The 42,738-nt window shown below is 68.7% G+C and carries 40 protein-coding genes, 2 pseudogenes and 1 riboswitch; of the genes and pseudogenes, 24 read left to right on the top strand and 18 right to left on the bottom strand.

Annotated elements, in window-relative coordinates; genetic code table 11:
* Nucleotides 1-272 precede the first annotated feature (272 nt).
* Entirely contained in the window at nucleotides 273-968 is a 696-nt protein-coding gene (gene thiE, locus ACLML9_RS08655) for a thiamine phosphate synthase (protein ID WP_411945009.1), read from the bottom strand.
* Nucleotides 969-1,139: 171 nt separating this feature from the next.
* Here thiE and thiO point away from each other — a divergent pair, with 171 nt between their 5' ends.
* The 7 genes from thiO to ACLML9_RS08620 all read left to right on the top strand — a co-directional run bounded on the left by thiO (nucleotide 1,140) and on the right by ACLML9_RS08620 (nucleotide 7,520).
* Nucleotides 1,140-2,246 (top strand): glycine oxidase ThiO, encoded by a 1,107-nt coding sequence (thiO, locus tag ACLML9_RS08650; RefSeq protein ID WP_411945003.1) that lies wholly within the window; start codon nucleotides 1,140-1,142, stop codon nucleotides 2,244-2,246.
* Nucleotides 2,243-2,491: a sulfur carrier protein ThiS gene (gene thiS, locus ACLML9_RS08645; protein ID WP_411945002.1), complete on the top strand. Its 249-nt coding sequence runs from the start codon at nucleotides 2,243-2,245 to the stop codon at nucleotides 2,489-2,491. Before thiO ends, thiS begins: the two co-directional genes overlap by 4 nt.
* A complete protein-coding gene (locus ACLML9_RS08640; RefSeq protein ID WP_411945001.1) occupies nucleotides 2,484-3,242 on the top strand; it encodes a thiazole synthase in 759 nt (252 codons plus the stop codon). Before thiS ends, ACLML9_RS08640 begins: the two co-directional genes overlap by 8 nt.
* Before the next feature lie 123 nt (nucleotides 3,243-3,365).
* Nucleotides 3,366-4,367, top strand: coding sequence for an ABC transporter ATP-binding protein (locus ACLML9_RS08635; protein WP_411945000.1), 1,002 nt, complete (start codon nucleotides 3,366-3,368; stop codon nucleotides 4,365-4,367).
* Nucleotides 4,367-5,134: an ABC transporter permease gene (locus ACLML9_RS08630; RefSeq protein WP_030524754.1), complete on the top strand. Its 768-nt coding sequence runs from the start codon at nucleotides 4,367-4,369 to the stop codon at nucleotides 5,132-5,134. The genes ACLML9_RS08635 and ACLML9_RS08630 overlap by 1 nt, the downstream gene beginning before the upstream one ends.
* A gap of 563 nt (nucleotides 5,135-5,697) precedes the next feature.
* Nucleotides 5,698-6,462 (top strand): adenylate/guanylate cyclase domain-containing protein, encoded by a 765-nt coding sequence (locus ACLML9_RS08625; RefSeq protein ID WP_411945008.1) that lies wholly within the window; start codon nucleotides 5,698-5,700, stop codon nucleotides 6,460-6,462.
* A 200-nt stretch (nucleotides 6,463-6,662) separates the two neighbouring features.
* Nucleotides 6,663-7,520, top strand: coding sequence for a hypothetical protein (locus ACLML9_RS08620; protein WP_411944999.1), 858 nt, complete (start codon nucleotides 6,663-6,665; stop codon nucleotides 7,518-7,520).
* A 70-nt stretch (nucleotides 7,521-7,590) separates the two neighbouring features.
* Here the strand turns inward: ACLML9_RS08620 and ACLML9_RS08615 are convergent, their stop codons facing one another.
* The gene (locus ACLML9_RS08615) at nucleotides 7,591-8,598 is read right to left on the bottom strand and encodes a LysR family transcriptional regulator (protein WP_411944998.1); all 1,008 of its coding nucleotides are present in this window, start codon (nucleotides 8,596-8,598) and stop codon (nucleotides 7,591-7,593) included.
* Between the two features lie 137 nt (nucleotides 8,599-8,735).
* Between ACLML9_RS08615 and dnaE the strand changes: the two are divergent.
* Nucleotides 8,736-11,043 (top strand): annotated as a pseudogene (dnaE, locus tag ACLML9_RS08610) (DNA polymerase III subunit alpha).
* An 8-nt stretch (nucleotides 11,044-11,051) separates the two neighbouring features.
* On the opposite strand, the gene ACLML9_RS08605 reads toward dnaE, so the two are convergent.
* The 3 genes from ACLML9_RS08605 to ACLML9_RS08595 form a co-directional block, all read right to left on the bottom strand.
* The gene (locus ACLML9_RS08605) at nucleotides 11,052-11,507 is read right to left on the bottom strand and encodes a deaminase (RefSeq protein WP_411944997.1); all 456 of its coding nucleotides are present in this window, start codon (nucleotides 11,505-11,507) and stop codon (nucleotides 11,052-11,054) included.
* Between the two features lie 111 nt (nucleotides 11,508-11,618).
* On the bottom strand, nucleotides 11,619-12,314 hold the full coding sequence (locus ACLML9_RS08600; protein WP_411944996.1) for a RibD family protein: 696 nt from the start codon (nucleotides 12,312-12,314) through the stop codon (nucleotides 11,619-11,621).
* A gap of 1 nt (nucleotide 12,315) precedes the next feature.
* Nucleotides 12,316-13,071: an NUDIX hydrolase gene (locus ACLML9_RS08595; protein ID WP_411944995.1), complete on the bottom strand. Its 756-nt coding sequence runs from the start codon at nucleotides 13,069-13,071 to the stop codon at nucleotides 12,316-12,318.
* Nucleotides 13,072-13,256: 185 nt separating this feature from the next.
* On the opposite strand from ACLML9_RS08595, the gene ACLML9_RS08590 reads away from it, so the two are divergent.
* The 3 genes from ACLML9_RS08590 (at nucleotide 13,257) to ACLML9_RS08580 (ending at nucleotide 18,462) form a co-directional block, all read left to right on the top strand.
* A complete protein-coding gene (locus tag ACLML9_RS08590; protein ID WP_411944994.1) occupies nucleotides 13,257-14,615 on the top strand; it encodes a hypothetical protein in 1,359 nt (452 codons plus the stop codon).
* Nucleotides 14,612-15,634, top strand: a complete 1,023-nt coding sequence (locus tag ACLML9_RS08585; RefSeq protein WP_411944993.1) for a glutamate ABC transporter substrate-binding protein — start codon at nucleotides 14,612-14,614, stop codon at nucleotides 15,632-15,634. Before ACLML9_RS08590 ends, ACLML9_RS08585 begins: the two co-directional genes overlap by 4 nt.
* 431 nt (nucleotides 15,635-16,065) lie before the next feature.
* Nucleotides 16,066-18,462 carry a tetratricopeptide repeat protein gene (locus tag ACLML9_RS08580; protein WP_411945007.1) on the top strand — a complete coding sequence of 799 codons (2,397 nt, stop codon included), beginning with the start codon at nucleotides 16,066-16,068 and terminating at the stop codon, nucleotides 18,460-18,462.
* Between the two features lie 276 nt (nucleotides 18,463-18,738).
* Here the strand turns inward: ACLML9_RS08580 and ACLML9_RS08575 are convergent, their stop codons facing one another.
* The gene (locus ACLML9_RS08575; protein WP_411944992.1) at nucleotides 18,739-19,839 is read right to left on the bottom strand and encodes a CaiB/BaiF CoA transferase family protein; all 1,101 of its coding nucleotides are present in this window, start codon (nucleotides 19,837-19,839) and stop codon (nucleotides 18,739-18,741) included.
* Between the two features lie 141 nt (nucleotides 19,840-19,980).
* Here ACLML9_RS08575 and ACLML9_RS08570 point away from each other — a divergent pair, with 141 nt between their 5' ends.
* Nucleotides 19,981-20,526: a methylated-DNA--[protein]-cysteine S-methyltransferase gene (locus ACLML9_RS08570; protein WP_411944991.1), complete on the top strand. Its 546-nt coding sequence runs from the start codon at nucleotides 19,981-19,983 to the stop codon at nucleotides 20,524-20,526.
* 94 nt (nucleotides 20,527-20,620) lie between these two features.
* On the top strand, nucleotides 20,621-20,953 hold the full coding sequence (locus tag ACLML9_RS08565; protein WP_411945006.1) for a WYL domain-containing protein: 333 nt from the start codon (nucleotides 20,621-20,623) through the stop codon (nucleotides 20,951-20,953).
* On the opposite strand, the gene ACLML9_RS08560 is transcribed toward ACLML9_RS08565, so the two are convergent.
* Nucleotides 20,933-22,807 carry a cutinase family protein gene (locus ACLML9_RS08560; RefSeq protein ID WP_411944990.1) on the bottom strand — a complete coding sequence of 625 codons (1,875 nt, stop codon included), beginning with the start codon at nucleotides 22,805-22,807 and terminating at the stop codon, nucleotides 20,933-20,935. The genes ACLML9_RS08565 and ACLML9_RS08560 overlap by 21 nt on opposite strands.
* A 694-nt stretch (nucleotides 22,808-23,501) precedes the next feature.
* Here ACLML9_RS08560 and ACLML9_RS08555 point away from each other — a divergent pair.
* Nucleotides 23,502-23,660: pseudogene (locus ACLML9_RS08555) on the top strand (LLM class flavin-dependent oxidoreductase); the annotation flags it as partial.
* Here the strand turns inward: ACLML9_RS08555 and ACLML9_RS08550 are convergent.
* Together ACLML9_RS08550 and ACLML9_RS08545 are read right to left on the bottom strand one after the other, a co-directional pair.
* Nucleotides 23,612-24,046 carry a DUF4345 family protein gene (locus ACLML9_RS08550; RefSeq protein WP_411944989.1) on the bottom strand — a complete coding sequence of 145 codons (435 nt, stop codon included), beginning with the start codon at nucleotides 24,044-24,046 and terminating at the stop codon, nucleotides 23,612-23,614. The pseudogene ACLML9_RS08555 and the gene ACLML9_RS08550 overlap by 49 nt on opposite strands.
* Before the next feature lie 170 nt (nucleotides 24,047-24,216).
* The gene (locus tag ACLML9_RS08545; RefSeq protein WP_411944988.1) at nucleotides 24,217-24,375 is read right to left on the bottom strand and encodes a hypothetical protein; all 159 of its coding nucleotides are present in this window, start codon (nucleotides 24,373-24,375) and stop codon (nucleotides 24,217-24,219) included.
* Nucleotides 24,376-24,716: 341 nt separating this feature from the next.
* Here ACLML9_RS08545 and ACLML9_RS08540 point away from each other — a divergent pair, with 341 nt between their 5' ends.
* Nucleotides 24,717-25,694 (top strand): hypothetical protein, encoded by a 978-nt coding sequence (locus ACLML9_RS08540; protein ID WP_411944987.1) that lies wholly within the window; start codon nucleotides 24,717-24,719, stop codon nucleotides 25,692-25,694.
* 17 nt (nucleotides 25,695-25,711) lie between these two features.
* Here the strand turns inward: ACLML9_RS08540 and ACLML9_RS08535 are convergent, their stop codons facing one another.
* Nucleotides 25,712-26,365: a quinone oxidoreductase family protein gene (locus ACLML9_RS08535; protein ID WP_411945005.1), complete on the bottom strand. Its 654-nt coding sequence runs from the start codon at nucleotides 26,363-26,365 to the stop codon at nucleotides 25,712-25,714.
* 22 nt (nucleotides 26,366-26,387) lie between these two features.
* Here ACLML9_RS08535 and ACLML9_RS08530 point away from each other — a divergent pair, with 22 nt between their 5' ends.
* Together ACLML9_RS08530 and ACLML9_RS08525 are read left to right on the top strand one after the other, a co-directional pair.
* On the top strand, nucleotides 26,388-26,615 hold the full coding sequence (locus ACLML9_RS08530) for a hypothetical protein (RefSeq protein ID WP_411944986.1): 228 nt from the start codon (nucleotides 26,388-26,390) through the stop codon (nucleotides 26,613-26,615).
* 70 nt (nucleotides 26,616-26,685) lie between these two features.
* Nucleotides 26,686-27,168: a DUF456 domain-containing protein gene (locus ACLML9_RS08525; protein WP_411944985.1), complete on the top strand. Its 483-nt coding sequence runs from the start codon at nucleotides 26,686-26,688 to the stop codon at nucleotides 27,166-27,168.
* Between the two features lie 15 nt (nucleotides 27,169-27,183).
* Here ACLML9_RS08525 and ACLML9_RS08520 read toward each other — a convergent pair whose 3' ends face one another.
* The 3 genes from ACLML9_RS08520 to ACLML9_RS08510 form a co-directional block, all read right to left on the bottom strand.
* The gene (locus ACLML9_RS08520; protein ID WP_411944984.1) at nucleotides 27,184-27,960 is read right to left on the bottom strand and encodes a hypothetical protein; all 777 of its coding nucleotides are present in this window, start codon (nucleotides 27,958-27,960) and stop codon (nucleotides 27,184-27,186) included.
* Between the two features lie 10 nt (nucleotides 27,961-27,970).
* Nucleotides 27,971-28,837, bottom strand: coding sequence for an amidohydrolase family protein (locus ACLML9_RS08515; protein WP_411944983.1), 867 nt, complete (start codon nucleotides 28,835-28,837; stop codon nucleotides 27,971-27,973).
* Between the two features lie 71 nt (nucleotides 28,838-28,908).
* Nucleotides 28,909-30,297: an FAD-dependent oxidoreductase gene (locus ACLML9_RS08510; protein ID WP_411944982.1), complete on the bottom strand. Its 1,389-nt coding sequence runs from the start codon at nucleotides 30,295-30,297 to the stop codon at nucleotides 28,909-28,911.
* Between the two features lie 228 nt (nucleotides 30,298-30,525).
* On the opposite strand from ACLML9_RS08510, the gene ACLML9_RS08505 reads away from it, so the two are divergent.
* The 3 genes from ACLML9_RS08505 (at nucleotide 30,526) to ACLML9_RS08495 (ending at nucleotide 32,818) form a co-directional block, all read left to right on the top strand.
* The gene (locus ACLML9_RS08505; RefSeq protein WP_411944981.1) at nucleotides 30,526-30,996 is read left to right on the top strand and encodes a hypothetical protein; all 471 of its coding nucleotides are present in this window, start codon (nucleotides 30,526-30,528) and stop codon (nucleotides 30,994-30,996) included.
* A 64-nt stretch (nucleotides 30,997-31,060) separates the two neighbouring features.
* A riboswitch (SAM riboswitch) is annotated at nucleotides 31,061-31,173 on the top strand.
* A 17-nt stretch (nucleotides 31,174-31,190) separates the two neighbouring features.
* Nucleotides 31,191-31,607 (top strand): rhodanese-like domain-containing protein, encoded by a 417-nt coding sequence (locus tag ACLML9_RS08500; protein WP_411944980.1) that lies wholly within the window; start codon nucleotides 31,191-31,193, stop codon nucleotides 31,605-31,607.
* A complete protein-coding gene (locus ACLML9_RS08495) occupies nucleotides 31,604-32,818 on the top strand; it encodes an O-succinylhomoserine sulfhydrylase (protein ID WP_411944979.1) in 1,215 nt (404 codons plus the stop codon). The genes ACLML9_RS08500 and ACLML9_RS08495 overlap by 4 nt, the downstream gene beginning before the upstream one ends.
* A gap of 216 nt (nucleotides 32,819-33,034) precedes the next feature.
* On the opposite strand, the gene ACLML9_RS08490 is transcribed toward ACLML9_RS08495, so the two are convergent.
* A complete protein-coding gene (locus ACLML9_RS08490; RefSeq protein WP_411945004.1) occupies nucleotides 33,035-33,811 on the bottom strand; it encodes an HAD-IIA family hydrolase in 777 nt (258 codons plus the stop codon).
* 280 nt (nucleotides 33,812-34,091) lie between these two features.
* Here ACLML9_RS08490 and fgd point away from each other — a divergent pair, with 280 nt between their 5' ends.
* A complete protein-coding gene (gene fgd / locus ACLML9_RS08485) occupies nucleotides 34,092-35,102 on the top strand; it encodes a glucose-6-phosphate dehydrogenase (coenzyme-F420) (RefSeq protein WP_411944978.1) in 1,011 nt (336 codons plus the stop codon).
* Nucleotides 35,103-35,190: 88 nt separating this feature from the next.
* Here the strand turns inward: fgd and ACLML9_RS08480 are convergent, their stop codons facing one another.
* Nucleotides 35,191-36,486, bottom strand: coding sequence for a hypothetical protein (locus ACLML9_RS08480; protein ID WP_411944977.1), 1,296 nt, complete (start codon nucleotides 36,484-36,486; stop codon nucleotides 35,191-35,193).
* A 220-nt stretch (nucleotides 36,487-36,706) separates the two neighbouring features.
* Here ACLML9_RS08480 and pta point away from each other — a divergent pair, with 220 nt between their 5' ends.
* Together pta and ACLML9_RS08470 are read left to right on the top strand one after the other, a co-directional pair.
* Entirely contained in the window at nucleotides 36,707-38,779 is a 2,073-nt protein-coding gene (gene pta / locus ACLML9_RS08475; RefSeq protein ID WP_411944976.1) for a phosphate acetyltransferase, read from the top strand.
* A complete protein-coding gene (locus ACLML9_RS08470) occupies nucleotides 38,776-40,011 on the top strand; it encodes an acetate/propionate family kinase (RefSeq protein ID WP_411944975.1) in 1,236 nt (411 codons plus the stop codon). The genes pta and ACLML9_RS08470 overlap by 4 nt, the downstream gene beginning before the upstream one ends.
* 12 nt (nucleotides 40,012-40,023) lie before the next feature.
* Here ACLML9_RS08470 and ACLML9_RS08465 read toward each other — a convergent pair whose 3' ends face one another.
* Entirely contained in the window at nucleotides 40,024-41,526 is a 1,503-nt protein-coding gene (locus ACLML9_RS08465; protein ID WP_411944974.1) for a PLP-dependent aminotransferase family protein, read from the bottom strand.
* 61 nt (nucleotides 41,527-41,587) lie between these two features.
* On the opposite strand from ACLML9_RS08465, the gene ACLML9_RS08460 reads away from it, so the two are divergent.
* A complete protein-coding gene (locus ACLML9_RS08460) occupies nucleotides 41,588-41,797 on the top strand; it encodes a hypothetical protein (RefSeq protein WP_411944973.1) in 210 nt (69 codons plus the stop codon).
* A 67-nt stretch (nucleotides 41,798-41,864) separates the two neighbouring features.
* Here the strand turns inward: ACLML9_RS08460 and ACLML9_RS08455 are convergent, their stop codons facing one another.
* Both ACLML9_RS08455 and ACLML9_RS08450 read right to left on the bottom strand, forming a co-directional pair.
* Nucleotides 41,865-42,149 carry a hypothetical protein gene (locus ACLML9_RS08455; RefSeq protein WP_411944972.1) on the bottom strand — a complete coding sequence of 95 codons (285 nt, stop codon included), beginning with the start codon at nucleotides 42,147-42,149 and terminating at the stop codon, nucleotides 41,865-41,867.
* A gap of 263 nt (nucleotides 42,150-42,412) precedes the next feature.
* On the bottom strand, nucleotides 42,413-42,738 hold a 326-nt coding region (locus tag ACLML9_RS08450; protein WP_411944971.1), incomplete at its 5' end, for an excalibur calcium-binding domain-containing protein.

The following is a 42,738-nucleotide window of genomic DNA, read 5'->3' as shown; positions in this document are numbered from 1 at the left end:
TGAGTGGTGTTCAGCCGTGTGCTCTTCCGAACGCCCGCGCGGGGACCGCGGCGCCGGCCGCAGCCGGCGCCTCGGTCGTCACTGTCGATTTCATGACCCAACGGTCTCCCGAACGGCGGCTCGAGACCCCTACGGACTGTCACCGAACGCCCATGACGATCGTCATGCCTCGACCGGTCACCGATACCGGGTTGTCGGAGCCCGCCGATACGGTTCGTCGAATGCGAGCTGTGGGACAGCCGCGCTGTCGGCTGACGCCGGACAAGCGCGGCTCAGGCGTTCAGCAGCGCGGCCTTCAGTGCACGCGCGGCGGACTCCGGGTCCTGGGCGGCGGTGATGGCGCGCACCACGACCACCCGTTCGGCGCCCACCGCCAGAACTTCTGGAAGGGTCGCGGCGTCGATACCGCCGATGGCGAACCACGGCCGGGTCGGCGCCGCTGCCGCGGTCTCGCGTACCAGCTCCAACCCGGCGGGTGTGCGCCCCGGTTTGGTCGGGGTCGCCCACACCGGACCCGTGCAGAAATAGTCGAGGTTCTCGTCACCCGCGGCCAGCCGGGCCTGCTCCCGGTCGTGGGTGGACCGCCCGAGCACCACATCCGGGCCGAGGATCTTGCGGGCGTACCAGGGCGGCAGATCCTGCTGACCCAGATGCAGCACATCGGCACCCGCCGCCAGCGCGATATCGGCACGATCGTTGACCGCGAGCAGCGCACCGTGACGGCGGGTCGCGGCCTTCAGCTCGGCGAGCGCCGCGAGTTCGCCCTTGGCCTCGAGCGGGCCGAACTGCCGCTCCCCGGGCGAGCCCTTGTCCCGGAGCTGGATGATGTCCACGCCACCGGCGAGGGCCGCTTCCGCGAACTCGGCGAAGTCCCCCTTCTCCCGGCGGGCGTCGGTGCACAGGTACAGCCGGGCGGTCGCGAGGCGGTCGCGCGGGGGCAGCGGTCGGCGAGCGGAGGACGGTTGCACAGCTGCCACCGTAACCGCGCTAACGTGGAGAAGTTGCAGGAGGTGGAACGTAGTGCGAACATCCGCGCGCGCGGCGCGGGCGGCGAGCCGGAACCGGCCGGCGCGATGTAGCCCGGCGCCGATCCATCGATCCGGCCGTACCGCCGCCGCCCACCGTGATTTCCGGAGGAGGTGGCGCAGGTGAACGGCCAGGCCACCGATTCGACCCTCGCCGTCGTCGGCGGCGGGGTGATCGGGCTGGCCGTGGCCTGGCGGGCCGCCGAGGCGGGCTGGACGGTGACCCTGTTCGATCCGGCGGTGGGCAGCGGCGCCTCCTGGGTGGCCGGCGGGATGCTCGCCCCGCTGTCGGAAGGCTGGCCCGGCGAGGACGCGGTATTGGAGTTCGGTGCGGCGGCCCTGGCCCACTGGCCGGATTTCGCGGCGCGACTCGAGGCCGTCACCGGCGTGGACGTCTTCGTCGCCGCCGAAACCCTGACCGTCGCCCAGGACGCCGCCGATGCCGCCGACCTGCGCACAGTCGCCGAATGGGTCGGGGAGCGCGGCCACGAACTCCGGGTACTGGACCGGGCCGGGGTCCGGGAGCTGGAACCGGCGCTGTCCCGCACGGTGCGGGCCGGGCTGCTGGCGCCCACCGAACCGGCCCTCGACAACCGCCGGCTGCTGACCGCGCTGCGCAAGGCCGTGGCCGGAGCCGGGGTGACCGTGCGCGCGGACCGGGTCCGCGACCTCACCGAACTCGACCAGCGGCAGGTGGTGCTGGCCGCAGGTGCCGCCTCGGCCGAATTGTGGCCCGGCCTCCCGGTCCGCCCGGTGAAGGGCGAGATCCTGCGCCTACGCCACCGCCCCGGCGCCCAACCGCCGCCCACCCGGGTGGTGCGGGCGCGCGTGCACGGGCGGCCCGTGTACTTCGTCCCCCGCGCCGACGGTCTGGTACTCGGCGCCACCCAATACGAAGCCGGTTTCGATACCGCGGTCACGGTCGCCGGAGTCCGCGACCTCATCGTGGACGCCGAGACCGTGCTGCCCGGGATCGGCGAATACGAACTGCTCGAAGCCGCCGCCGGCGCGCGACCCGGCAGCCCCGACAATCTCCCCCTCGTCGGGCGGCTGTCCGACCGCGTGATCGCGGCCACCGGGCACGGCCGCAACGGCATGCTGACCAGCGCGCTCACCGCCGAGGCGGTGGTGGCCGAGCTGAACGGGCGACCTCTGGCCGAGGTCACGGCGGCCGATCCGAACCGGTTCACGGCGTCCACACCCTCAGGAGGTAGTCGATGACACAGTCGTCCATACCGGGCTCACCGGCGCACGGATCGTCCGTGCCGATCGGGGTCACGGTGAACGGAACCGAGCACGAGTTCACCGAACAGCTCACGGTGCGCCAACTGCTGGAACGCCTCGAACTGCCGCGCCAGGGCGTGGCGCTGGCGGTCGACGGCGCCGTATTCCCGCGCTCCCGCTGGGACGAGCCGGTGGGCCGCGGCTGGGAGATCGATGTGCTCACGGCGGTCCAGGGTGGCTGACGAAGTACTGCGCATCGCCGACCGCACCTTCGGCTCCCGGCTGATCATGGGCACCGGCGGCGCGGAGAATCTGACCGTGCTGGAGGAGGCTCTGCTGGCCTCGGGTACGGAGCTGACCACGGTCGCCATGCGGCGGGTCGACGCCGCGGGCGGTACCGGTGTGCTCGACCTGCTGAAACGGCTCGATATCGCGCCGCTGCCCAATACCGCGGGCTGCCGCACGGCCGCCGAGGCGGTGCTCACCGCCCGGTTGGCGGCCGAGGCGCTGGATACGAATTGGGTCAAACTCGAAGTGGTCGCCGACGACCGGACCCTGCTGCCCGACCCCATCGAACTGATCGACGCCGCCGAACAGCTGGTGGACGCCGGTTTCACCGTGCTGCCCTATACCAACGACGATCCGGCGCTGGCGCGGCGGCTCGAGGACGCGGGCTGCGCGGCCGTGATGCCGCTGGGCGCCCCGATCGGAACCGGTCTGGGTATCGGCAATCCGCACAATATCGAGATGATCGTGAGCCGTGCCCAGGTGCCGGTGATCCTGGACGCCGGTATCGGGACCGCCAGCGACGCCGCGCTCGCCATGGAACTCGGCTGCTCCGCGGTACTGCTGGCCACCGCGGTGACCCGGGCCAGGCATCCGGCCCTGATGGCCGCCGCCATGGCCGATGCGGTACGGGCCGGTTACCGGGCGCGGGAGGCGGGCCGGATCCCCAAGCGGTTCTGGGCCCAGGCGTCCTCGCCCGGACGGTAGATCCCCGAGACCGACCCCACGGCGAGTGGGTGCCGGGCCGGGGCCGGGTCATCCTCCAGGATGAGTGCGGATGGCGACCATCGGGCGACGCGAGCGCTCCGCGGATAGGGCATGCTGGTCGGCATGATCGAAGTCCGGGGCTTGACCAAGCACTACGGGCAGACCGTCGCGGTCCAGGACCTGACCTTCACCGTGCAACCCGGTCAGGTCACCGGGTTCCTGGGACCGAACGGCGCCGGTAAATCCACCACTATGCGCATGATCCTCGGCCTGGATCGCCCCACCGCGGGCAGCGCGCTCATCAACGGCAGACCGTACGCGCAGCTGAAACATCCGTTGCGTGAAGTCGGCGCGCTGCTGGACGCGAAATGGGTGCATCCCAACCGGTCGGCGCGAGCCCATCTGGAATGGATGGCGGCCTCCAACGGGCTGCCGAAATCCCGGGTGGAGGAGGTACTGCGGCTGGTGGGCCTGTCCGAGGTGGCCGGTAAATCGGCCGGCGGGTTCTCCCTGGGTATGTCGCAGCGACTGGGCCTGGCGGGCGCCCTGCTGGGCGATCCGAAAGTCCTGCTCTTCGACGAGCCGGTCAACGGCCTGGACCCGGAGGGCATTCTCTGGATCCGGCGGTTCATGCAGCGGCTGGCCGCCGAGGGCCGCACCGTCCTGGTGTCGAGCCATCTACTCTCGGAGATGTCGCAGACCGCCGACCATCTGGTGGTCATCGGCCGCGGCCGGCTCATCTCCGATTCCACCACCGCGGAGTTCATCGAACGCGCGTCGGAGTCGTCGGTGCGGGTGCGCAGCCCGCAGCTCGACGAGCTGCGCAGTCTGCTCACCTCCAACGGGATGACCGTGAAACAGAACGAGGGCAACGCCGACGGCGCGGCACTCGTGGTCAACGGGGTCACCAGCGACGCGGTCGGCGCACTGGCCGGTGAGCACAACATCACCCTCTACGAGCTCGCCCCGCAGCGGGGCTCGCTGGAGGAGGCGTTCATGCGGATGACCGGCGGGGATGTCCAGTATCACGGTGAGGTCGGCCCGCAGGGCGATGTCGCGGCGGCCCCGCCCGGGGTCCCCGGGCCGCAGCCGGCCGAGCCCAAGGTTCTCGGAGGTACCAAGTAATGGGTGTGATCGCCGCGGAACGCATCAAACTCACCTCGACCCGCTCGCCGTGGTGGTGTTCGCTGATCGTGGTGGCCCTCGCGGTCGGGTTCGCCGCACTGTTCGGGCTGATCGGGCGGATCGCCGCCGACGACCCGCAGGCCTCGGGAGCCCCCGCGCTGACCGTGGACACCGCCTTCCTCGGGATCAGCGGGTTCGGGGTGATGGTGCTGGCCATCATGGCCACCCTCACCGTGACCAGCGAATACCGGTTCGGCATCATCCGGACCACCTTCCAGGCCGTGCCCAATCGCATCCTGGTGATCGGCACCAAGGCGGGCCTGGTCGGGCTCTACGCCGCCGCGTTGACCACGGTGCTGGCCTTCGCCGCGTACGCGGTGGCCAAGGCGGTCGCCGGAGACGCCGGCTCCACCCTGATCCTGGAGGGCAACTGGCGTGCCCTGTATTCGATACCGGTCCTGGCCTTCCTCAACGTGGTGCTGGCCATCGCCATCGGTGTGCTGGTCCGGCAATCGGCGGCGGCGATCTCGTTGATCGTGCTCTGGCAGCTGATCATCGAACCGCTGGTCGGCGCACTGGGTAAAGTAGGACGTGAGATCAGCGCGTTCCTGCCGTTCCAGAATGCGAGCCGGTTCGCGCTGATGGACGAGTCGATGGCGTCGGGTAACTGGCACTGGGGCGTATGGGGCAGCCTCGTCTACTTCATCGCCTTCGTCGCACTCGTCACCGGTGTCGCCCTGGTGGTTGTCAACCAGCGCGACGCCTGACCGAATCGCCCGAGCCGCTTCCCTCGCCGCTCGGGTATGGGGTGAGCGCGGCCTTGTCGGGAGGATCGCGCGCCCCGCACGCCGGCGGCCACTGCCCGGTCGTCGGAGTGCGCTTACCACCGGCCCGGTGCGCAAATGCACCGGGCCGGTGGTCGTGATCACACAGGGTGGTTGTACCCCTGGTCACCAGCGAAGGCGGGGGACTCTTCGCGACTTGCCAAATATCTGTAACCAAGCGTTCACCGGCAGCCCGCCGGTCGTCGCTACGATCGGGGTCAGGCACCGAACGTTTTCCATCGGCGGACCCAACGGCGTGCCGCACTCCTCCGATAGAGAGGCGACAGGTGACGATTATCAGCGTTCCCCTCGCGTCCGATTCCCTGAGATACCCTCGGGGCGTGAACGAAAAGCCCTCCGGCCGAGCCGTACCGGAGCCGGAGGTCGACAGCGCCGCCGCGCCGGGCGCCGATCACGCGTCCACCGACGAGCCGGCGGTCGGGCCGGCCCCCGAGAACGGCGCCGCCGTCGGCGCGGTACGCCGTGTCCATCCGCTGTCGGCCCTGATGAACGCGGCAAACCAGCGACCGGATGTGATCGAGGTCCTGCGGCGGGCCCGTCATCAACTCCCCGGCGATCCCGCCTTCGGTGACCCACTCTCGGTCACCGGCCCCGGCGGCGCCCGCGCCGTGGCACGAGCCGCGGACCGGCTGGTCGGCGACAATCCCAGCGCTGCCCGCGAGATCGGGTTCGGTGCGCTGCAGGTCTGGCAGGCGATGCTCGAACGCCTCGGTCGCGGTAAGGGCACCGAGGAGATGACGGTGATGTTTACCGATCTGGTGTCATTCTCCTCCTGGTCGCTCACCGCGGGCGACGAAGCCACCCTGGACCTGCTGCGCAAGGTGGCCAAAGCCATCGAACCCCCCATCGCCGAACGCGGCGGCCAGGTGGTGAAGCGGATGGGCGACGGCGTCATGGCGGTGTTCCCCTCCGCCGATCGGGCCGTCCAGGCCGCGATCGCCGCGAAACGCAATCTGGCCGAGGTGTCCGCGGGCGACTACCGGCCCCGGATGCGGATCGGCCTGCACACCGGTTCACCGCGAGAGATCGGCGGCGACTGGCTGGGTGTGGATGTCACCATCGCCGCCCGGGTGATGGAGGCCGGCGGCAACGGCAAGATGATGGTCTCCCACACCACGCTGACCGCGCTGAGCCCGGAGACCCTGGCCGAGTTGGGGCAGACCGCCCGCCCCTACCGCCGCAGTTTCTTCGCCGCGCCCCTGAGCGGGGTACCGGAGGATCTGCGCATCTACCGGATCAGCTCGGCCTGACCGCCCGGGTCCCCGCCTCGCCACCGACAGGCGCCGGTTCGGAAAGGCCGTGGACCGATCGGCATATCGTGCTCCCGGGTAGGGCCGCCCGACCAGGCGGATGACGTGGCCGGTCGGCCGGTCGGCCGAGCGCGTCTCCGGAAGCCGGACCCACCGGCTGCGCGGTGCACGGTGAGTGCCCGATAAGGCACAGTGACATTGTGGACCGCGGTCTGGATGAGGTGTGGCGAAGTGTGCGCGAGGCGCTCGGTACGACTGCCAGGGACAGCGGCCCGGCGATCGCCGCGTTCCCGGAGCGAGCCAGCGGTCACCTCACCGAAGCCGCCGACAGGTTCGAGAGGGCCTCTGGCGCACGTCTGCAGGATCGGACCGTCGCATCCGCCGACGAATTCATTCCCGTCCCGCGGCCTTCCACCTACGTACCGGGCCGCGATCTGATCGATGAAGTGGACTACGCCGCACTGCGGCAGCCGAAGGGAACCGCGGCCTCGGGGTCTTCTCCGGTGTTCGAGGAGATCCAGCGACTACAAGGATTCGACGGCCATTTCACCTTCGCCACCCGGGAAGAGATCGACGCGGTGGTCACCAAGAGCAGACCGAGACTGTTCCGAGGCTTCGAGGAGGACAGCTACCTGGAAGCCTTCCTCGCCGGCTCGCTGCGATCCGGCGGCGGCACCACCGGAAACGGACTCTATGTCACCTCGCTGGAAAAAGTCGCGCTGGCGTACACCCACCCCAACCGCACAACTGTAGATCCCACCCGTGTGACGCGGATGGCTCTCCATCCCGAGGCCAGAGTAGTCAAGTACCGCGACATCAAATCCGAACTCACCCGCGTCATGGCGCAGGTCGATCGTGAAACACGGGCAGCGAGCGAGATGGCGAATCCCACGGACGAGGACAGGGCTCGCTACTTCGCACTGCTGGACAAGCGGCTGACGTTCGGTGATATCGGCCAATACGGTGCCCTGCGCGGCTACGACGCAATCGAATCCGATGTCATGTCGAACGGCGAGTGGAACATACTCAACCCGACCGCCCTCTTGATCCAGCGCTGAACGCCGCCGACCCGACCGCCCGGAACTGCCCGAACGGAACGGCCCGGAGAACGGGACATGTGCCCGTCCACTATGCGGATACGAACAGGGGCCGGTCGATCTCCGGGATCCAGCAGTCGCGCGCGATATCGCGGTTGTAGTTGTCGCGGAAATAGGCGACCAGGTCCGCGATACCCGGATGCGGGTCGGTCCTGTCCCACAGCAGCGCGTGCGGGTAGGCGGGGGTCGGGTCCACGATCGGCACCCGGCGGATATGCGGATGCCACGGGGATTCGAAACCTTCCGCGCTGAAGGTCGCGAGGGTGTCCGAATCGGCGATGTGCTCGATCACCATCGCGATCGGCGCCGGGCCGCGACCGGTGGCGACCTCGGGAAACAGTTCGGACCGGCGACTGCTGTCGATCACGACTCCGCTGTACCGGCTCAGTTCGCGGTAGTAGTCGGTCCACTCCGATTCCACCGATGTCCCCGGCACCCACACCGTCACCCCGGCCAGTTCGGCCGGCGAGACCGCCGCGCGTCCGGCCAGCGGATGATCCTTACCGACCAGCAGATGTAGCGGGTCCAGCAGGAACGGGACGGCCGCGATCCGCGCCGGCAGCGGCCGGGGGCCGCCCGCGGCGCGGGCGACGGCCGCGTCCACCCGGCCCGCCACCAGCGCGTCCCGGGAAGTGACGAAGGCGTTGGTCAGCACGATCTCGGTATCGCGGTCGGGGTGGCGGCCGAGGTAGTACCGCATGGCCCGCATCTCGGTCGCCCGCTCGCCCAGTACCGCCACCCGCAGCGGCCGCGGTCGCCGTACCACCGTGGCCACGGCCTCGTCGGCGACGGCGAGCAGCGAGCGCGCGTGCGGCAGGAACCGGGCAGCGGACGCGGTCAGGGCCGCGCCGGTGGGCACCCGGTCGAAGAGGACGAGGCCGAGCTGGTTCTCCAGCCGGGCGATACGTTTGGATACCGCCTGCTGGCTGATCCCGAGCAGCGCCGCGGCGGCGCCGAACCGGCCTTCGTCGGCGACGGCGACAAAGGCCCGCACCGTCGCCAGATCGAGCTCCCCCACCCCACCTGCTGATACATCCATCGGTTGTCTCCGCTGTCGTGTCGATTGTTCGACTCAGCACATTTGAGCTGGTCATATGTAGCCGAAATGACCTTATCGGCCCACCGGTTCGACAACCGAACCGGCTGCGGGCCCGGCCCTACGGCACGGGGTGATCGATGACGGACACGTCTTTCGTGTATCTGCACAACCACACCGAGTATTCGATGCTCGACGGTATGGCGAAGGTGGGGCCGCTGTTCGCGGAAGCCGAGCGCCTGGGGATGCCGGCGGTCGGGATGACCGATCACGGCAATATGTACGGGGCCGCGGAGTTCTTCCGGCAGTCCCGGGATTCGCCGGTGAAACCGATCATCGGTATCGAGGCGTATATCGCACCGGAATCCAGGTTCTCCGGCAAGCGCGTCTTCTGGGGTGAGCCCGGGCAGAACTCCGACGATGTGCCGGGGTCGGGCGCGTATCTGCACATGACACTCTTCGCCCGGAACGCGGTGGGTCTGCGCAATCTGTTCCGGCTGTCCTCGCGCGCGTCGTTCGAGGGGCAGTTGGGGAAATGGCCCCGGATGGACGCCGAACCGAACCCGATATGCGCCGTATCTACGACACCGCGGTCGGACTCGAGGGGATGGTCCGCGGCGCCGGGGTCCACGCCTGCGCGGTGATCCTGTCCAGCGAACCGCTGCTCGATATCGTGCCGCTGTGGAAGCGCCCGCAGGACGGGGCGATCATCACCGGCTGGGTATCGAGATCGACCTGGACACCCTCGCCCTCGACGACGAACCCACCTACGCCATGCTGGCGCGCGGCGACAATCTCGGGGTGTTCCAGATGGACTCGGCCGGTATGCGAGAACTGCTGCTGCGGATGGCCCCCACCGAGTTCAACGATCTGGTGGCCTCCAACGCCCTCTACCGGCCGGGGCCGATGGGCGTGGGGGCGCACTGGTCCTACGCCGATCGCAAGAACGGGCGGGAAGCGGTGACGCCGATCCACCCCGAACTCGACGAAGCGCTGCGCGCGGTCCTCGCCGAAACCTACGCGCTGATCGTCTACCAGGAGCAGATCATGCAGATCGCGCAGCAGGTCGCCGGATACTCCCTGGACCAGGCCGATCTGCTGCGCCGGGCGATGGGTAAGAAGAAACCGGAAGTGCTGGCCATGGAATTCGAGAACTTCCGGGACGGTATGCGCGGCAACGGCTACAGCGACGCCTCGGTGACCGCGCTGTGGGAGGCGGTGCTGCCGTTCGCCGGCTACGCCTACAACAAATCGCATGCCGCCGGTTACAGCCTGGTGATGTACTGGACCGCCTACCTCAAGGCCAACCATCCGGCGGAGTTCATGGCCGCCCTCCTCACCTCGGTCGGCGACGACAAGGACAAATCGGCGATCTATCTGGCCGACTGCCGCAAACGTGGGATCCGGGTGCTGCCACCGGATGTGAACCAGTCGGCGGCCACGTTCACCAGCGTCGGGCCCGATATCCGCTTCGGCCTGGGCGCGGTCCGCAATGTCGGTGAACCGGTGGTGCGGGCGGTGATCCGGGCGCGCGAGTCGGCCGGTGCGTTCACCTCCTTCTCCGACTACCTGACGAAAGCCGACAGTGTGGCGTGCGCCAAGAAAGTGGTCGAATCACTGGTCGAAGCGGGCGCCTTCGAATCCCTCGGCCATCCTCGCAAAGGCCTGTACACGATCCACAGCGATGCGATCGACGCGGTAACGGTCACCAAGAGAGCCGCGGCACGAGGGCAATTCGACCTCTTCTCCGGTGCTACCGCCGACCCTGCCGCGGACACCTCCGTTTTCGAGGTGCCCGTCCCCGACGAGGAATGGGAAACCCGCGAGCGATTGAGTTACGAACGGGAGATGCTCGGGCTCTATGTCTCCGGACATCCGCTCGACGATATCGCCGCCGCGCTGGCCGCCGCCGGCGACACCCCGCTCGTTGCCCAGCACGACGGTCGCGTCCCGCACGGCCGCCGGGTGCGGTTGGCCGGCATCATCGCCGCCGTCGACCGGCGCGTCACCCGTAAGGGCGAGTCCTGGGCGGTCGTACGCCTGGAGGACCTGGAGGCCGGCGCCGAAATCCTCTTCTTCCCCGCTGCCCACGCCGGCGCCGCCGGATATCTCACCGAGGACGCGATCGTGGTGATCACCGCGACGGTCAGCGTCCGCGACGGGCGCCGGTCGCTGCTGGGCGATCAGGTGACCGCACCGGATCTCACCGCCGGCGCCGCCGGACGACCGCTCACCCTCACCCTGCCCGTGGCGGCCTGCACCCCGCATACGGTCCGCGCCCTGCGCGAGACCCTGCAACGGCATCCCGGCCCTACCGACCTGCGAATCGACCTGATCGGCGCCCGGGGTCCCCGGCTACTCGCCCTGGACCCCCGCTTCCGGATCACCACCTCACCCGCGCTGATGGGCGAGCTGAAAGCGCTGTTCGGACCGGCTTGCCTGCGCTGACGAGACGTTCAGGACAGATCGAGGTGGCGGTTCACCGCCATGGCGGCCTCGGCCAGATCCTGGAGTTCGAGTACCCGCACCCCGTGCTCGCGCAGTTTCTCCACTCCGACGCAGTTCTCGACGAACGTGGACGGTTCACGCCACGCGATCACCACCACCGGGATACCGGCGGCGAGCACGCGATCGGTACAGGGCAGCCGCGTTTTGGTCGCCCGCTCCGAACAGGGCTCCAGGGTGCTGTAGAGGGTGGCCTGCCGCAACCGTGGATCGTGCGGATCCAGTTTGTCCAGGGCGGATTCCTCGGCATGCACCTTCGGATCGGTTTCCCGCGAATAGCCGGTGGCGATTTCGGCGCCGTCGGCGACGATCACGGCGCCCACCGAGAAAGCACCGGGTGCCTGCGGACTCCGGCGCGAGAGATCGATCGCCCGGTTCATCCAGTAGTGGTGGTCGGGTTCGGGCACCGGGCCTCCTAGATGGCGCTGTCGGGCGTAACCCGTCCACGGTCCGCGCACGGCCGAAAGTGGATGCGGGGTACGCGAGAGCGCATGGCCGGAGCGGATGCGGAGGTACGCCTAGGGTCGATATTGCAACACTGCCACATCTCCGAGCCGCTCCACCTCGACCAGGCGCATCCGATGGGCGGAACCGCCGGGAAACCGCGCGGGATGCAGGAACCGCGGGGCGGCGGGATCGCCGACGAGTGTGGGCCCGACCGCGACCAGTAGTTCGTCGGCCAGTCCGGCGGACAGGAACGCGGTGTGGATCCGGCCGCCGCCCTCCACCATCAACCGCCCGATGCCCCGGGCGCCGAGATCGTCCAGCAACGGACCGAATTCGAGTTCCGGGCCCAGGGCCACGATCTCGGCCGGTGCGGTCAACCGGTCGCGCAGCCGCCGGGCGCCCGCGTCGGTGGTGTAGACGAGCGGGGCGTGCTCGGCGGTACCGTACCGCCAGAAACGGGCCTCCGGATCCAGTTCGCCGCGCGCGGTCACCGTCACCTTGCGGGGGTACTCCGGGCGGCCCGCGGCGATCCGCTGTGCGCGCCGCGACTCATCGCGTACGAGCAACCGCGGATTGTCGCGCCGCAGCGTCTCGGCTCCCACCAGAATCGCGTCCGACCAGGCACGGATACCGTCCACCCGGTCGAAATCGGCGTCGTTGGACAGCAGCAGGCGTTCGGGCTCCATATCGTCGATATAGCCGTCGACACTCATCGCGACCGACAGCAGCACATACGGCCGCGCGGCTTCCTCCGCGCCGTTTCCCAATTCAGCGCTCCGATCCCAGCACCGCGCTGCGTGGAATGCCCAGCACCCTGGCCTCCGCGTAGGCGGCCACACCGAGCCCGGCCTCCGGATCATCCGCCTCGCCCGCCGGATGCGGGGACCCGCTCGGTTCCGGATTCTCCGGCGGAAACGGCGGGTTCAGCAGGACCGCACGGTCACCGGGCCCGGCGGGTTCGGCGTGCAACCAGACGAACTCCGCACCCAGGTCGACCGTGCGCGGCAGGGTCGCGGCCAGCTCCGCCGCGTCCGCCGCCGGGCACTCCCCCGGGTCCATCCAGGCGAAGGTGGCCCGCAGGCCGGGCCAGGCGTGCGCGAACCCGGCGTGCAGCGGACGCTGATCCACCTCGTCCTCCGGCACCCACGCCAGTTCCACACTCTCCATGTTCGGGCGCACCGGCAGCGGTTTGCCCGCATCGGCGATCACCGTCGTATAGGTCCAGCCGCTCGGGGCGGTGGCGGTGACCCGTTCGGCGCGCACCCGGATATCCACGGCCTTGATACCCGCCTCCTCGTCGGCTTCACGGACCGCCGCGTGCACCGCCGACTCGTCGCTGTCGCGGGCCCCACCGGGCAGCGCCCAGGTCCCGCCCTCGTGACTCCACAGCGCGCGATGCTGCAGCAGCACCGCCGAACCACCGCTGCCGATCGGGGCGCGCAGCAGCAAGCCGGCCGCACCGAACAGGCCCCAGTGCCGCACACCACCGGGGCTTATGGACCACCCGTCACCGTCACCACGCATCTCGCACCGCCCTCGTCGACCGTTGCCTCCATCCTGCCCCACCGGTGGTGGTGGGTGGTGCGTTGTGGAGGTCGGGGCGCGCGCGTGGACAATACCGAATACGCTCATGGCAGCGGTGTGAGCGATCTCGCGCGGCACCGGCGGAGCGATGCAGCGCACACGGCGCCCAGAGTTGGAGGGTGGACATGACGCGGTTGGCGGTGGATCGGGTGGTATCCGAACCCGACCCGGCCCACCCGGAACCGGCGCCCGCCCCCGGGCGGACGCCGGTCGTCCGCCCCCGGCTCGCGCAGGCCTGGAAGTGGTTGAATCCTGCACGTTTACGCCTGTTCGCCCAATCGTCGCCCGGGCGGCTGCTCGGCGTCGGGCTCCTGCTGATCGTGCTGTCCATGGGGTCGGGGGTGATCACCGCGGGCGCCGTGCACGACCGCCAGAGCGACCTCGACGTGCTGCTCGCCCACACCGAACCCGATGCGAACGCGGCACATCGGCTCTACACCGCACTCTCGGTGGCCGACGCCGCCGCGGCCACGGCGTTCATCTCCGGCGGCCTCGAACCCGAGCAGGTGCGCGACCGCTACAGCCAGGCGCTGGGAGAAGCGGGCGCCGATCTGGTGACCCTGTCCGGTGACGACCCCCAGGACGTCCTGCAGCGAATGGGTATCGGGTCGGGACTACCCGTGTACTCGGGTCTGGTGGAGACGGCGCGGGCGAACAACCGGGAGGGGCACCCGGTCGGGGCGGCCTATCTGAGCGAGGCGTCGTCGGAGATGCAGACGGTGCTGCTGCCGACCGCCGAACAGTTGTACGTGCGGCGCGCGGCCGCGGTCGACACCGCCCAGGACCGGCACGTCCGGCCGCCGTGGTCGGCGATCGTGCTGCTCGTCGTCGCCGTGCTCGCGCTGGTGTGGGCGCAACGGCTGCTGGCGCGGCGGTGGCACCGCACCTTCAACCCGGGTCTGCTGCTGGCCTCCGGCGCATTGCTCACGCTGATGTTGTGGACGGTGATCGCCGGATCTGTTTCCTCGGTGGCGATGTCCAGCGGCCGGGCCGACGGGACGGTGCCCGCCGCCCGGCTCACCGAGAGCCGGATCCTGGCCCAGCAGGCGCGTTCGGCGGAAACACTCAAACTGGTACGCCGTGACACCACCGGCGACTACGATCACGCGTTCGACGCCAACATCACCCGGCTCAACGAACTGCTCGCCGGACACACCGACCGGGCGACCGTCGACGCACGGGCCGCCCTACTGCACTGGCTGGCGGCGCACCAGCGGATGAACGAGGCACTCAACCGCGGCGAATTCGCCCGCGCGGCCGCGATCGCCACCGCGCCGGGCGCCGAGAACGCTACCGTTCATGTGGAAGCTCTGGACATCGCGCTGGGTAACGGGATCACCGAGACCCGGGACACGCTACGCAGCAATATTTTCCACAGCGCCCGGGTACTCGACTATCTGGCACCAGGTGCGTTGATCCTCGGCTTCGCCGCCGCGGCGTACATCGCCTTCGGCATCTGGCCAAGACTGCGGGAGTATCGATGAGGTTTGCGCGAAACCCGGTCCGACCGGCGGCCTCCCGGCCGTCGCGGCGATCGTGGCAGCTGCGGGTCGGGGTGGCGTGTACCGCGCTGCTCCTGGCCGGGTGCGCCACCGGCCCGGGCCCGCACCACGAGGTAGCACACAGCGACTACTCCGAGCCGCCCCTGCCCGCGCAGGCGACGGCGATGGAGGCCGACGGCCCGCTGCCCCTGCCCGACGATCCCACCAACTGCGGTGATCCCACCGCCGGCCTGCGTCCCACCGGCCCCGGCGCGACCGGCCCGGTACTGGACCGGATCCGGGCCCGTGGCCGGCTGGTGGTCGGATTGGACACCGGCAGCAACCTGTTCAGCTTCCGGGATCCCGAGAGCGGGGTGATCGTCGGCTTCGACGCCGATATCGCCCGCGAGGTGGCCCGGGACCTGTTCGGTGACCCCGACAAGATCGAATACCGCAGTCTCGGTTCCGAGGAGCGGGAAGCGGCGCTGATCGAGCACCGGGTGGACATGGTGGTCAAGACCATGACCATCACCTGCGCCCGCCTGGCCAGGGTGTCCTTCTCCACTGTGTACCTGAAGGCGCACCAGCGGGTGCTGGCCGTACAGAATTCGGGTATCCAGAGCTTGCGGGATCTGGCGAACAAGCGGGTGTGCACGATTCGCGGCACCACCTCGCTCGAGCAGATCAGCCGGATCCAGCCCCAGGCATCCATTCTCACCGTCCCCACCTGGGCCGACTGCCTGGTGGTCCTGCAGCAGCGGCAGGTGGACGCGGTCAGTACCGACGACGCGATCCTGGCCGGACTGGCCGAACAGGACCCGTACACTGAGCTGGTCGGTCCGAGTATCAGCGAAGAACCGTACGGAATCGGCATTCCCAAGGGCGACGACGACCTGGTGCGCTTCGTGAACGGCACCCTCGACCGGATCCGCGCGGACGGTACCTGGAACCGCCTCTACAACCAGTGGCTCTCGGCCCTCGGCCCCTCCCCCGGACCCCCGCCGCCGACCTATCGGGACTGATCGCCGTGACGACGGACGAGTCGGTCGACCGGTCCGGCTCCGGGGACGTCCCGGAGCCGCCACCGACCCGTGCCGTCGACGCCGCCCGCCTCCGGCAACCGGACGGGCAGCCCAGTGCGACCACCCGGCTCGGGGCGGGCCGCGTGCGTGGCGATCACGGCACATCCGGGTCCGTCACGGGCCCGGGAATCACCGCCGCAGCGGGTACCGCCGCGCACTCGGAAAATGCCGCCGTCGCAGATGCGGCCACATACGCGGAAGCCGCGGCCGAAGCGGGTGCGAGCGGCCACCCGGAAGCCACCGCCACCGATACCGCCGTGCCGGTGCCCTCGGAAACCGCCGCCATGGCCGGTACGGCCGCATACGCGGAAACTGCTGCCGGCGCGGGTCCGGCGGGCGACCCGAACGGCACCCCCGTCGCCCGTTCCGACATGCACATCGAAACCGTTGCCGCCGCCGAGACTGCCTCATCCCCGGGAACCGCCGCGGTCGCGCAAACCGCCTCCTCCCCCGGAACCGCCGCAGTCGCGGAAACCGCCTCATCCCCGGAAACCGCCGCAGTCGCGGGAACCGCCGCGTACCCGGGTACCGCGGCGGCCGTGGCGTCCGCGGACACCGGTGTCCGGACGGGCTCGGGGTCCGCCGGGAGTTCCGGGCACGGCAGCGGTTCCCAGCTGCGTACCGGCCGCAGCAGCCGCACCGTGCGGTCCCGGCCCACAGTGCGCACCCTGGTCGCCGGCCTGGTCGAGATACCACCTGTCGAAGCCGCCGACCCGGTCGCCGCGGTCCTGACCGATCCGGTGGTCGCGGAGGGCAAACGGTTCTGCTGGCGCTGCGGCAAACCGGTGGGCCGGGCGAGCGCGAGCGGTCCGGCCACCACCCGCGGTATCTGCCCGAATTGCGGAGCCGCCTTCGATTTCCGGCCGACGCTGAGCCCCGGGGATATGGTCGCGGGGCAGTACGAGGTGCAGGGCTGCCTCGCGCACGGCGGGCTGGGCTGGATCTATCTCGCCGTGGACCGCAATGTCAGCGACCGTTGGGTGGTGCTGAAGGGTCTGCTGCACGCCGACGATATCGAGGCGCAGGCGGTGGCCGTGGCGGAGCGGGAGTTCCTGGCCGAGGTCGCTCATCCGGGCATCGTGAAGATCCACAATTTCGTCGAGCACCTGCCGCCGGGCGGTGAGCCGATCGGCTTCATCGTGATGGAGTACGTCGGCGGCCGTTCCCTGCGCAGCATGCTCGACGACCGCAAACGGCCCGAGCGGATCCCGGTGGCGCAGGCCATCGCCTACATCCTGGAGGTGCTGCCCGCGCTGGACTATCTGCACGCGACCGGGCTCACCTACAACGACCTCAAACCCGACAACATCATGGTGACCGAGGATCAGGTCAAGCTGCTCGACCTGGGGGCCGTCGCACCGATCGAAGCGTACGGGAACCTGTACGGCACCCGCGGTTTCCAGGCGCCCGAGATCGCCCGCACCGGCCCGACGGTCGCGTCCGATATCTACACGGTGGGCCGCACGCTGGCCGTGCTCACCCTGAACATGCCGACCGAACACGGCGCCTACCGCGACGGTCTGCCCGCCCCGGAGGACGAACCGATCCTGGCCCGGTACGAGTCGTTCCACCGGTTGCTGCTGTGCGCCACCGATACCGAGCCGGACCGGCGGTTCCCGTCCGCCGGAGCCATGGCCGACCAGCTGTCCGGGGTGTTGCGGGAGATCCTGGCCTTCGATACCGGGGTGGAGCGGCCGCACCGGTCCACGGTTTTCGGTAAACAGCGCAGTGCGTTCGGCACCGAGGAACTCATCGGCCAGACCGACGCCTACGCCGACGGGATCGCGCGCGACACCCTGCTCTCGGCCACCGATATCGCCGCCGCGCTACCGATCCCGCTGCTGCCCCGCACCGACCCGGCCGCCGCCCGGCTGACCGACACCTTGCAATCCGATCCGGACCAGGCGCTGGCCGCGCTGCACGAGGCACGCGAGCAACTCGCCGAGGACCCGGCCGCGGCACCGGAGAACCTGGAACGCGAACTGCGCCTGGCCGAGGCCCGCATCCTGCTGGACCTGGGCCGCGTCACCGAGGCCACCGATCTGCTCGACGCCATACCGCACACCGCCCGCCGGGATTGGCGGATCGACTGGTACACGGGCATGGCAGGTTTACGCGAGAAGGATTACGAGAAGGCCTATTCGGCGTTCGACGCGGTATTGCGGGTCCTTCCGGGTGAACTGGCACCGAAACTGGCCCTGGCCGCCACCGCCGAACTCGTACTCCAGCACTGGGCACCGGACGAGACCCGCGCCTGGCGCGATTACGCCGAGAATTTCTACGCCACCACCTGGCGTACCGATCACGGGTTGGTGAGCGCGGCTTTCGGTTCGGCCCGCCTGCTCACCGCCGCCGGCCGCCACCGGGAGGCCGTCACCGCCCTGGACGAGGTGCCGGGTTCTTCACGCTATTTCACCACCGCCCGGATGACCGTGGTCCTACTGCTGCTCACCAGCGCACCCGTCGCGGAACTACCGGAACACACCTTGCGCGAGGCGGCGGCCCGCGTGGAGGCCCTGCCGCCGGACGAACGCCGGGCCGTCCAACTGCGGGTGATGGTGCTGGGCTGCGCACTGGCCTGGTTGCAGGCCGGTAATACGCCGCAGCGGCCCCGGCCACCGCTCATGGGGGTCGCGTTCACCGAGCACGCGTTGCGCGACGGCACCGAATCGGGGCTGCGCACCCTGGCCCGGTTCGCCCCCGGCCGCCGTCATCGCTACGCCCTGGTGGACCTGGCCAACTACATCCGGCCCAACACCTGGTTCTGAATCGCCGCGCCCGAAGCTTCCCGGATCGCGCGTCCGGCCGGGCCGGTGAGACATTCACCGGCCCGAGTTCGAAGTCCACGATCCGGCCGTGCGCCGATGCCTGTGCGGCTGCGGGCAAGCCACCACTGCGGCGCGTTGGCACAATCCGTCCGGCGGTCGCGCCGGTGCGCCGACCGGGCGCTCCGGACCGGGCCCGGGGCTCGCGCTACCGGATCGATCCGGCGACCGTGTTCGGCCGGAGTGGCGGACCGGCGTGAACCGGCCCGCCCGCGGAATTCAGTCCGCCCAGATGGTTTCGATCGGGGTGGCCTCGGTGGGCGGCGGGGTGGGCACGCCGTTGGGGGTGCGGGAGAACCGGGGCGCCGGGGCGTGCTGGGTGACGTTGTCCAGTTCGATGAGCGAACCGCGCGCGGCGATATGTTCGTTCTCGCCCGCCTCGTCGAAGGTGAGCACCGGGCTCACACAGGCGTCGGTGCCGGTGAAGATCGCGGCCCATTCGTCGCGGGTCTTGCTGCGGAACTTCTCGGTGAACAGTTTCCTCAGTGTGTCCTGCCCGGCCGGGTCCATCTGGAAGGGCAGGCCTTCGGGATCGATCTCCAGGCCGGCCAGCAGCTGGGCATAGAACTGGGGCTCGATCGCGCCGACCGCCATGTACTTGCCGTCGGAGGTCTCGTAGGTGTCGTAGAACGACATACCGGTGTCGAGCAGGTTGGTTCCGCGTTCGGAGGACCAGGCACCGGTACCGCGGAAGGCCCAGATCATATTCGACAGCGCCAACGTCCCGTCGACCATCGCGGCATCGATGACCTGGCCTTTACCGGAGTTCTGGCGTTCCACCAGGGCAGCCAGGATGCCGAACACCAGGAACATGGAGCCGCCGCCGAAATCGCCGACCATGTTCAGCGGGGGCACCGGCCGTTCGCCCTTGCGGCCGATGGCGTGCAGGACGCCGGTGAGGCTGATGTAGTTGATGTCGTGCCCGGCCCGGTCCGATAGCGGACCCTCCTGGCCCCAGCCGGTCATCCGGCCGTAGACCAGGCGCGGGTTGCGTTCGAGCAGGTCGTCGGGTCCCAGTCCCATCCGTTCGGTGACGCCGGGCCGGAAACCTTCGATGAAGACGTCGGCTTTGTCCACCAGCCCGAGCACCTTCTCGATATCGGCCGGGTCCTTGAGGTTGGCCTCCACGACCGTGCGGCCGCGCAGCTGCGGCCGGTCGGCGCCGCCGGGCAGCTGACCGGCGCGCTGGACCCGCACCACATCGGCGCCGAGATCGGCCAGCAGCAACGCGGCATGCGGCCCTGGCCCGATTCCGGCCAGTTCGATCACGCGAATGCCCGCGAGCGGGCCCTGCTTGGTGGCGGTGGATGGTGTACTCACGCCCTACCTCGGTTCGTCGTCGATCCAGTGTCAGCCCCGCGGGACATATTGACAGTATGACAACAGCGGCTCCGAGTCACGGGGTCGGTGCGGTCCGCCCCGGCGCCGGTGGTTGTCGGTGGGCACGAGCAGACTGTCGGTATGCCGGACAGTGCGGTCGCGCCGCTGGACGCGACGGATTTCGACACCGCGATCGGCCGCTGTGCCATCGCCTGGCGGGCGGACGCCGTGGCCCGCTTCTCCCTCCCCGGCCACGACCCCGGCACCGGGTTCCGCGGCGGCGACGCTCGCCCGGTCCCCGAGCCGAGCACCGGCCCGCGCGCCGAGGCGCTCGCCCGCATCCGCGCCCACCTCGACGGCGATCTCGACGATCTGCGCTGGATACCGCTCGACCTCACCGGACCGCCGGAGTTCCACCGCGCGGTGTACGCGGTCACCCGGGCCATCGACCCCGGGCACACGCTCAGCTACGGGGAGGTAGCGCGCCGCTGCGGCGCGACCGGGGCCGCGCAGGCGGTCGGTCAGGCGCTCGGCAGCAATCCGATTCCCCTCATCGTGCCCTGCCACCGCGTCCTGGCCGCCGACCATTCCCTGCACGGTTTCTCGGCGCCGGGCGGTATCGATACGAAATCGAAGCTGCTGGCGATCGAACGCACCCCCGGCTTCGGGGAACCGGCCCTGTTCTGATCGGAAACGGGCCAAGGGTGCGGGTCACCGCCGCCGAGATCGCGGCCGAACTGGAGGTGTCGGTGGCGACCGCGCGCCGTGATCTGGAGGCGCCATCGACCGCCGGTGTCGGATCTCGCACGTCGAACCCCTCGACCAGGAAGCGCACCGGCCCGCCGATCTCGATCTGCCGGCCCTCTGGGCCGAGGTCGTCGAACAGATGGAACAGCGCCGCGCGACCACATCCGCCACCGTTCTCGTCGGCGAACGGCTGCTACCGGTGCTGCGCGATCGGCACGGCAGGCACCGCGAGGTCGCCGGGCCCGCTCCCGACGGGCGCGTCCGGGTGCGGTTCACCGCGCACACGGCGCGGGCGATCGCCGAACAACTCGCGGGCTGGGGCGCGCGCCCGTCCCCACCGTCACCATCACCGAGGCCCTCGACGTAGCCCTCTGCTACGGCTGGATCGACAGCCACCGCCGCGCCCTCGACGCCGACCACTACCGCTCCCTTGGTCGGTGGACGAACTCGGCTGCCCGCTTTCGGCCCTCGTCGCAGAGCCGGCGCATCGCGGCCGCACCCACCGCACACCGTGCGTCCGCTGCGCGATCCTGATCGCACCGCGCGCGCCCGCCGAGACCGCCGCCAGCAGCCCCAGCCCGAGCAGATACGGGGCGAGGCCGTCCAGGGGTCGTTGTGCCGTGGTCCCGGCGACCGCGCGCGTCCGAGGTGGCGATTCGGCGCCTACCGCCACATTGCGAATATCCGGCTCGCCGACGGGCGGGGCAGGCCGCGGCAGCGCGGGCGCGGGGCCGGGGTCGGGGTCGGCGGGTACGGGAGCGGCCGGAGCCGGCTGCGCCGGGGACGGTACGGGTACGCGATTGGTGGCGAGGTCTTCGGCGACCGCGGTGAACCATTTCAGCACCAGGTCGGCGGCGGGCCGGCCGTCCGCCGTGTAGCCGGCGTGGAAGTAGTCGCCGTGTTTGCGGACCGTATCCGCGTAGCGCAGCCACAGTCCGGGGTCGAGGAGCTCGGCGTTCTCGGCACTCAATTGGCCGAGCGCGTTGAACGACTTGCTGATCAGGTTGAACACGGTGCGCCGGGGTAGCGGGCGGCGGGCGCCGGCGACGAGCGCGTCGGTGGCCCGTTCGATACCGGTCAGCGGGTCGGGCGCGGTGGCGATACCGGCGACCTCGGCGGGTTCGAGGGCGATTCCGATGATGGCCAGCAAGGTGTTGAGCGCACTGGTACCCAGTTTCAGCAGCGCTTCGCGGGCCTGCGGTTCGCTGCCCGAGCGTGGGTCGGCGGCTTCGGCGAGTCGGACACCGAGCGGCTTCTCCGGTGTCAGCGACAGTGTGCCCAGCGAGTATCCGCGCAGGTCGTGGGTGACGACCGCGGTCGCGGTGCGCGAGAGCGTCGCGGAGAAGCCGTCGCCGATCGATGCCAGCGCCGCCACCGGGTCCGACGGGAGCAATTCCGCCTGGCCGAGGATGTTGACCACCATATGCAGCAGCGGGGCGTCGGTGGGGGCGTCGCAGGCGAGGTCACCGGGCAGGCACAGCGAGGCGACCCGGCCGGTGAGATCCCCGAAGTCCGGCGCGATATCACGCAGTGGCCCGATACCGCCGCCCGGCGCGGGACGCTGCGGAAATTCTTGCAGCACCGCCAGTTCCGCACCTGTGGTACCGGGTGCCGGCGCCGGACGCCCGGCGTCCGGCAGTCCGGGGAACACCGCCGCTCCGGGGGCACGGGTGGGGTCGGCCAGCAGTGCCACGGCCGCGACCCGGTCGGCCGGCACCACGCCCCGGCCGGTGCCCACCTCGCGCGCGAACATCGAAACGACATGCGCGCCCTGCGAGTAACCGACCAATCCCAGCTGAGAACCCGGACAGCGCTGGGCGACCTCGGCGGCCATATCGCGCAACCGTTCCAGCCCCTCACCCGCCGAGACGGAATACGGTGCCGTGGTGGCGCCGGGTAGTGCGCCGCCGAAACCGGCCAGGTAGGGAACATAGGCACGGCCCACGGCCGGCCCGCTCAGCATTTCGGTCAGCGGACCCAGCACCAGCGACAGCAGACCGGCATCCACGGCCACCGGGGAGTCCGGGGTGGATTCGCCGGTCCCCTGCACACCGAGAACGAAGAGGCCGGGGCAGCCCCCGGCCTCCGCCAACGCCACGTCGACGCCGTCCTGGGCACGGGCGACCGCGGGTGGTCCGATCGAGGGTGCGGCGACCGATACGGTCACCGCGCCGGCGACAGCGCAGACCACTCGCTCGAACACCGTGCGGGCGCGGCTCATCCAGACCTCCGACCTGATCAGAACGGCGCGGCCCCGGGCAGTGCCGCGCGGCAATCGACCTCGCGCGGGCCCGCTAGGGGACGAGTAGCGCGATAACGAGATCCAGCACCGTGCCGACGAGCTGTCCGACAACACTCAGAAGCAACTGAACTCCTCACAGCGAACGCGAATGCGCCGGGACGTATCCGAGATGCCCGGCACGAAAAGGGTTGCTACATCGGAATGCCCGCTCCGGCCGTCACCGCGCAGCGATGGTCCGGAGCGGGCACCCCACAACGAGTTCGCCCGCACGGAAGTGCACGTCAGGTGCAGTGTTCACGAGCACATCCGCCGGCGGGGCGACCCACTCAGAAGAGGACGTCGCCGAGGCCACCGACCACAGCGGCGAGGTTCGTGACGACGCTACCGATGAGTTCCACCAGACCACCCAACAGTCCCATTTCAATCCTCGCTTCTCTGGTTTCGTTGTCCGCCCGGGCGGGCGCCCGGGCCCTTACGGTTGCGCTCTCACCCAAGCCCCCGACAGCTGATGGACGAGACCGAACATGGCGTCCTAGCAGCAGTTATGGCTTGTAGCTATGAGACATACCATCTGGTATTCGACGCCGGTTCGCAAATGGATGGGGAGAACCTGTAACGAATTCCGCACTGCGAGCGATGGGCCCCGTCACTGCCGCGCGCGAAGAGCGCGCTCTCCGAATTGATCTACGCACCGGCCGTGGACCCCACCGTCGGGATGGCGTTCGCGCTGTCGCGCACCGCTCATCTGAAGGTCGGGACATCGGTGGCCCTCCTGCCCGGACGTCACCCCGTTCTGGTCGCCGAACAGCTTCGCCCGTCGGCAGCCGCGGCCGGGCCCGTACCTCGCAGCCGTCCCGCGGCCGCGACCAGTGCGGCGGCGGCGACCACCTCCACCCAGAAGTAGAACCAGATGGGATAGAACGCGACCGAGCCGTCCAGTACCCGGGAGACGACCCGGCCGGCCGCCATCCCGGCGAGCGCGACGGCCACCGCCAGCACCACACCCCGGCCGAGTTCCCCGGTGTCCAGAGCCGCCCAGCCGAGCACGCCCGCGACCGCGAGCCCGAACCCGCCGTACACAGCGCGAACCTCGGAGCGCCCGGTGGCCGTGGTCACGGGAATACCGAAGGGCGCGGTCGGTTTCGCCGGCACGGCGAGCGCGTACAGGCCCATTGCCGCGAAAAGGATTGCTGCCACGAGCAGTACCACCGGCCGCATCACTACCTCCACGTTTCGTCTACTGGTCGCCCATCATCCGCCCGGCCGGCGGGCCCGGCTTCCGGAAACATGCTCTCGCCCACTGCTGCGGCCACGGCCGGACGGCCACCGTCCCGGACACGCTGCGCACCGCCGCGGAACGCAGGTCGGGGCGGCATCGCTGCCACCGCTCAGCACGACGCGGCGGCCTGTTCCACACAGCTTCCCCCGGCACCCGCGAGCCGGTCGGGAACGCCCACGGTGAACGTGCGGCCATGAGCGGCACCCTCGACCGCCTCCGCATAGACACCCGCGACCTCCGACACCGGCGTACCGGTGGTGGCGTCCATCCCCAACGACCGCCGAACCTGGTTCGCCGTCGGATTCCGCGCTGCGGCTGCTCGCCGGCCTGACCGCCGAGGGACCGGATGCGAGCGGAACGCGGTGACTCCGAGCGCGATCGCCGATGATCCCGGTCGGTCGAGTCGCGGCAGGCAGACCGGCGAGTGCCGGTCGCATTCCGCTCCGGGATCCCGAACTCGCCGCCGGTGGCGATCCGGCGGTCCGAACCATCTGGTAGACAATGTATTCCGCCCGGAGGGCTTATCCGATCGAACAGCTCACACGCCGGCGACCGATCTCGCGGCAAGTGTCCCCGAGAACCGGGTCCCGGCGCGGGAAGGAGCAGCCTGTGATCCGTTCCAGCATCATGGCGGAGAAGACCGGCGAACTCATCCGAACCCTCAGCCGCGAGGCCGGGAAAGCGGCGCGCGCCCTGGCAGATGGGGTCGGTTCCTTCGGTCACGGCGCGGAACGAGCCGTACATACCTTCCTCGAAACCGAGCGCTGGAAGAACTCGCCCGAACGACACACCCAGTTCGTCGAGCAGTACAAGGCGCGGCAACAGATATGGCATCGCGACGCCCTCGCCGATCCGGCACGCGGCCATATCGATCCCTATCGCCCCAACGGGGAACCGGATCTACTCAGGGACAACCGCCACTACGAGGTCGTGCCCCTGACCTTCCCGAGAGACGGCGCCGCGGTCTTCGTCGAACAGCGCGGGTGGGCGGATTGCCATGTCGTCGGCGCGCTGAATGCGCTGGAGAAAGCGGAGCCGGGCACACTCGTCGCCATGGTGCGACAGTCGGGCGATATGGTGACCGTCCGGACTGCTCGCGGCGCCTACACCATGCGCCCCACCCTCCCGCACAACCCGGACGGCACCGAGGCGTTCGCCAGAGGAACCGACGGATCCACCTTCGCCGCCTATATCGAGAAGGCGGCCGCCATGCATTTCGGCTCGTACAAAGCCGTCCAGTTCGGCGATGCCGCGGAGGTCATGCGCTGGGCCGCAGGCGACCGCTATGCCACGGCCCACATCAGGGATATCCGCGAGATGCCGATCGACGAGGCCCGCGCCGTTCTCGAGTCCGGTAACCCGGTGGCCGTCAATATCGTCCCGCCCGAGCGGCCGAACGATATCCCGGCGGATCTCGCCGAGTTCAACCTCAACCCCAAGCACGTCTGGGCGCCGGTCACCCTCGACCCGGATGGAGGGCTGGAAATGCGGAATCCGGTGATAGCGAGAGGTGACTCGGCCGGGCTGACACTCGAGGCCCTGCATCGGATGAACGCCAGTCTCCATTGGGTGGACAACCCCGGCTGAAGGACCGGCCCGTCGGCTCAGGGGGTGAGGATGGTCTTACCGAGCGCGGTACGGGCCTCGAAGGCGCGGTGGGCCCTCGCGGCTTCCGCCAAGGGCAGGACCGTGCCGATCACCGGATCGAGTTCGCCGCGCACGACCAGCTCCTCGGCCCGCCGGACCAGTTCCGGCCAGCGCTGCGGGCGGTAGCCGAGGCTGAACGGGATGAGCGCGGCGCCGACCGGGAGGAGCTGATCCGAACCGATTTCCACCGGATTGCCGCTGGCCGAACCGAAGACGACCATCCGGGCGCCCGGCACGGTGAGCAGACCGTAGGCCTCGCGTGCGGTCTGCCCGCCGCCGGTTTCCAGCACCACCGATACCGGTCCCACCTCCTCGGTCCAACCGGGTCGTGAGTAGTCCACAGTTGTGTCGGCGCCCAGGTCGGCGGCCAGCCGCCGCTTCGACTCCGCGCTCGCGCCGGCCACGACCCGGGCACCGGCCCGTTTGGCCAACTGCACCAGCAGGGTTCCGATACCGCCACCGGCCGCCTCCACCAGCACTGTGTCACCGGGGCCGATCTCGGCGGTTTCGAACACCCCGACCGCCGTCGCGCCCTGCCCGAGCAGCGCGAGCGCGCGATGCTCGTCGAGCCGGTCGTCGAGCGGCGCGGCATCCGCCGCGGATACGACCACCAATTCGGCGCTCGCCCCGCTGATGCGCGCCCTGCCCGACGTCTGTGAATCCGACACCTGGGCACCCTGGCGCACCCTGCTGGCCGATCTGATCGCGCAGGTCACTCCCGATGCCGACACCGAATTCCTGGCGTCGGCGATCTTCGCGAGCATGCGTCCGGAGATCACCGATATGATCGGCGTCCGCCGCCACCGCGCCGGCGTGCTGGACCTGACCGCGCGCATCCTGGCCACAGGCGTTCCGTCCTGAGCGGCATTCGGCCGGTGACATGCGCGAATTCGGACCGGCGACCGCGTCCGATCCGGGCTACTTTGGTGCTGTGAGCACTTGGGGAGAAATCGTTGTCGGCCTGGTGATCCTGGTCGGTCTCATCGGCATCGTGGTGCCGATTCTGCCAGGGGTGATCCTGATCTTCGGGGCGATCGCCGTCTGGGCCTTCGTCACCGGCGGGACGACCGCATGGGCAGTACTGGCGATCGGCACCGCCCTGCTGGTCATCTCCGGAGTCGTGAAGTACACCTGGCCGGGCCGCAAACTGAAGGAAGCGGGAGTGCCGAACCGGACATTGCTGCTGGGCGGTCTCGTCGGCATAGCCGGGTTCTTCGTCATCCCGGTGGTCGGGCTTTTCGTAGGCTTCATTGTCGGCGTGTATATCTCGGAACTGCAGCGGCTCCCCGACAACCGGCAGGCATGGGTATCGAGCAAACACGCGATCAAGGGCGTCGGGCTCTCGATCCTGGTGGAGTTGCTGGGCGCGTTACTGGCGAGCGGGGTATGGGTGATCGGCGCGATTGCCGCCTGAGCCGTCGTCGCCCGTTCAGGATCGCTGCGCCAGCTCGTATCGGAGCACTCGCGTCTCTTCCGACAACAACTCCTTATCGAGCGGATTCGCCGAGCCCGCGATCTGTTCCTCCAACACGGTTATATGGTGACGGATTTCGGCGGTGCCGATGTTCGTATCACCCAGGATCAGATTACCGCTCATCCGATCCGGCCGATATATCAGGGGTTGACCGTATCGCTGCGCCAGAGATTCTTTCTGAATCGTGTAATGGCTGGCACCCTGACCGACGAACACATCGTAACCCTGCCGTTTCCAGCCATCGATACTGTCCATGATGCTCATTTCCCGCACGTTTACTCGGTAACGCACGATCTCGTTCACAGGATTGGACGTATCCATCAAGTTCGGATTGAGCATATCGCGGATGTCCTTCACCGGGTCGAAATGCTCGCCGAGATGCTCCTCGTACCAGGAGGTAAGAGTGTCGAAGTTCAATCGCTGGGGACCATCGGCATTGGGCCATCGCCCGGTATCACGCAGGCTCCTGTCCTGATCGGACGTCCAGCGCCGGAGCACTTCGAGCATTTCCTCGGCCTCCGGGCGCGGGTCCCGGTGCTGCATGTGTTTCACTTTATTCAGAAACTGCCACAAATGGTGGAGCCGCTCTCGCCCGGGATCCGGCACCGTCAAGAACTCTATGGGCTCGATATCCCCCAGCTCGCCGCGAATCCCGTGGTGAACGGCAAGCGCTTTGATATGCAGGTGATCACCGCGCTGCCGGACGGCGTCGTCCAGATCCAGTCCGCGCACCGCGGCTCGTTCAGCCCGGACCGGGCCGCCGCTGGATGATCGGCAATGGGCGGGTCGTCCCGTCGTGAGCCGAGGGTCGGTCGTCGCGCGGCGGAACCAGAAGCGGCAGGGTGGGGGCGGGGTCCTCGATGGTGCGGTCGATCGCGGGCAATCCGTAGAACGCGCGGGCATTGTCCTCCAGCACCGCGTTCATATCGGCGCCGACCACATCGCAGATCAGCTCCACATCCGCTTCGCGGAACGGCCGGCCCGCGCGGGTGCCGGGCAGATCGCTGCCGAACATCAGCGCCTCCGGACTGACCGCGTGGATCCGGCGCAACGCCGTCGCGACATCCATATCGACCCGCCCGAAACCGGTTGCCTTCACCCGCGCACCCCGCTCGACCAGGTCCAGCAGGTACGACAGACCCTCCTCGGACATCCCGAGATGGTCGATGGACACCTTCGGCAGTTTCAGGATCACCGGTTGCAGCGAGGCCAGCATCTGACCGTCCACGTAGATCTCCACATGCCAGCCCGCCAATTCGTAAGCCCGCAAGGCCTGCCGGGTCATACTCGCGATATCGGCGGCCGCGCGTTTGAGGTTGAACCGGACCGCGCGCACGCCGGCCTCGTGCAGGGCGAGGATCTCAGAGTCGGAGGCATCGAGATCCAGCCGGGTCACGCCGACCCAACCGGGTCCGAGTTCGGCCAGGGCAGCGCGCAGATAGCTCTGGTCGTTGCCCTGGAACGAGGCGCTCACCACCGCACCACCGGAAGGCCGGAACCGGGACATCCGCCGCCGGTAGTCGGCGACGGTGTAGGGCTCCGGTAGGTAGCCTTCGTTCTCGATCAGCGGAAAACGCGGATCGATGATGTGTACATGGGCGTCGAACACTGCTACAGCATGCCTGATGGATCGGGACGCCCGCTGCTCTCGACCATGGACCGGGAGCAGCGGACGGTGGATCAGACCTTGTGGGGTTCGCTCGCGCGCAACATATCTTCGCGCTCGACGACCTTGACCCGCTCGCGGCCCTCGGGCTCGCCCAGCGACCGCTCGTGCGCGTCGAGCCGGTACCAGCCGGCCCAGGTGGTGAACGGGATACCCCGGCCCTCCAGGAACTCGAGCACGGCCTCGGGCTCCGGGTTCTCGGCCGGCACGAACTTCGTGCTGTCGTCCACGAGGCAGGCGACCGTCTCGTTCGCGTCACCCTTGGTATGGCCGATGAGCCCGACCGGACCGCGCTTGATCCAGCCGGTCACATAGGTGCCGGGCATGTAGCGGGCGGCGCCGTCGGCACCCTCGTCGACCAGGACCCGGCCGGCCTCGTTCGGGATGACCCCGGCCTGATCGTCGAAGGGCAGCTCCGAGATGTTCTGCGACAGGTAACCGACGGCCCGGTAGACGGCCTGCACGTCCCATTCCTTGAAGGTGCCGGTGCCCTTCACATTGCCGGTGCCGTCGAGCTGGGTGCGTTCGGTACGCAGGCCCACGACCCGGCCGTCCTCACCGAGGATCTCGGAAGGCGATTCGAAGAAGTGCAGGAACAGCTTGTGCGGGCGATCGCCCTGGTCGCGGATGGCCCACTGTTCGAGGGTGTTGGCCACCATATCGACCTGCTTGGAATGACGCCGGGCCGCTTCGGAACCCTCGTCGTAGTCGATGTCCTCCGGATCGACGATCACCTCGATCGTCGGGGAGTGATCGAGTTCGCGCAGTTCCAGCGGGGTGAACTTGGCCTGCGCCGGGCCGCGGCGGCCGAACACGTGCACCTCGACGGCCTTGTTGTTCTTCAGGCCCGTGTACACGTTCGGCGGGATCTCGGTCGGCAGTAGTTCGTCACCGGTCTTGGCCAGCACTCGCGCCACATCGAGGGCGACATTGCCGACACCGAGCACCGCGACCTTCTCCGCCTCCAGCGGCCAGGTGCGCGGCACGTCCGGGTGCCCGTCGTACCAGGACACGAAGTCGGCCGCGCCGTAGGAGCCGTCCAGGTCGATACCCGGGATGGGCAGCGCCCGGTCGGCGTTGGCGCCGGTGGAGAAGATCACCGCGTCGTAGAAGCGACGCAGATCCGACAGCGTGATATCGGTGCCGTAGTCGATATTGCCGAGCAGGCGCACCTGCTCCTTGTCCAGCACCTTGTGCAGGGCGGTGACAATGCCCTTGATCCGCGGATGGTCCGGCGCCACGCCGTAGCGGATCAGTCCGAACGGGGCGGGCATCCGCTCGAACAGATCGATCGAGACGTCCGCATCGGATTTCATCAACGCGTCGGCGGCATAGATACCGGCCGGCCCGGCCCCGACGATCGCGATCCGAAGCGGGCGGTTCGCTTCCTTCTGCTCGGTCATCTGTTACGCGCACCCTTATCGGTCGAAAGAATCACTGGCGTTGTGGTTAGCATAGGCTAACTTGACGCGCGGCTCGTATGCACCTACATCGCGCCGTCCGTGGGTGGCTGTTCACCGTTCGTCGTCCCACGTCTCCGCGGGTAGCGCTGTGCTGCGGTACCCGCCGTACCCACGATTCTATCGGGGTGCGGGCACGGTGCGATCCGGGGACCAGGGATGATCGTCGGTATGAGCGATCCCGGAGCGGCCGACGAGCGGCCCGCCACCGAATCGGGCGACGACGAGCGACCGCGCTCGATCACCCCGTTCATCGTGGCCGCGGCGGTCGCGGCCCTGGTCCTGGCGGGTGTACTCATCGCCGGCCTGGTGGCGCCCGCTGAGAAAAATGTCACAGATTCCGACCGGATCGCGGGAGCGGTCCGGGAGTTCGCCGATGTGAGCAATCGCTACGGGCCCGAACCGCCCCGCCGGGCGGTCTGCCCCGGTTTCGTACCCGCCCGCTCCCCGCTGGCCGGACAGCTGAAACCCGGCGAAACCGGAAAGGATATCGAGATCACCGGATTCGGCCCCGTCCACATCACCGGCGATACCGCGAACATCGAAGTGACCAGCCGTGTGGAAGGCGAGGAGCGGACCGCGACCTGGTGGCTGTTCCAGTCCGACGGCGACTGGCTGGTGTGCAACCAGCCGGCCGGCTGAGCCCGCCGAAGGCGTCAACCGATGTTTGACACGGCCCGACCTCGCCGGGCAATCTTTTCGGTTAGGTCATGAGTACCAGTGCCAAGCCCCGGCTCGCTGGTCGGCAACCCTCCTCCGCGGTGGGGTGCTCCGGGTGACGACCTGGCACGCATCGATCGGATGCGGCAAGTGCGGATTCACAGGAGGTGCCACGTATGAATTACGCAGGGGATATCGGCCCGGAGCAGGCATGGGAACTGCTGACCGAGAACCCGGACGCAGTCCTGGTGGACGTGCGGACCGAAGCCGAATGGAAGTTCGTCGGAGTACCCGACACCAGCTCCATCGCCAAGCCGACGCTGCTGGTGGAGTGGGTCCACGGCACCGGCGCCCGCAATGCCGAATTCCTGGACCAGCTGCGTAGCGCCCTGTCCGACCGCCCCGCGGACGCGCCCGTCCTCTTCCTGTGTCGCTCCGGTCAGCGTTCGGCGCATGCGGCCGACGCCGCGACCGCCGCGGGTATCGGACCCTCCTACAACATCAGCGACGGCTTCGAAGGCCCGCTGGACGAACTCGGGCACCGCGGCGGCTCCGGCTGGCGGGCCCACGGACTGCCCTGGCGGCAGTCGTGATCGGCGGCGGTTCGTTCGAACGGCCCTTACCCGAAGGAGTCGGTCCGGCGACACTGGGTGTGCGTGGCGGCCTGAGCCGCTCGGGGTTCGACGAAACCTCCGAGGCCCTGTACCTGAACTCCGGGTTCGTCTACGCCAGCGCCGAAGCGGCCGAGGCCGCGTTCACCGGGGACAACCCGCACTACGTGTACTCCCGCTACGGCAACCCGACGGTGACCACCTTCCAGGAGCGGATGCGCCTGCTCGACGGCGCCGAAGCGTGTTTCGCGACCGCCAGCGGTATGGCCGCCGTTTTCGTCGCCCTCGGTGCGCTGCTGAAGGCAGGCGACCGGCTGGTGGCCGCGCGCAGCCTGTTCGGCTCCTGTTTCGTGGTGTGCAATGAGATCCTGCCCCGCTGGGGTGTCGAGACCGTGTTCGTCGACGGCGAAGATCTCGACCAGTGGGAAGCGGCACTGTCCGTACCCACCACCGCGGTGTTCTTCGAGACTCCGGCCAACCCGATGCAGACCCTGGTCGACGTGCGCAAGGTCTGCGAGCTCGCGCACGCCGCGGGCGCGCAGGTGGTCCTGGACAATGTATTCGCCACCCCGCTGCTGCAGCGTGGCTTCGAACTCGGCGCCGACGTGGTGGTCTACTCGGGCACCAAACATATCGACGGTCAGGGCCGGGTGCTGGGCGGCGCGATCCTCGGTACCTCCGAGTACATCGAAGGCCCGGTCAAGACGCTCATGCGCCACACCGGCCCGGCCCTGAGCCCGTTCAACGCATGGACGCTGCTCAAAGGTCTGGAAACCATGCCGCTGCGGGTCCGACAGTCCACCGATTCGGCGCTGCGGATCGCGCGCTACCTCGACGAGCATCCGGCCGTGAGCTGGGTCCGGTACCCGTTCCTGGAATCGCACCCGCAGTTCGCGCTGGCGGCCGAGCAGATGAGCGGAGGCGGCACCGTGGTGACCTTCGAACTGAAGGCCGCCGCCGACCTCGCCAAGAAACGCGCCTTCGAGGTACTGAACGGGCTGCGGATCATCGATATCTCCAACAACCTGGGCGACGCGAAAAGCCTGATCACCCACCCGGCGACCACCACCCACCGGGCCATGGGCCCGGAGGGCCGCGCGAGCATCGGACTCTCGGACGGGGTCGTCCGGGTCTCGGTCGGCCTCGAGGACATCGAAGACCTCCTCGGCGACCTGGACCACGCGTTGAGCTGATCGCGCAGCGGCCGTGGAGCGCCGGAACAGGGGTGCACCCCCGTACAGGCGGTTCCATGCTTGGGGACTACTACGGCAGTCCCGATCCCGATCGCCTTTACGAACAGCCGCACCCTCTCGGTGCCGAGTTAGGCGAGGCCCACATCTTCACCATCGCCGGACGGGTTCTGCCCTCGACCAGGCCCGTCGACCGACACCGCCCCGGAGACCGTGCGCTCAGATCGGCGGAGTCACTACCTCGGTGAACGGGGTGCGGACCCGCCCGACCAGGTCGGCGACCGAGCTCAGCACAGTGGTCGGCCGGTACGGATACTGCCCGACCGATACCTTCGTCGAGATACCGGAGGTCACCAGGATGGTGCGCATACCGGCCTCCATCCCGGAGATCACATCGGTGTCCATCCGGTCGCCGATCATCACACTGGTCTGGGAGTGGGCACCGATGCGGCGCAGCGCCGAACGCATCATCAGCGGATTCGGTTTGCCGATGTAGTAGGGGTCGCGGCCGGTGGCCCGGGTGATCAGGGCCGCCACCGAACCGGTCGCGGGCAGTACGCCGTCCCGGGAGGGGCCGGTCGGGTCGGGGTTGGTGGCGATGAACCGCGCACCCCGCTCGACCAGCCGGATGGCCGTGGTGATCGCCTCGAACGAATAGGTGCGGGTCTCGCCCAGCACCACATAGTCGGGATCCACCTCGGTCAGCACGTAGCCGATCTCGTGCAGGGCGGTCGTGAGTCCGGACTCGCCCACCACATAGGCGGTGCCGCCGGGTCGCTGTTCGTCGAGGAAACTGGCGGTGGCCAGCGCCGAGGTCCAGATCGAATGCTCCGGGATCTCCAGTCCGGTCTGCCGCAGCCGGGCCTGGAGATCGCGAGGTGTGCGGATCGAGTTGTTCGTCAGTACCAGGAACGGGATCTCCTCGGCCCGTAATTCGGCGAGGAACTCGTCGGCGCCGGGCACCATATGGTCCTCGCGTACCAGCACCCCGTCCATATCGGTGAGGTAGGACAAAATCCGGTCATCTGGGCTCACCCATCAATTCTGCGCCTCCGGCGGCGTGCGAACCGGGTATGCCGCGCCCGGGTGAGGAACGTGACACAAGTCGACACCACCGTGGACCTGTGCGCGTCCACCTACCGATCCCCGCCACCGCATCGGCCGAGGTGGACCTCCGGCCCCGCGTGGGCGGCGGGTGGGCTCGTCCCAACTGCGCCTATTAATGTCGAATCCGGGCCGGAGACGGCCGACCACAACGCGACAGGAGTGGGCGCACATGGGTGAACTGAAGCTCGGATACAAAGCATCGGCGGAACAATTCGGACCCCGGGAACTGGTGGAGCTGGCGGTACTGGTCGAGGAACACGGCCTCGACAGCGCCACGGTCAGCGATCATTTCCAGCCGTGGCGGCACAAGGGCGGCCACGCGCCGTTCTCCCTTGCCTGGCTGGCCGCGGCGGGTGAGCGCACCGAGCGGATCCTGCTCGGCACCTCGGTGCTCACCCCCACCTTCCGATACAACCCCGCCGTGATCGCGCAGGCGTTCGCGACTCTGGGCTGCCTGTATCCGGGCCGGGTGATGCTGGGTGTGGGCACCGGTGAGGCGCTCAACGAGATCGCCACCGGTTACACCGGGGAATGGCCGGAGTTCAAGGAGCGCTTCGCGCGGTTGCGCGAAGCGGTGGACCTGATGCGCGCCCTGTGGACCGGCGCCCGCACCGATTTCGACGGCACCTATTACAAGACGGTCGGCGCCTCCATCTACGACGTCCCCGAAGGCGGGATCCCGGTCTACATCGCCGCCGGCGGCCCGGTGGTGGCCCGGTACGCGGGCCGCGCCGGCGACGGGTTCATCTGCACCTCCGGTAAGGGCATGGACCTGTACACGGAGAAGCTGATGCCGGCGGTGGCCGAGGGCGCGGCGAAAGTGGACCGCGAGGTCGGCACGATCGACAGGATGATCGAGATCAAGATCTCCTACGACACCGACCCCGAACTCGCGCTGGAGAACACCCGCTTCTGGGCGCCGCTGTCGCTGACCCCCGAGCAGAAGCACAGCATCCACGACCCGATCGAAATGGAGGAAGCGGCCGACGCGCTGCCGATCGAGCAGATCGCCAAACGTTGGATCGTCGCCAGCGACCCCGACCAGGCAGTCGAATTGGTCAAACCCTACGTCGACGCCGGACTGAACCACCTGGTCTTCCACGCACCCGGACATGATCAGAAGCGCTTCCTGGATCTGTTCCAGCGCGACCTGGCCCCGCGGCTGCGCGAATTGGGCTAGTTCACGTTTTGCTTGCGGTGCCCTGCACCTCGCGGCACCGCAAGCGAAAGTCCGGTCTGTCGCTGTTCGCCGGCCGGGATCGCCACGGTCACCCGGCACTGTCGATTCTGACCTTGACCGCCTGCGGCCGGTATTTGGCAGTGTTCTCCAGGACGCCGTCGACGCTCCCGTTCAGGTTATAGGTGATGGTCAGCTCGTTGCCCCGTCGTAGGTCGGGCTGTTCATGAGCGTTGTAGACCACCGCTTCGGGGTCACCGAAGAAACCGAGCGGGCCGGATTCCGTGGCCCGATACAGCAATGTGGGTGAATCGAATGGACCAGCGGGCGAATCCGACAGATATCCGAGGATGTCCGGACTGTATGGAGCGTTGGTGTCCTGGGTGACGAGCAGAAATCTGTCGTTGTCGAATCGCGAAACGCTGTACTCGTTGGCTACGCCCGACATCACCGGCGCCGAGTCGGTCTCATGAGGAGACCATCCACCGGTACCGTCGGAGAATTCCCACGGCGTCCGCAGATCATCTCCGTTCACCCTTGCAATGTGCATGAATTTCTCGGCCCCACGGTCGTCGACTCCGTACACGTAGGTTTTATTCGTGTGCTGGTCGAATTCGACCCACGACGCCCAGTGCACCCCCGATTCGGAGGGCATCGCCGTCACGTCCAACCGTCGGAGGTCGTGAGCGTCGAACCTGACCAGCAGATTCTCTTGGAAATCCAGTTCCCCTTGCCCACCCGGAATCAAGGCCATCCGGAGACGCTCGGCGTCGAAATCCCCGCCACGATCCACCACACGGGAATCGCCGGTGAATCCCAAGAACATCGTATCCAGCGTATTTCTACTGGTCACGTGTGATCCGCCGAGCCAATGGAACTGTTCGCCACGCGGCGGAAACACCGCTCGAGCACCACCGTCCGGCGCGGAGCCGAGCACGGTACGCATACTGCCGTCCCGTTCCACGAGGACGAAGCTGTTGCTCACGAACGGTGTATCCCGCGAACGCGCGCCGAACTCGTCGACACGGCCGAGGAATGTGTCGGAGAACATAAAGACATGGCGACCATCCGGTAGCCGTCGCACATATGTGCTGTCTGCCCCGGTCCAACCGTTGTCGTCGGTATAGGCATACCTGGAGAGCAGTGTGTTCAGATCGTAGTGCGGGGTACTGGACAGAACTCGCAGATTCGAAGCAGCCGGCGAATCGTTCCCGAGACCTGCTATCGAGCGCTCGGACCGCTGGGCCGTGTCCTCCATGACACCGGCGCCGCCCCGGAGCGTATGCGAAGTCCTTCCGTACTCCGTCTTGAAGACAACGGCCAGGTCCTGGACCGGCGGTACGGCTCTTTCGATTACGTTCTGCCACAGCCTGTCCCAGGAAGACACCGGACGATTTTCGCACGAGAATTTTCGAAACATCCGGGAATCGCCCGATACCGAATCCGGCGCTGTCTTCGCGCACCGGAATCGCACAAACTCCAGGTACCGCGGGCCCGTCGCGGATGCGCCGTATCCCGCGAGGCCGACCGGAGGCTGGGTACACACCCACTCGACCCTCGACGCCGCGCACCACAAACACGCCGATGAACACAGCTAGGCTCTCCGTATGGCCGAGGTAGCTGCGTCCAGTGTGTACATCGCGTCGCCGGAAGGCGATACCGGTAAGTCGACCGTGGCGCTCGGCGTGCTGCAGATGCTGTGCGCGACCACCGCGCGGGTGGGGGTGTTCCGGCCGATCACCCGGTCGGCCACCGAACCGGATTACATTCTCGAGCTGCTGCTCGAGCACAGCACCGCCGATATCGAGTACCAGCAGGCGGTGGGTGTCGGGTATGAGCAGGTGCACGCCGACCCGGATGCCGCGATCTCCGAGATCGTCATGCGGTATCACCAGGTGGCCGCGGTCTGTGATGCCGTGGTCATCGTGGGCAGCGATTACACCGATGTGGCGAGTCCGAGCGAGCTGCGGTTCAATGCCCGGATCGCGGTGAATCTGGGGGCGCCGGTGCTGCTGGTGGTGCGGGGGGCGGGGCGGTCGGTCGAGGAGGTCGAACAGCTGGTGGAGCTGTGCACCGCCGAGCTGAAGTCCGAGCACGCGCAGCTGGTGGCCGTTGTCGCCAACCGCTGCGCACCCGGCGAGCTCGAGAGGGTCCGGGAGGCGCTGGCGCCCTTCGGGGTGCCGTCGTGGAGCCTGCCGGAGGTGCCGCTGTTGATCTCGCCCACCATGGCCGAGCTGTGCGAGGCGCTGGACGGCGAGATGTACAGCGGCGACCCCGAACTGCTGGACCGGGAGGCACTGGGGGTGATGGTCGGCGGGATGACCGCGGAGCACATTCTGGAGCGTCTCTTCGACGGTGCGGTGGTGATCGCTCCCGGCGACCGCTCCGATGTGCTGCTCAGTGTGGTCAACGCCCACGAGGCCGAGAGTTTCCCCTCGCTGGCCGGGATCATCATGAACGGCGGGCTGCTCCCGCATCCGGCGGTCGCCCGGCTGATCACCGGGCTCAAACCGCGATTACCCATCCTGACCACGGGTCTGGGCACCTACGAGACCGCCGGGGTGGCGCATCGCACCCGCGGCCGGATGTCGGCGCACAACCCGCGCAAGGTGGATACGGCGCTGGCGCTCATGGAAACCCATGTGGATGCCGCGGATTTCCTCCGCCGGCTGGAGGTTCCGCCGTCCAGCGTGGTGACCCCGCAGATGTTCGAATACCAGCTCATCGAACGTGCCCGGGCCGACCGTAAGACGATCGTGCTGCCCGAGGGCGACGACGACCGGGTGCTGCGCGCGGCGGGCCGGGTGCTGCAACGCAAGATCGCGGAACTGATCATCCTCGGTGACGAGACGACGATCCGGGCCCGGGCCGCGGAGCTGGGCGTCGATATCGCCGGCGCGCGGGTGCTCGACCCGCGGACCTCCGAACATCTCGACGATTTCGCCCGCGAATACACCGAGCTGCGCAGACACAAGGGGATGACCCTGGAGCGGGCGCGGGAGACCGTCACCGATATCTCCTATTTCGGCACCATGATGGTGCATCGGGGGATCGCCGACGGCATGGTGTCCGGGGCGGCGCACACCACGGCGCATACGATCCGGCCCTCGTTCGAGATCATCAAAACGGTGCCCGGGGTCTCGACGGTGTCGAGTGTGTTCCTCATGTGCCTGGCCGACCGGGTACTGGCCTACGGTGACTGCGCGGTGGTCCCCGATCCGAGTTCCGAACAGCTCGCCGATATCGCCATCTCCTCGGCCGCGACCGCGACCAGGTTCGGGATCGACGCCCGGGTGGCCATGCTCTCCTATTCGACCGGTGAATCCGGTAGCGGCGCGGATGTGGACAAGGTGCGGGTGGCGACGGGCCTGGTCCGGGAGCGGGCCCCCGAACTTCTCGTCGAGGGCCCCATCCAATACGACGCGGCCATCGAACCCACCGTCGCCGATGCCAAACTCCCCGGCTCCGAGGTGGCCGGCCGGGCCACGGTTTTCATCTTTCCCGACCTCAATACCGGCAACAACACCTATAAAGCGGTGCAGCGCAGCGCGGGTGCGGTCGCGATCGGCCCGGTGTTGCAAGGGTTGCGCAAACCGGTGAACGACCTGTCCCGCGGCGCACTGGTCACCGATATTGTGAACACGGTGGCCATCACCGCTATCCAGGCACAGCAGCAGTGACGGCGCCGCGGTCCGGGGAGAAGGAGACGACGGTGGGCGGCGATCTGGTGCTGGTGGTCAATTCCGGTTCGTCCTCGATCAAGTATCAACTGGTCGCGCCGGAATCGGGCACCGTGGTGGCGGCCGGACTGGTGGAGCGGATCGGTGAGGACGGCGGGGCGATCGAGCACACCACCGACGGCCGGGCCCTTACCGACCAGGTCACCATTGCCGACCACACGGCCGGCTTGCGGCTCGCGTTCGAGAAGTTCGCCGAAACGGGGCACGATCTGGCAGGGGCGGGTGTGACCGCGGTCGGGCACCGGGTCGTCCACGGCGGTGAAGTGTTCTACCGGCCCACACTCGTCGACGATCAGGTGCTGGCCACCCTCGACGAGTTGTCGGCGCTGGCGCCGCTGCACAATCCGGCGAACGTGCGCGGGATCGAGGCGGTGCGCACCCTGCTGCCCGAGGTACCGCAGGTCGCGGTATTCGATACCGCGTTCTTCCACGGGTTGCCCGACGCTGCCAAGACCTACGCGATCGACGCGCAGGTCGCGGCCGCGCACGGTATCCGCCGGTACGGCTTCCACGGCACCTCGCACGAGTACGTATCGGGTTGTGTCGCCGATTTCCTGGGCCGGCCGGCCGAATCGCTGAAACAGATCGTGTTCCATCTCGGCAACGGCGCGTCCGTCTCGGCGCTGCGGGGCGGGCGCCCGGTGGACACGAGCATGGGACTGACGCCGCTGGAGGGCCTGGTGATGGGGACGCGCCCCGGAGACCTGGACCCCGGCGTCATCCTGCATCTCATGCGCACCGCGCAGCTGGACGTCAACGGTGTCGACCGCCTGCTCAACCGTCGTTCGGGCCTGTGGGGTATGGCGGGGGTGAACGATTTCCGGGAGTTGCGGCGGCTCATCGGCGAAGGCGACGAGGCGGCCCGGCTGGCCTACGACGTCTATGTGCACCGCCTCCGCCACTACCTCGGCGCCTATCTGATCGAACTCGGCGGAGTCGACGCGATCACCTTCACGGCCGGCGTCGGCGAGAACAACCCGGACGTGCGCGCCGACGCGCTGGCCGGCCTGTCCGCGTTCGGGATCACGGTGGATCGCGATCGCAATACGGCGCCGGAGCGGACCGCGCGGCGGATCTCCCCGCCGGACGCGAAGGTGGATGTCCTGGTGGTGCCGACGAACGAGGAGCTCGCCATCGCCCGTGCCGCTGCCGCGCTGACCGAAAAGGCCTGAACCAGACGGGTTTCAGTAGCAGGTGAGCGGCTGCAGCGAATCGGCGGCCCGCGGTCCCAGCGTCGCATAGGCCGTCGCGATGGCGGTCACCGCGCGCCGCAGCTCGGGTTCGGGGCTCGTGTAGGGCAACCGCAGGAAGCGTTCGAATGCCCCCTGGACCCCGAATCGGGGACCCGCCGCCAGCAGCACTCCGTGATTCGGCGCGGTGGCGGCGAGCGCCGTGGACACCGGCGTGGGCAACTGCGCCCACACCGACATCCCGCCGACTCCCGGAAGCACGTACCAGCCGGGCAGTTCCTCGGCCATGGCGGCGAGCAACGTCTCCCGCTGGCTGCGCAATTGCGTGCGCCGGCGCTCGAGAATCGGGTCGGCGTGCTCCAGCAGATGGACCGCGGCCAGCTGATCCATCACCGGGGTACCCAGGTCGACGGTCGCGCGGATACCGAGCAACCGGGTGATCAGCGATTCCGAGGTCCGGATCCAGCCCACGCGCAGACCGCCCCAGAAGGATTTGGAGGCCGAGCCGATGGTGACGACCTCCGATCCCTTCGCGAACGCGGCGACCGGTGATACCGGCGCCTGCGCGCCCAGGGACAGATCGGCCATGGACTCGTCGATGATCAGCGTCATCCGGGTGTCGCGGGCGATGGCGGCCAGTTCGGCGCGAGCCGTGTCGTCCATCAGGAAGCCGGTGGGATTGTTGTGGTCGGGTACGAGGTAGGCCAGCGAGGCGGCGGTCTGCCGGGCGGCGCTGCGTAGTCCGTCGAGGTCCCAGGCGGCCGCCGGATCCTCCAGGCGCAGCGGGACCGGTACCGGGCGCGCGCCCACATCGCGGATGGCTTCGATGGCATTGGGGTAGGTGGGGTGGTCGATGAGGACCCGGCCCGCCGTCGGGGCCAGCACGTTCAGCAGCAGCCGGAGCCCGTGCTGGGCGCCGAGGGTCACCAGGATCTGGTCGGCGCCGGTGGGCAGACCGCGTTCGGTGTAGCGGCGGGCCAGGGCTTCCCGCAACGGCAGGATGCCCACCGGGTCCATGCCGTGGGTACCCAGGTACGACGGGATGCCCTGCAGCGCGACCGAGTACGCCTCTTCCATCTCCGGGGGCGCGGTCATCGCCGCGTAGGTCAGGTCCACGGCCCGCGCGGCGCCGGTGGACATGGTGGCGATGATGCCGCGGGCAGCCCGGGTGCCGTCGTGCGCGATGGCCGGCGGCAGCGCGACTGTGCTACGCGAGCCCTGGCGGGTGATGAGATAGCCGTGTTCGCGCAGCAGCGCGTAGGTGGAGGTGACCGTGGTCCGGCTGACGCCGAGGGTGGCGGCCAGATCGCGTTCGCTGGGCAGGGCGATCCCGAGTGGGGCTCGCCCGTCGTGGATCAGCAGCCGGATCCCCTCGGCCAGCGCCAGGTAGGCGGGCCGGGCCGATTTGCGGGCGCCGCCATCGGCCGCCGCATCGGCACTACGCCAATGTCCCAGATCGCGAGCCAGACCCGTCGCGCCGATCACCCGTGTCGCCATAGGGTCCAGTATTAAGCGATTGGCTCTTTTCAAGCAAGTCCAGTTACCGGATGCTGAACGTATGACACTCTTTGTGGCACTCGTGGGAGTGGGAACTTTCGGCTTCATCGCATACGACTACGTCGTGCACGAATCCCGGATCGCCGAACTACTGGGTAGGTACCGACCACTCGGTTCCGTTACCGAGGGCGCGGCGAGCCGCTACGAACTCGAGCGGATGTACCGCGACCTGGACGCCGTCCGCTCGTACCGGGAACGGGAGGCCGCCTGAACCCGGTCCGATCGTGGCAGTCGCCGTGGATCGACCAGTCCAGTTGCGCAACTGGACTGGTCGGTTGTCAATTCAGCGGATGCGTGCGGTAGAACTCGCACGCCTGCCCGGAGAGCAGCCCGTCCTCACAGGCGAAATAGGTCTGGATACAGGAATTGGTATCGCAGCCCAGCCGGGCCAGTTCGTCACGCACCCGGAGGTTGCGTTCCTGCGGGCTCTCCGGCTGCGACGACGCGGCGGCCGGGGCCACGGGAACCGCGGTGCCCTGACTGTCCGCACATGCCCCGAGCAGGAGCATTCCGGTGCACAGCGCCGCCACCGCGGCGAATCGACCAGCGGATTTCCTAACCATGCGCACCTCCATATAACCCGGAGTGTTCGATGAGCGGCCAGCGTAATCGATAACCGGACCGATGGGTACCGGGCGATTCGGCCACCCGGGTCCGTCACGGGTCGGCAGATATCGGGAGAACCGCAGGCCGCAGTACTGCCGTCAGGTAGCGGGTTTTCCGCCCAGCAAAGCGGTCAGGGACTCTCGATCGGTCACCTTCCCGAATTACCCACCGGCTCCGCTAAAGCCGCGCGCCGGTACCGGTTCCGCGACTCGCGGTAGCACTACTCCCCCACCTCGCAGGCCACGCCGTCACCGTCGGCGTCGAGTTGCCGCGAGTAACCGGGCCGGCCACCCAGCAGCGGGGTGTCGGATTCCCGGCGGGCATGCGCGCAATCGAGGTAGTAGGGCTGCCCGTCCTTTTCGGGTTCGGCTTCGGCCCGATCGGCGGGCAGCGGATGGGAATCCTGGCTCCGATTCGACAACAGCGGGGTATCGGCGGCGGCCGGGGCGGCGGCGAGCGCCGACCGCGGCGATCCAGGACGGCGAGCACGAAACGGGTGTCGGTCGAACGCGGAGGTGATCGCCCCGGGCAGGAACAGCGCGTTCC

This window comes from Nocardia sp. NPDC002869, from assembly GCF_046764065.1.
GTDB classification, from domain to species: domain Bacteria; phylum Actinomycetota; class Actinomycetes; order Mycobacteriales; family Mycobacteriaceae; genus Nocardia; species Nocardia rhamnosiphila.
This window is presented reverse-complemented; position numbering and strand designations above follow the sequence as displayed.

Coding starts and splice junctions, on each gene's coding strand:
- thiS (WP_411945002.1), top strand. CDS start 2,243: ATGACACAGTCGTCCATACCGGGCTCACCGGCGCACGGATCGTCCGTG.
- ACLML9_RS08635 (WP_411945000.1), top strand. CDS start 3,366: ATGATCGAAGTCCGGGGCTTGACCAAGCACTACGGGCAGACCGTCGCG.
- ACLML9_RS08630 (WP_030524754.1), top strand. CDS start 4,367: ATGGGTGTGATCGCCGCGGAACGCATCAAACTCACCTCGACCCGCTCG.
- ACLML9_RS08625 (WP_411945008.1), top strand. CDS start 5,698: ATGAACGCGGCAAACCAGCGACCGGATGTGATCGAGGTCCTGCGGCGG.
- ACLML9_RS08615 (WP_411944998.1), bottom strand. CDS start 8,598: ATGGATGTATCAGCAGGTGGGGTGGGGGAGCTCGATCTGGCGACGGTG.
- ACLML9_RS08595 (WP_411944995.1), bottom strand. CDS start 13,071: ATGCGTGGTGACGGTGACGGGTGGTCCATAAGCCCCGGTGGTGTGCGG.
- ACLML9_RS08590 (WP_411944994.1), top strand. CDS start 13,257: ATGACGCGGTTGGCGGTGGATCGGGTGGTATCCGAACCCGACCCGGCC.
- ACLML9_RS08585 (WP_411944993.1), top strand. CDS start 14,612: ATGAGGTTTGCGCGAAACCCGGTCCGACCGGCGGCCTCCCGGCCGTCG.
- ACLML9_RS08580 (WP_411945007.1), top strand. CDS start 16,066: ATGCACATCGAAACCGTTGCCGCCGCCGAGACTGCCTCATCCCCGGGA.
- ACLML9_RS08570 (WP_411944991.1), top strand. CDS start 19,981: ATGCCGGACAGTGCGGTCGCGCCGCTGGACGCGACGGATTTCGACACC.
- ACLML9_RS08560 (WP_411944990.1), bottom strand. CDS start 22,807: ATGAGCCGCGCCCGCACGGTGTTCGAGCGAGTGGTCTGCGCTGTCGCC.
- ACLML9_RS08550 (WP_411944989.1), bottom strand. CDS start 24,046: ATGCGGCCGGTGGTACTGCTCGTGGCAGCAATCCTTTTCGCGGCAATG.
- ACLML9_RS08545 (WP_411944988.1), bottom strand. CDS start 24,375: ATGGACGCCACCACCGGTACGCCGGTGTCGGAGGTCGCGGGTGTCTAT.
- ACLML9_RS08530 (WP_411944986.1), top strand. CDS start 26,388: ATGCGCGCCCTGCCCGACGTCTGTGAATCCGACACCTGGGCACCCTGG.
- ACLML9_RS08510 (WP_411944982.1), bottom strand. CDS start 30,297: ATGACCGAGCAGAAGGAAGCGAACCGCCCGCTTCGGATCGCGATCGTC.
- ACLML9_RS08505 (WP_411944981.1), top strand. CDS start 30,526: ATGAGCGATCCCGGAGCGGCCGACGAGCGGCCCGCCACCGAATCGGGC.
- ACLML9_RS08500 (WP_411944980.1), top strand. CDS start 31,191: ATGAATTACGCAGGGGATATCGGCCCGGAGCAGGCATGGGAACTGCTG.
- ACLML9_RS08490 (WP_411945004.1), bottom strand. CDS start 33,811: ATGGACGGGGTGCTGGTACGCGAGGACCATATGGTGCCCGGCGCCGAC.
- fgd (WP_411944978.1), top strand. CDS start 34,092: ATGGGTGAACTGAAGCTCGGATACAAAGCATCGGCGGAACAATTCGGA.
- pta (WP_411944976.1), top strand. CDS start 36,707: ATGGCCGAGGTAGCTGCGTCCAGTGTGTACATCGCGTCGCCGGAAGGC.
- ACLML9_RS08465 (WP_411944974.1), bottom strand. CDS start 41,526: ATGGCGACACGGGTGATCGGCGCGACGGGTCTGGCTCGCGATCTGGGA.
- ACLML9_RS08460 (WP_411944973.1), top strand. CDS start 41,588: ATGACACTCTTTGTGGCACTCGTGGGAGTGGGAACTTTCGGCTTCATC.
- ACLML9_RS08455 (WP_411944972.1), bottom strand. CDS start 42,149: ATGGTTAGGAAATCCGCTGGTCGATTCGCCGCGGTGGCGGCGCTGTGC.